Annotated in this window: 48 protein-coding genes, 2 pseudogenes and 1 riboswitch (1 of these 51 running past the window's edge); of the genes and pseudogenes, 26 read left to right on the top strand and 24 right to left on the bottom strand. The window is 66.0% G+C overall.

Annotated elements, in window-relative coordinates; genetic code table 11:
* Nucleotides 1-1,509, top strand: the 3' portion of a protein-coding gene (locus BST27_RS01630) for an AMP-binding protein (protein WP_069417757.1). Its footprint begins 54 nt before the window's first position; only the last 1,509 of its 1,563 coding nucleotides appear in the window; its start codon lies beyond the left edge, outside the window; its stop codon occupies nt 1,507-1,509.
* A gap of 17 nt (nt 1,510-1,526) precedes the next feature.
* On the opposite strand, the gene BST27_RS01625 is transcribed toward BST27_RS01630, so the two are convergent.
* The gene (locus BST27_RS01625; RefSeq protein WP_069417756.1) at nt 1,527-6,368 is read right to left on the bottom strand and encodes a cation-translocating P-type ATPase; all 4,842 of its coding nucleotides are present in this window, start codon (nt 6,366-6,368) and stop codon (nt 1,527-1,529) included.
* 221 nt (nt 6,369-6,589) lie between these two features.
* Nucleotides 6,590-6,823 (bottom strand): hypothetical protein, encoded by a 234-nt coding sequence (locus BST27_RS01620; protein WP_139804961.1) that lies wholly within the window; start codon nt 6,821-6,823, stop codon nt 6,590-6,592.
* Nucleotides 6,824-7,097: 274 nt separating this feature from the next.
* On the opposite strand from BST27_RS01620, the gene BST27_RS01615 reads away from it, so the two are divergent.
* The 3 genes from BST27_RS01615 to BST27_RS01605 all read left to right on the top strand — a co-directional run bounded on the left by BST27_RS01615 (nt 7,098) and on the right by BST27_RS01605 (nt 8,877).
* The gene (locus BST27_RS01615; RefSeq protein WP_069417754.1) at nt 7,098-7,397 is read left to right on the top strand and encodes a PE family protein; all 300 of its coding nucleotides are present in this window, start codon (nt 7,098-7,100) and stop codon (nt 7,395-7,397) included.
* An 89-nt stretch (nt 7,398-7,486) separates the two neighbouring features.
* Complete coding sequence (locus tag BST27_RS01610) at nt 7,487-8,326, top strand: rhomboid family intramembrane serine protease (RefSeq protein WP_079219612.1); 840 nt, start codon at nt 7,487-7,489, stop codon at nt 8,324-8,326.
* 89 nt (nt 8,327-8,415) lie between these two features.
* Complete coding sequence (locus BST27_RS01605) at nt 8,416-8,877, top strand: SRPBCC family protein (RefSeq protein ID WP_069417847.1); 462 nt, start codon at nt 8,416-8,418, stop codon at nt 8,875-8,877.
* Here BST27_RS01605 and BST27_RS01600 read toward each other — a convergent pair.
* From BST27_RS01600 to BST27_RS01585, 4 genes are read right to left on the bottom strand one after another with little or no spacing between them, the layout of a single operon-like run.
* Entirely contained in the window at nt 8,859-9,647 is a 789-nt protein-coding gene (locus BST27_RS01600) for an SDR family NAD(P)-dependent oxidoreductase (protein WP_069417848.1), read from the bottom strand. The genes BST27_RS01605 and BST27_RS01600 overlap by 19 nt on opposite strands.
* 1 nt (nt 9,648) lies before the next feature.
* A complete protein-coding gene (locus BST27_RS01595) occupies nt 9,649-11,250 on the bottom strand; it encodes an AMP-binding protein (protein WP_069417752.1) in 1,602 nt (533 codons plus the stop codon).
* Nucleotides 11,243-11,992 (bottom strand): GntR family transcriptional regulator, encoded by a 750-nt coding sequence (locus BST27_RS01590; protein WP_069417751.1) that lies wholly within the window; start codon nt 11,990-11,992, stop codon nt 11,243-11,245. The genes BST27_RS01595 and BST27_RS01590 overlap by 8 nt, the downstream gene beginning before the upstream one ends.
* A 12-nt stretch (nt 11,993-12,004) precedes the next feature.
* Nucleotides 12,005-13,924 carry an SMP-30/gluconolactonase/LRE family protein gene (locus tag BST27_RS01585; protein ID WP_083148364.1) on the bottom strand — a complete coding sequence of 640 codons (1,920 nt, stop codon included), beginning with the start codon at nt 13,922-13,924 and terminating at the stop codon, nt 12,005-12,007.
* Between the two features lie 139 nt (nt 13,925-14,063).
* Between BST27_RS01585 and BST27_RS01580 the strand changes: the two genes are divergently transcribed.
* The 6 genes from BST27_RS01580 to BST27_RS01555 are packed head-to-tail and all read left to right on the top strand — an operon-like array spanning nt 14,064 to nt 21,447.
* Nucleotides 14,064-14,945: an SDR family NAD(P)-dependent oxidoreductase gene (locus BST27_RS01580; protein WP_069417749.1), complete on the top strand. Its 882-nt coding sequence runs from the start codon at nt 14,064-14,066 to the stop codon at nt 14,943-14,945.
* On the top strand, nt 14,942-16,309 hold the full coding sequence (locus tag BST27_RS01575; RefSeq protein ID WP_079219873.1) for an aromatic ring-hydroxylating oxygenase subunit alpha: 1,368 nt from the start codon (nt 14,942-14,944) through the stop codon (nt 16,307-16,309). Before BST27_RS01580 ends, BST27_RS01575 begins: the two co-directional genes overlap by 4 nt.
* 3 nt (nt 16,310-16,312) lie before the next feature.
* Entirely contained in the window at nt 16,313-17,503 is a 1,191-nt protein-coding gene (locus BST27_RS01570; RefSeq protein ID WP_069417747.1) for an LLM class flavin-dependent oxidoreductase, read from the top strand.
* On the top strand, nt 17,500-19,359 hold the full coding sequence (locus BST27_RS01565; protein ID WP_069417746.1) for a flavin-containing monooxygenase: 1,860 nt from the start codon (nt 17,500-17,502) through the stop codon (nt 19,357-19,359). Before BST27_RS01570 ends, BST27_RS01565 begins: the two co-directional genes overlap by 4 nt.
* Nucleotides 19,359-20,294, top strand: a complete 936-nt coding sequence (locus BST27_RS01560) for an SDR family NAD(P)-dependent oxidoreductase (RefSeq protein ID WP_069417745.1) — start codon at nt 19,359-19,361, stop codon at nt 20,292-20,294. Before BST27_RS01565 ends, BST27_RS01560 begins: the two co-directional genes overlap by 1 nt.
* Nucleotides 20,287-21,447: a CaiB/BaiF CoA transferase family protein gene (locus BST27_RS01555; protein ID WP_069417744.1), complete on the top strand. Its 1,161-nt coding sequence runs from the start codon at nt 20,287-20,289 to the stop codon at nt 21,445-21,447. Before BST27_RS01560 ends, BST27_RS01555 begins: the two co-directional genes overlap by 8 nt.
* On the opposite strand, the gene BST27_RS01550 is transcribed toward BST27_RS01555, so the two are convergent.
* Entirely contained in the window at nt 21,444-22,076 is a 633-nt protein-coding gene (locus tag BST27_RS01550; protein ID WP_232007178.1) for a hypothetical protein, read from the bottom strand. The two genes, BST27_RS01555 and BST27_RS01550, sit on opposite strands and share 4 nt — an antisense overlap.
* A gap of 150 nt (nt 22,077-22,226) precedes the next feature.
* Here BST27_RS01550 and BST27_RS01545 point away from each other — a divergent pair, with 150 nt between their 5' ends.
* Nucleotides 22,227-24,293 (top strand): acyltransferase family protein, encoded by a 2,067-nt coding sequence (locus BST27_RS01545; RefSeq protein ID WP_232007177.1) that lies wholly within the window; start codon nt 22,227-22,229, stop codon nt 24,291-24,293.
* A gap of 24 nt (nt 24,294-24,317) precedes the next feature.
* Here BST27_RS01545 and BST27_RS01540 read toward each other — a convergent pair whose 3' ends face one another.
* On the bottom strand, nt 24,318-24,977 hold the full coding sequence (locus BST27_RS01540; protein WP_069417742.1) for an O-methyltransferase: 660 nt from the start codon (nt 24,975-24,977) through the stop codon (nt 24,318-24,320).
* 79 nt (nt 24,978-25,056) lie between these two features.
* Nucleotides 25,057-25,226: riboswitch (M-box (ykoK) riboswitch) on the top strand.
* A 246-nt stretch (nt 25,227-25,472) separates the two neighbouring features.
* On the opposite strand from BST27_RS01540, the gene BST27_RS32265 reads away from it, so the two are divergent.
* Nucleotides 25,473-25,637, top strand: coding sequence for a hypothetical protein (locus BST27_RS32265; RefSeq protein WP_170062259.1), 165 nt, complete (start codon nt 25,473-25,475; stop codon nt 25,635-25,637).
* Between the two features lie 21 nt (nt 25,638-25,658).
* On the top strand, nt 25,659-25,802 hold the full coding sequence (locus tag BST27_RS32260; RefSeq protein WP_156789247.1) for a hypothetical protein: 144 nt from the start codon (nt 25,659-25,661) through the stop codon (nt 25,800-25,802).
* A gap of 9 nt (nt 25,803-25,811) precedes the next feature.
* On the opposite strand, the gene BST27_RS01535 is transcribed toward BST27_RS32260, so the two are convergent.
* From BST27_RS01535 to BST27_RS01525, 3 genes are all read right to left on the bottom strand, one after another.
* A complete protein-coding gene (locus BST27_RS01535; RefSeq protein ID WP_069417741.1) occupies nt 25,812-26,750 on the bottom strand; it encodes an NADP-dependent oxidoreductase in 939 nt (312 codons plus the stop codon).
* 21 nt (nt 26,751-26,771) lie between these two features.
* Entirely contained in the window at nt 26,772-30,305 is a 3,534-nt protein-coding gene (gene car / locus BST27_RS01530; RefSeq protein ID WP_069417740.1) for a carboxylic acid reductase, read from the bottom strand.
* A gap of 208 nt (nt 30,306-30,513) precedes the next feature.
* Complete coding sequence (locus BST27_RS01525; RefSeq protein WP_069417739.1) at nt 30,514-31,269, bottom strand: L,D-transpeptidase; 756 nt, start codon at nt 31,267-31,269, stop codon at nt 30,514-30,516.
* Between the two features lie 262 nt (nt 31,270-31,531).
* On the opposite strand from BST27_RS01525, the gene BST27_RS01520 reads away from it, so the two are divergent.
* The gene (locus BST27_RS01520; protein ID WP_069417845.1) at nt 31,532-32,476 is read left to right on the top strand and encodes a LysR family transcriptional regulator; all 945 of its coding nucleotides are present in this window, start codon (nt 31,532-31,534) and stop codon (nt 32,474-32,476) included.
* Here the strand turns inward: BST27_RS01520 and oxc are convergent.
* A complete protein-coding gene (gene oxc / locus BST27_RS01515; protein ID WP_069417738.1) occupies nt 32,460-34,208 on the bottom strand; it encodes an oxalyl-CoA decarboxylase in 1,749 nt (582 codons plus the stop codon). The genes BST27_RS01520 and oxc overlap by 17 nt on opposite strands.
* 224 nt (nt 34,209-34,432) lie before the next feature.
* Between oxc and BST27_RS01510 the strand changes: the two genes are divergently transcribed.
* Complete coding sequence (locus BST27_RS01510; RefSeq protein ID WP_069417737.1) at nt 34,433-36,043, top strand: FadD7 family fatty acid--CoA ligase; 1,611 nt, start codon at nt 34,433-34,435, stop codon at nt 36,041-36,043.
* 131 nt (nt 36,044-36,174) lie between these two features.
* Here the strand turns inward: BST27_RS01510 and BST27_RS01505 are convergent, their stop codons facing one another.
* From BST27_RS01505 to BST27_RS01495, 3 genes are all read right to left on the bottom strand, one after another.
* The gene (locus tag BST27_RS01505) at nt 36,175-36,642 is read right to left on the bottom strand and encodes a DUF2231 domain-containing protein (protein ID WP_069417736.1); all 468 of its coding nucleotides are present in this window, start codon (nt 36,640-36,642) and stop codon (nt 36,175-36,177) included.
* A 16-nt stretch (nt 36,643-36,658) separates the two neighbouring features.
* Nucleotides 36,659-38,803 carry an elongation factor G-like protein EF-G2 gene (locus BST27_RS01500; RefSeq protein WP_069417735.1) on the bottom strand — a complete coding sequence of 715 codons (2,145 nt, stop codon included), beginning with the start codon at nt 38,801-38,803 and terminating at the stop codon, nt 36,659-36,661.
* 129 nt (nt 38,804-38,932) lie between these two features.
* Nucleotides 38,933-39,364: a TIGR03668 family PPOX class F420-dependent oxidoreductase gene (locus tag BST27_RS01495; protein ID WP_069417734.1), complete on the bottom strand. Its 432-nt coding sequence runs from the start codon at nt 39,362-39,364 to the stop codon at nt 38,933-38,935.
* 363 nt (nt 39,365-39,727) lie between these two features.
* Between BST27_RS01495 and BST27_RS01490 the strand changes: the two genes are divergently transcribed.
* The 3 genes from BST27_RS01490 (at nt 39,728) to BST27_RS01480 (ending at nt 44,077) form a co-directional block, all read left to right on the top strand.
* A complete protein-coding gene (locus BST27_RS01490; protein ID WP_069417733.1) occupies nt 39,728-40,783 on the top strand; it encodes a S1C family serine protease in 1,056 nt (351 codons plus the stop codon).
* Nucleotides 40,784-40,880: 97 nt separating this feature from the next.
* Nucleotides 40,881-42,677, top strand: a complete 1,797-nt coding sequence (treS, locus tag BST27_RS01485) for a maltose alpha-D-glucosyltransferase (RefSeq protein WP_069417844.1) — start codon at nt 40,881-40,883, stop codon at nt 42,675-42,677.
* Nucleotides 42,678-42,730: 53 nt separating this feature from the next.
* Nucleotides 42,731-44,077 (top strand): maltokinase N-terminal cap-like domain-containing protein, encoded by a 1,347-nt coding sequence (locus BST27_RS01480; RefSeq protein ID WP_069417843.1) that lies wholly within the window; start codon nt 42,731-42,733, stop codon nt 44,075-44,077.
* Nucleotides 44,078-44,165: 88 nt separating this feature from the next.
* Here BST27_RS01480 and ag85C read toward each other — a convergent pair whose 3' ends face one another.
* From ag85C to BST27_RS01455, 5 genes are all read right to left on the bottom strand, one after another.
* Nucleotides 44,166-45,221, bottom strand: coding sequence for a diacylglycerol acyltransferase/mycolyltransferase Ag85C (gene ag85C / locus BST27_RS01475; RefSeq protein ID WP_069417732.1), 1,056 nt, complete (start codon nt 45,219-45,221; stop codon nt 44,166-44,168).
* A 198-nt stretch (nt 45,222-45,419) separates the two neighbouring features.
* Nucleotides 45,420-46,262 carry an ABC transporter permease gene (locus tag BST27_RS01470; RefSeq protein ID WP_069417731.1) on the bottom strand — a complete coding sequence of 281 codons (843 nt, stop codon included), beginning with the start codon at nt 46,260-46,262 and terminating at the stop codon, nt 45,420-45,422.
* The gene (locus BST27_RS01465; protein ID WP_069417730.1) at nt 46,252-47,028 is read right to left on the bottom strand and encodes an ATP-binding cassette domain-containing protein; all 777 of its coding nucleotides are present in this window, start codon (nt 47,026-47,028) and stop codon (nt 46,252-46,254) included. The genes BST27_RS01470 and BST27_RS01465 overlap by 11 nt, the downstream gene beginning before the upstream one ends.
* Complete coding sequence (locus tag BST27_RS01460) at nt 47,025-47,477, bottom strand: MarR family winged helix-turn-helix transcriptional regulator (RefSeq protein WP_069417729.1); 453 nt, start codon at nt 47,475-47,477, stop codon at nt 47,025-47,027. The genes BST27_RS01465 and BST27_RS01460 overlap by 4 nt, the downstream gene beginning before the upstream one ends.
* 26 nt (nt 47,478-47,503) lie before the next feature.
* Nucleotides 47,504-48,001 carry a metallophosphoesterase family protein gene (locus BST27_RS01455; protein ID WP_069417728.1) on the bottom strand — a complete coding sequence of 166 codons (498 nt, stop codon included), beginning with the start codon at nt 47,999-48,001 and terminating at the stop codon, nt 47,504-47,506.
* Nucleotides 48,002-48,021: 20 nt separating this feature from the next.
* Here BST27_RS01455 and BST27_RS01450 point away from each other — a divergent pair, with 20 nt between their 5' ends.
* Nucleotides 48,022-48,477, top strand: coding sequence for a MaoC family dehydratase (locus tag BST27_RS01450; protein ID WP_069417727.1), 456 nt, complete (start codon nt 48,022-48,024; stop codon nt 48,475-48,477).
* Between the two features lie 75 nt (nt 48,478-48,552).
* Here the strand turns inward: BST27_RS01450 and BST27_RS01445 are convergent, their stop codons facing one another.
* The gene (locus tag BST27_RS01445; RefSeq protein WP_069417726.1) at nt 48,553-49,848 is read right to left on the bottom strand and encodes an acyl-CoA dehydrogenase family protein; all 1,296 of its coding nucleotides are present in this window, start codon (nt 49,846-49,848) and stop codon (nt 48,553-48,555) included.
* Nucleotides 49,849-49,892: 44 nt separating this feature from the next.
* Between BST27_RS01445 and BST27_RS33445 the strand changes: the two are divergent.
* Nucleotides 49,893-50,198, top strand: a pseudogene (locus tag BST27_RS33445) (SDR family oxidoreductase); the annotation flags it as partial.
* Nucleotides 50,199-50,280: 82 nt separating this feature from the next.
* Here BST27_RS33445 and BST27_RS01435 read toward each other — a convergent pair.
* A complete protein-coding gene (locus BST27_RS01435; RefSeq protein WP_069417725.1) occupies nt 50,281-51,366 on the bottom strand; it encodes a F420-dependent hydroxymycolic acid dehydrogenase in 1,086 nt (361 codons plus the stop codon).
* Between the two features lie 54 nt (nt 51,367-51,420).
* On the opposite strand from BST27_RS01435, the gene BST27_RS01430 reads away from it, so the two are divergent.
* Nucleotides 51,421-52,026 (top strand): GNAT family N-acetyltransferase, encoded by a 606-nt coding sequence (locus tag BST27_RS01430; RefSeq protein ID WP_069417724.1) that lies wholly within the window; start codon nt 51,421-51,423, stop codon nt 52,024-52,026.
* Between the two features lie 82 nt (nt 52,027-52,108).
* Nucleotides 52,109-52,450 carry a hypothetical protein gene (locus BST27_RS01425; protein WP_069417723.1) on the top strand — a complete coding sequence of 114 codons (342 nt, stop codon included), beginning with the start codon at nt 52,109-52,111 and terminating at the stop codon, nt 52,448-52,450.
* Here BST27_RS01425 and BST27_RS01420 read toward each other — a convergent pair whose 3' ends face one another.
* The gene (locus BST27_RS01420; protein ID WP_069417842.1) at nt 52,451-53,125 is read right to left on the bottom strand and encodes a TetR family transcriptional regulator; all 675 of its coding nucleotides are present in this window, start codon (nt 53,123-53,125) and stop codon (nt 52,451-52,453) included.
* Between the two features lie 70 nt (nt 53,126-53,195).
* Between BST27_RS01420 and BST27_RS01415 the strand changes: the two genes are divergently transcribed.
* From BST27_RS01415 to BST27_RS01400, 4 genes are all read left to right on the top strand, one after another.
* A complete protein-coding gene (locus BST27_RS01415) occupies nt 53,196-54,257 on the top strand; it encodes a ferredoxin reductase (protein WP_069417722.1) in 1,062 nt (353 codons plus the stop codon).
* A gap of 48 nt (nt 54,258-54,305) precedes the next feature.
* Nucleotides 54,306-55,409, top strand: a complete 1,104-nt coding sequence (locus BST27_RS01410; RefSeq protein WP_069417721.1) for a fatty acid desaturase family protein — start codon at nt 54,306-54,308, stop codon at nt 55,407-55,409.
* A gap of 99 nt (nt 55,410-55,508) precedes the next feature.
* Nucleotides 55,509-56,024 carry an SRPBCC family protein gene (locus BST27_RS01405; RefSeq protein ID WP_069417720.1) on the top strand — a complete coding sequence of 172 codons (516 nt, stop codon included), beginning with the start codon at nt 55,509-55,511 and terminating at the stop codon, nt 56,022-56,024.
* A complete protein-coding gene (locus BST27_RS01400) occupies nt 56,024-57,064 on the top strand; it encodes an LLM class flavin-dependent oxidoreductase (RefSeq protein ID WP_069417719.1) in 1,041 nt (346 codons plus the stop codon). The genes BST27_RS01405 and BST27_RS01400 overlap by 1 nt, the downstream gene beginning before the upstream one ends.
* Nucleotides 57,065-57,135: 71 nt before the next feature.
* Here the strand turns inward: BST27_RS01400 and BST27_RS01395 are convergent.
* A pseudogene (locus BST27_RS01395) lies at nt 57,136-57,671 on the bottom strand (DUF1214 domain-containing protein); the annotation flags it as partial.

Raw genomic sequence — 57,671 nt, 5'->3', positions numbered from 1 at the left:
CTCGGTCCGCCCGGCCCGAGCGCAGCCGTGCGGCTGGTCCGCGAACTGGTCCGAAGTGGAACGAACCTGTATACGCTGCTTGCTATTTCGGCGGCACGTTGGCCGGACCGGACCGCGATCATCGACGACGACGGAGCGCTGAGCTACCGCGAGGTGCAATCAATCACCGAGGCGCTTGCCGACGAACTGCGCCGAGCGGGGGTGGGGCCGGGGCATGCCGTGGGCGTCATGTGCCGCAATGGACGCGACTTTGTCACCTCCGTATTCGCCACGGCCCTGGTGGGTGCGGACGTGGTTCTCGTCAACACGGAGTTCCGCAGCGACGCGCTCGGCGGTGCGCTGAAGTCTCACTCTGTCCGAACGATGCTCTGCGACAAGGAATTCGATAGCCAGATCCACGAAACCGAGCAGCAGATAAAGCTGTTCGACCCGCGGTCGGTTCCGGCGCAGGTCGACGTTGCGCGTCCAAAGGTAGCGCCGTCCGGCCGATTGATCCTGTTGACATCCGGGACGACGGGTGTGCCCAAGGGGGTGCCGCGCACACCGAAGTTGAATTCGGGCCTGGGTGTCGGCGTGACGATCCTCGAACGCACCAGGTTGCACGTCGGATCCCGAGTAGGCCTGGCAGTTCCGATGTTCCACGGGCTGGGCTTCGGCATCTTGATGCTCACCGTGGGACTCGGCGGCACCGTGCTCACGCATCGCCGTTTCGACGCCGAGACCACGCTTGCCCAGGCGTCGCTGCAACGCGCGGATGTGCTAAGCGTGGTGCCGATCATGCTGTCCCGCATTCTGGACCTGCCCCAACGGGTACGTGCGCGGAATCCGTTGCCGTCGCTGCGGGTGGTGATCTCCAGCGGCGACCGGCTTGATCCCAGCCTGGCGCGCCGATTCATGGACGCTTACGGCGACGTACTGTACAACCTCTACGGTTCCACCGAGGTCGGAATCGGTTCGCTGGCAACGCCGGTCGAGCTACGGCGTTGCCCGGAAACGGTGGGCCGACCGGTCGCCGGATGTCCGGTCCGTATCTACGACAGGCGCGGTCGGCCGGTCGGGCGGCGGGTGACCGGGCGCATCTTCGTCGGCGGCGGAATGGGATCCGACGGATACACCGGCGGCGGCTCCAAAGCCGTCATCGACGGGATGGTCAGCACCGGTGACATGGGCTACCTCGATGACGCCGGTCGGCTGTATATCGTTGGGCGCGAGGACGACATGATCCTTTCCGGCGGGGAGAACGTATACCCGCGGGCATTGGAGAATGCCCTGGCCGCCCACCCCGACATCGCCGAGAACGCGGTCGTCGGGGTGCCCGACGAACAATTCGGGCACCGGCTTGCCGCCTACGTCGTCCTGAAGGCGGACCGGGCCGTCGACGTGCCCGCATTGCGGGAGTTCCTGAAGGGCAAAGTGTCTCGTTTCGAGCAGCCACGGGACATCCATATCGTCGAAAGCATCCCGCGCAATCCCGCCGGCAAGGTGATACGCCGGGAGCTCACCAGCTGAGCTGTTCGGCGCAATTCCTACTCGGATTCTTCGAGCTCTTCGGATTCTCCGGGCTCTAGCGCGATGACCGTGTTGGTCAACCATTTCGGCGCCAGCACCGACAGCACGGTCGCCCCTGCTGTGGCACCGCCGACCCCGAGCCAGGCCACCGGCCCCAGCGGCGTGCACCCGAAGAATTGGCTCAGCCCCGGTGTTTGGATGATGCCGATCAGCGCCCCCGCGCTGCCCAGTGCCGTCGCCACGACGAGCGGACTGTGCTGTCGGGTGAGCAGCGTCTGGGCCAGCTGCGTCGTGACCAGAGCGGTCAGTCCCATTGTTGCCGTGCGTCTTTCGGTTCCAGGTGTCCAGCGTCCGATGGTCCAGGCGGCGGTCGCCCCGGCCGCCGTGACCACGCCGCGGTTGACGATCTGGCGCATCAGCGGCGCGTCCAGTGAGGGCGTTGGACCGGTCAACACCGCACGGCGATGGGCACGACGCGCCTCCTCGGCCTCTTCGTCGGTGTCGTACTCGGCCTCGTCCGGCTCGGCGAATTGCGACGTCACGGCGACCGCCAACGCGGGGAACATGTCGGTAAGCAGGTTCACCAGCAGCAACTGGCGGGTGCCGATCGGCGCCCGGCCGTTGCCGAAAGCGGTTCCCAGGACGGTGAACATCACCTCGCCGACGTTGCCGCCCACCAGGATCGTCACCGCGTCACGCACACCCGCCCACATGCCGCGCCCTTCGACCAGCGCGTCGATCAGCACGCCCAGGTCGTCGTCGGTCAAGACGATGTCGGCGGCCCCACGCGCGGCGGAGGAACCGCGGCCGCTCACCCCGATGCCGACATCGGCCATCCGGATCGCGGCGGCGTCGTTGGCGCCGTCGCCGACCATGGCGGTCACCCGCCCGCAGCGCTGCAGCGCCGCCACGATCTGGACCTTCTGTTCCGGGCTGACGCGGGCGAACACCTGAACGTCCGCGGCCAGTTTGGCGCGCGCGTCTTCGTCCAGGCCGGCGATCTCGGCACCCGTCACGACCCGCACGTCGGCTGGCAGCCCCAACTGGCGGGCGATCGCCCGGGCGGTCACGGGGTGGTCGCCGGTGATCAGCACGACGTTGCGGTCGGCGTCCAGCAAGGCCTCGATCAGTGGGCGCGACGAGGGCCGCGCGGTGTCCGCCAGTCCGACGTAGCCGAGCAGTTCAAGGTCCTTGGCGGCTTCGTCGACGGCATCGGCATCGGTGTCCTCGTCCTCGGTGGTCCCGTTGTCCCACGGGCGTTGCGCCACCGCGAGCACCCGCAAGCCCTGTTCGGCGAGTTCGTGCACCAGCGTTTCGGCATGTTCGATCTCGGTGTCGGGATCGGCGAACCGGCAGCGCGGCAGGATCTCCTCCGGTGCGCCTTTGACCATCAGCATCGGTTTGGTGCGCTTCGCACGCGCCGTACCTATCGTGGCGGCATAGCCCCGACTGGATTCGAAGGGCACCTCTGCCAGCACCGTCCAGTCCGAATCGCCTTGCCCGTCAAGCGAAATCGCCGCGGTGATGATTGCTTCGTCGGTGGCGTGCGCGTGTCCCTCGCCGTTGTGCGGCTGGGTCGACGCGCGCGCCGCGGCCTGCAGTATCTCGGGGTCCGGTTTCTCGGGCAGCGGGTCACCCGGGGCGGCGTCGCGCGGAATGGCGCATACGACGCGTAGTCGGTTCTCGGTCAGCGTGCCGGTCTTGTCGAAGCAGATGGTGTCGACCCGGCCCAGCGCTTCGATGGTGCGCGGCGAGCGCACCAAAGCCCCTCGTGCGGTCAGCCGTTGGGCCGCGGCGAGCTGGGAGAGGGTGGCAACCAGCGGCAGGCCTTCGGGGACCGCGGCCACGGCGATGGCCACGCCGTCGGCAACGGCCTGCCGCAGCGAGGCGCGGCGCAACAGCGCCAACCCGGTTACTGCGGCGCCCCCCGCCAGGGTCATCGGCAGCACCTTGCTGGTCAGTTCGCGCAGCCGGGCCTGGACCCCCGCCGACGTCTCGACGTCGGCGACGGCCGAGATCGCGCGGTGGGCGGCGGTGCCAACCCCGGTGGCCACCACGATCGCGCGGGCGTGTCCGGCGACGATTGTGCTTCCTTCGAAAAGCATGCTGGCGCGGTCCGGGTCGGCGACGGCTACCGGATCCACCTGCTTGTCGACCGGCAACGACTCACCGGTGAGGAACGACTCGTCGACCTCGAGGTCCTCGGCGATCAACACGCGGGCATCCGCCGGGACCACTTCCGGCGCGGCCAGGTCGATGACGTCGCCCACCCGCAACGACTTCGCCGAGACCGTAACCGTGCGCGTCGCGTGCCGGGCCGCCTCCAGCCGTCGTCGCGTCGTCGCCATTGCCGGAACGACGACGCGACGCACCAGTTGATCCTGTTCGGCGAACAACTCGGCGGCCGCCGCCTCGGCCCGCAACCGCTGCACACCGCCGGTCAACGCGTTGACCGCCATCACGCCCGCGACCAGCACCGCGTCGACATTGCTGCCGACGATCGCGGACGCCGCCGCCCCGACCGCCAGGATCGGAGTCAGCGGATCGGAGAGTTCGACTCGGGTCGCCCGTGCCAAGCGGCCCAGCGTCTGGATCGGGCCGCGCAGCGGCGCGACCGCCGGCTCGTAGGAGAGGTCGCTGAGCCGGCGTCGCCAGGTCGGAGTCGCGGCTTCCACCGCCAAGGGGCGTTTTCCGCCGGCCAGTCGCGAGTACACGATCTCGGGGTCCAGTGCATGCCACGCGGTCAACGGCTGCGGCGTGGGATCGGGCAGTCGCAGCACCCGCGCGGCCGACCACGTTCCGGAGATCAACGCCGTCGCCGCGGCGGCGTTGACCGGGTTGAGCCAGCGCCGCAGGCTGGCCGGATTACTGGTCCGGTCTTGCTCACCCGTGACCAGCAGCAGCCCGGCCAGCGTCGTGCCGCCCTGAGCGAGGTGCACGGCCGACTCGCTCGCCGCGCGGGCCGCCGGGAGCGCCGACAGTAGCCGCACTGCCGCCGCCAGGTCGGTGCCGGTGATGATGTCGGCGGTCCACGGGGTGGCGGCGCGGGGATCGTCGAGGGCCACGCCGACGTCGGCAATGGCCAACGCGGCCAGCGTGTCGGTCGAGGCGAAGTCGCGGTGCAGGGCGGTGATCAGCAATACCGGCCCGCGGTCCGCCCGCAGTTCCCGCACCAGCTTGAGCAGCGGTGTGCCGGGCGGATGCGTCGATCCGACGCTGGCCGACAGATCCTCGGTACCGGCCACGTTGCGCAACACCACCCGGGCTCCAGTGCGATGGGCGGTTTGCAGCAGCGCAACCGCGTACGGGTCGACCTCCCAGCCCACGTCGACGCTGCCGACCCGCTCGCCGTCGCAAATCAGCTCCGCGTGTTCGAGGCCCTGGGCCGGCGTCGCCGACGGGCCCTGCGATCGGATCCACTTCAGCCGCGCGCCGGTGGCGGGCAATTCGTCGGGGTCTGGCTCGGGAGCCTCCTCCCCGTGTAGCAGCGCGTCGGCAACCTCGTAGACCCGGTCGTCGTCCCAGCCCGGTGCCTCTCCCCGCGAATGCAAGACGGCGCGGTGATCACCGCGCAGCGCGGCCCCGTCGATGACGACCACCTTCACCCGGTCCAGGCGCCGGAGTGCACCCGGATCCAGTACCAGCAGTCCCTGGTTGGCCAGGCCGCGTCCCAGGGTCGCGGCGAACGCCTGCCGCCCGAGGTGGGCGGCTTTCGGCACGCCGGCCAGGATCGCCTCGGCGGCCTCCGCGGCGCCACCGCCGGCGAACAATGCGCCCGCGGCAGCGATGACCGAGCCGTTCGCCGCCTGATTGACGTACTCCTCGATCGGGCCGGCCATCGACCCTTTCGCGGTGTCTATCGCCGAGTCGATGGCGCCGTCGACGACGACGTGCGAGGCTTCGCCCGCGGCCGCCGCCGCCCAGTTGTGACGAGGCGCGTGCTCTTCCCCCGAGGAGGAAAGTACCGACACCACCGGCGCTTGCGGCCGGGTCGGCGAGGCCAACTCGGGCTCCCGTTCGCGCCACCGCTGCCGGTGCGCCGCAGCCTCGGACAGCTGGAGGCCACGTTGCACGAGGTCCAGCACCGGTGTGCCGACCGACTGGCTCAACCCGTACGCCAACGCCGTCGAACCACTCAGCGCGATATCGGTGCCCACCCGGCCGAGCCTTGATTCGAGGACCGACACCACGCGCGGTTGGTAGTTGATCAGAGCGGCGGCGGCGCGGGCGCTGCGCGGCGCCACCGGCAGCCGGGTGAACCAGCCAGTGACCGCGGCGCTGATGGCCACGACGTCCATCGCCGCGGCGGTCAGCGGCACCAGAATGGCCAGCGGATTGCCGGGGTCGGCGAAGGGCGCGGCCGGAGGCGCCGACCCGGAGTCCGTCTCGGACAAATCGGCGCTGACCGCGGCGACGGTCTCGCGAATCTGGTCTAGGACGTCGTCGGTGTCAGCGTCTGCCTCGATCTCGACGACCAACCGACCGAGGGACCCCTCGACGTGGGCCTGGGCCACTCCCGGAATTCTGCGTACCGGTTCCTCGACCACGGCGGCGTGCTCGTGCCAGCGCGGAAACGGCAGCAGCGGATCGAGGTCGAAGTGCACCCGGCGCCCGCTCTGCCAACGAATCGGTGGCCCGATGGTGTCCTCAGCGCCGTCAGCGGAGTCTCGTTGGCCGAGCATTCGGCTGGTCGATTGAGCCGCCGTCTCCACCACCGGGACGACGAGGTCTACCACTGGACTGGTCAAGGTCTGAACCGTGCCGGCAGCGCCGGTCGCACCACTGATCCCGGCTCGCAACGCAAGTGCCGCCCCGCTGGTGATACCGCCGATGACGCCGGCCACACCCGGGATTTTCATTCGGCCACCTCTCGACTATGTCCAGCGCCAATCCTCCTGGCGTCTAACGGCCCTGTCCACATGTGAGGGCGTGCGCACACCGGGCGGTGCCCCCTGGCCGCCTCGCATTGAGTCTGCGGATTCGGCGGGAAAGTGCGAGAAGGCGCCGCCAAGGGCGCAGAGTCAACGGACCGAGTTAGCCCCTGGATGGGGCTAACTCAGCATTCCCCCAGCTAGGTGGACTACAGGTAGCGGTGGTGGGCCTTGCCGACGTGATACCCGGTGGGGAATGACTTCTCGATGACCTGGAGCTGGTGGTCAACCCTGGACTCAAGTTCCAGGACCACACAGCTGTCGCCAACGGTCTTGGATTCGAGAACTATGTAGCGTTGACCGCCATCGGTGATCGGGTCACCCGAGTGCAAAGCCTCCACGGGTACTAATTCGGCATCTCCGTCTGATCCCTCTGACTGCACGCGATTCACAGTAAGCCAATTCCGCTGAGCAGGGAACACCCGCGAGCTGGTAATGCCTGATCACCGCCATTGCCCGGCCTCGAGTGGTGCCCAGGTAGAAGCCCTGTCGGCCAACTGCTTTGGCGTCGCGACCGGGGCTGCTCGGCACGGGCGGAAGGCCAAAAAATTGGTGCACGGGGCACCTCTGAAGCGCGGTTAGGCTTTATTCACTGCCGATTTTCAACGGCGACCGCAGAAATCCGACTGGTCCCCGGGCTTAGTGAAAGGCGTCCAAATGTCGTTTGTGATTGCACTTCCGGAGAAAGTAGCCGAGGCCGCAGCCGATCTGGCGGCCATCCGTTCCTCGCTCAGCGCCGCCAATTCGGCCGCCGCGGCTCCCACGTCGGGTGTGATGCCTCCCGGCGCGGATGCGGTCTCGGCAACCATCGCGGCCCTCTTCGGCGCGCACGCCCAGGCTTACCAGAAATTGAGTGCTCAGGCGGTCGCGTTCCACGACCAGGTGGTGCAATTGCTCGCCGCTGGCGGGAAGGCATACGAAGCCGCCGAAGCAGCCAACGCGACACCCTTGGTGTGACCGCCCCCGCGTGCTCACTCATGCTGCGAGCGACTCCACGAAACTGACGCTGATCGGGTCAGGCAAGGCGTTCAGGCAACAATGGTGCGGTGAGTGGGCCCAGCACGTCGCAGACGCCAGCCTGTTATCGCCACCCCCAGCGGACCACGTACGTCCGCTGCACCCGATGTGACCGCTACATCTGCGGGGAATGCATGCGGGTGAGCCCGGTCGGCCACCAGTGCGCCGAGTGTGTGGAGGAGGGCGCTCGCACGATCCGTCAGCCGACGCTGCAATTCGGCGGGCAGCAGCTGTCGCCGACCCCGGTGGTCACCGTCGTGCTGATCGGGCTGAACGTGCTGGCTTTCGTCTTGCAGCTGGCGTTGCCTGGCGTGACGCGGGAGTTCGCCCTGTCGGCGCCCGACGTCGCCGACGGACAGGTGTACCGACTGGTGACCTCGGCGTTCTTGCACTATGGCGCGGCGCACCTGTTGCTGAACATGTGGGGCCTGTATGTGGTGGGGGCTCCGCTGGAAGCGCTGTTGGGGCAGGTGAGGTACGCCGGGCTGTATGGGTTGAGCGCGCTGGGCGGCTCGGTGCTGGTCTATCTGATCTCGCCACTCGGCTCGCTGACGGCAGGGGCGTCGGGGGCGGTGTTCGGCCTGTTCGGCGCCTTGGCAGTGGTGGCGCGGCGACTCAACTTCGATGTGCGCTGGATTGTCGCCGTCATCGCGATCAACCTGGTCTTCAACTTCGCCGCCCCCGCTATGGGCTCGGGCCCGATCAGCTGGCAGGCACACGTGGGTGGTTTGGTGACCGGGACATTGGTAGGCGCGGTCTATGTGTACGCGCCCAGGGAGCGGCGAACGCTGATCCAGGTCGCGGTCACGACCGTTCTGCTGGTGGTTTTCGTCGCGTTGATCTGTTGGCGCACAGTTCTTCTCTCGTGAGAAGACACAAACTTGTGTCAAACGCCGTGGAATAACACGAGTTTGCGTCTGCTCGCCTGCTCGCAAAGGGTGGGGCTATGTTGTTTTGCATGGGTTGGTGGGTTGCGCACGCCGAGCGGACCTTGAGCGAGGAGGTGCCCGCACCACCGGAAGCGGTCCGCGACTTCTACGTCGACCTGCACAACATCAAACTCGTCCACCCGTTGATCGTGTCGGTACAGGTGCTCTCGCGTAGCGAAACACCGGAGGGCTATCGGCAGACGTACCGGGTGGTTGACCGGATTCCGTTGGGTCCGATCACCATTCGAACCAGCTACGTCGCCCGACTGGATGTGCCCGGGTCGGGTGACGTCAAGACGCAGGCCGACCAGTCGCCGGGCGTGCGCCTACGCGGAACGGTGACGTTCGCGCCCACTGAAGCCGGCACCCGCGTCACCGAACGAATTCACATCGCTGCGCCCCGTCCGCTGGCTAGATTCACCATTCGCGAAGCGGTCAAGGCGCACATCGAGATGCTCTCGGGCATCCGGCGTCACTTCGAATCGGGCTGAGCGGGTTTCCATTCCGAGGTCAACGCCAACTCGGACAGGTACTTCGTGGAGCTCCAGCCCCCGTCGACGACGATCGTCTGCCCGTTGATGAAGGCGCCGCCGGGCGAGCACAGGAACGCGACCGTGCTGGCTATATCGTCGACGGTGCCTAGCCGCTGATGCGGCGTCATCTCGACCTGCATCCGTCTGAAGCCCTGGTTCTGCAGCCGCTGCTCGGTCATCGGTGTCTGAATCACCCCGGGAGCCACCGCATTGCAGCGTATTCCCTGGGATCCGTATTGACACGCGATGTGGGTGGTCAGCGCCGTGAGCCCGCCCTTGGCGGCAGAGTAGGCGCCACCGCGCATCCCGCCGACGACCGCGAACGTGGAGGTGATATTGATGATCGCCGACCCGGGCGCCATGTGCGGCAGCACTTCGCGTGCGAGCCGAAATGGCGCCCGCAGCATCAAACCCAGGAAATAGTCCAGGGATTCGTCGTCGGTCTCGTGCAGGGGCTTGGGGCTGCCCACCCCGGCGTTGTTGATCAGGAAGTCGATGCGCCCCCATCGGGACACGGCGGCGTCGGCGATCTGCCGCGGTGCGCCGTCGTCGGTGAGGTCGGCCGCGTGCGTTGCGACCCGAGCGGGATCACCGATCGCCCGTGCCAGTTCGGCCAGCCTGTCTTCGCTGCGGCCCGTCGCCAACACCGCGATACCCGCCTCGGCAAGTTTCGTGGCGCAACCGAAACCGATCCCGCCGGTCGCCCCCGTGACGATCGCCACCTGCATGTCACCGCACCGCATTCATCAGCGCCGCCTTGATCTGGTGCTTCAAAATCTTTCCCGCGTCGTTCTTGGGTAGCACATCCCAGATGACCACTTGCTCAGGCACTTTGAACCGCGCCACCCCCGCTTGTTCCAAGAACGCCCGCAAGCTGGCCACATCGGGTGCGGGCTCGGTGTCGTTGGCGGCCACGACCACCGCGCAGGCCCGTTCGCCGGTGCGGTCATCGGGCACGCCGACGATGGCGATCTCGGCGATCCCGGGGTGGGCGGCCAACATGTCCTCGACTTCCTTGGGTGAGATGTTCTCGCCGTTGCGGATGATGATGTCTTTGGCCCGCCCGGTGACGACCAGGTATCCGTCGTCAACCCAACGTCCGAGGTCGCCGGTGCGGAAATAGCCGTCGGCATCGAACGATTCGCTTTCGTCGCCGCGGTGCTGGTAGCCGACGAGCATCTGCGGGCCCCTTACCCGAATCTCTTCGTCGACGACTTCGACCTCGGCTATCCCGACCCGACCGTCGGTGTCCGCGGCGTGCTCCGCATCATCCACCGAACCCACTGTTGTCACCGGCACTTCGGTTGAGCCGTACACGCGGGTGACGGCGGCGCGGTCGAAATACGCTGCAGCTCGGCGGATCAACGACGGTGACACGGACGCACCGCCGCAGATGAACAACTTGAGATCCGGCAAGCGGGTGTCGCTGCGTTGGGCGGCGGCAAGGAGTTGCTCCAAAAATGGTGTTGCCCCGGCCATATGGGTGCACCGGTGCCGCTGCATGAGCCGAACCGCCTCATCGCTGTTCCAGCGGTCCATGAGTACGGCCGTGGTGTCCAGCAGCAGCGGTGACTCGAAGGCGTAGATGGAACCGCCGATGTGGGCGATCGGCGAGGCAACCAGGAACACGTCACCAACTTCGACGCGCCAGTAGTCGCGGATCTGGCGAATCAACGCGTGGATCGAGTTATGGCTGTGCAGAACACCCTTCGGTCGGCCTGTGGTACCGGAGGTGTAGAGAATCATTCGCACGGCATCTGGATTCAGCGTCGGCAGCGGCCGACTGGTTTCACTTGACAGCGACTCGAACGGAAGCTGGCCGAGACCCGCGCTCCCGCGCACCACCACGACGTCCGGCGGTGACTCCAGCTGTGCCGTGACCCGGTCCAACATCGCGGTGTAGTCGTGGCCGCCGAAACCGGCAGGGACGAAAATCATGCGGCTGTCAGCGTCTTCGAGGATGAAGCGCAGTTCACGATCGCGCATGGACGGCAGGATCGGGTTGGCCACCATCCCGGCCAGCGTGGTGGCCAGATAGATGACCGCGGCCTCGTGCCAGTTGGGCAGCATGAACGAGACCACGCTGCTCGGGGGGATCCGTTGCTGCATCGCTTGAGCCAGCGTCGTCGCGCGCTCATAGAGGTCCCGACAGGGCACCTGCTGATCACCGTCGATCAACGCCACCCGTTCGGGTGTCCGCTGCGCGGCGTCACGCAGCGAATCGGCCAACGTGGTTCGAACCCACCAACCCTGTGCATAGGCTTGCGCGGCGCGGTGCTCGTCCCAACGGACCCACCGACCGCCGATCTGGCTTCGACGTGCGCTAGCCACGTACCCGTCGCATCGTCATGGAGTGCCGGAACCTGGCTGCGGGGTGGGTGTTGAGCGTGACCTGGGCGACCTGCCCGTCCGACGTCGAGTAGGTGCGCAGCACTTCCAGAGCCGGCGCCCCGACCTCCGCCTTGAGGCCCCGCGCCAGTTCCGGTGATATGAGAACAGCGGCGATTTCCTGATGAACCTCAACGATACTCAGCCCGAAGAGGTCTTCGATCAGCGGGAAGATGGGACCTTCGTGGCGCTGCAGCAGCCGGCCGACCGCCGCGAACGCACGGTTGATGTAGTACTCGGTACGGCATAACGCCGCCGCAGCCGGGTCGGCGTCATCTGCCCGCCGGTGACCACGAACGGACAACCACTGCTCGCCTACCGCCAGTCCGGTGCGGGTCGCTATGTCATCGTCGATGGTGACCATGGCGATGGAGTCGATCGCGAACCGCGTGCCGGTAGCGAAGGCCAGTAGGTCATTGATCGACATCACATGTTGCACATACGAATCCGACGAGGGGCGCGGCACCACCAGCGTCCCCGTCCGCGGCCGGGAGGACACCAAGTTGTCTTCCCGCAGGCGCCGCAATGCCTCACGAATGGTGTAGCGACTGACCGCAAAACGTTCGCACAGTTCGTGTTCGGTGGGCAGTTGCGATCCGACGGGATACACGCCGTCGACGATCTCCTTGCGCAAGGTGCGTGCCACCTGCAGGTAGCGGTGGTCGGCGACTTTGGCTTCGGACATCGTTGTCGCCCTTCACAAACCTCGGCGCAGTGCCAGCACGCTGCCGTCGCCGTCCGCCGAAACATATAGAGTGCCATCGGGTCCGACGGCGATGCCCGCGAATGGTCCCTGCGGCCCAGAGAACGGAGGCATGCCGCGCAGTGGTTTCGGAGTCACGCCGGGCGGGGGGCCCACCGGAAGATCGGCGGCGATCGTGTGCCGGGAGCCGTCAGCCAATCCGACTGCAACGACTTCCTTGGCCCCGGCGTCGACCACGTAGAGCGTGTTGTCGTGGACGACAATCCCTTGCGGCCGTTGCAGTCCCTCGATGACCGCGCCCGTGCCGTCTAGTTTGACCACCCGCCCGGCGCCGGACTCCGAAACCAGGCAGGCGCCGTCGGGGGCGATCGCCACGCCGACCGGTTCGTTCAGGCCCGAGGCCAACACATCCGCTTGACCGTGCGTGATCGACAGCACCCGTCCCGCCCCGAACTCGGCGACCAGCACGGCGCCCGACGGGGCGACGGCGATCCCATACAGTTGGTCAAAACCCGTTGCCAGGAAATCACTTTCGTTGGCCTCCGGCCGGTAGCGCGCCACCTCGCCATTCGAAGTGGTGACGATGAATTCGCCAGGGCCGGCTGCCGCGACACCTCGCAGGAAGCCCGGATACCCTGGGCTGAACAACATTCCGGCTGTCCGCAGCGTGCCGTGTCTGATGGCCGACGACCCGCTTCGCCCGGCTGCGCCGCGCTCGCGATCATCGGCGTGTCTGATGGCCGACGACCCGCTTCGCCCGGCTGCGCCGCGCTCGCGATCATCGGCGTGTCTGATGGCCGACGACCCGCTTCGCCCGGCTGCGCCGCGCTCGCGATCATCGGCGTGTCTGATGGCCGACGACCCGCTTCGCCCGGCTGCGCCGCGCTCGCGATCATCGGCGTGTCTGATGGCCGACGACCCGCTTCGCCCGGCTGCGCCGCGCTCGCGATCATCGGCGTGTCTGATGGCCGACGACCCGCTTCGCCCGGCTGCGCCGCGCTCGCGATCATCGGCGTGGCCTAATGCATAGAAGTACGTTCCGTCGGCAATATAGAGCAGCCCATCCGCGCCGACGGCAAGATCCAGTGGCCAGTTCAATCCGCCGGCCAACACCGTCTGCGACTCACCCTCGCCGAGGATCTCGGTGATCTCGCCGGTGAAGTTCGAGACGAACAGCCGCCGGCCAACGAAGGTCAGATTGTCCAGACCCGGATTCAGGCTGGCCAGCACGGTCCGGTCACCGCTGCGGGGATCGATGCGCAGCACCTGCCCGCTGTGCACCTGGGTCGAGACGAGGTAGCCTTCGGAGTCGAATTTCACCGCGTCGGGCACACCCAAATCACCCGCGACCCGTTCGGGTTCGCCCCCGTCGAGGTCAATGCGCCAAATCTCGTTGGCGCCCATGACCGGGAAATACAACAGACCGTCCGGTCCGACCTCCATCGCATTGGGCGAGGGGACATTCTCCAGCAGCACGCGGGGTGCACCGCCATTGAGGTCGAGTTCCAACAACCGCCCGCCCTCGCGGCACTCGCCGATGAACAATCGGCCGTGATGCACGGTGATCCCGTTGGCGCTTGGCACGTCGTCACGGAGTACCCGGCTACGGCCGGCGGCGTCCCGCACGCTGACGCGCCCGTCCATGACTTCGGTCGCGTACAGGTTTCCGTCGGGGTCGAAGGCCACGTCGTCGGGAGCGATGATGTCGCCACCCTTGGCGCTGATCGTCTCCAACTTGCCGGTCACCACGTCGAGGGCGCTGATCTGGCTGCCGGTCACCTGAGCGATGTAGACGCGGCCGTCGGGACCGGTGCGCAGACCGTTCGCTCCGAACAGCCGACTGGGCGGGGTGAGCTGGGTCAGGGTCCAGCCCTCGGCAAGACGCGGTGACGTTGCGACCGGGTAGCGGGCCATCACGGCTCGGACGTTACAACCGATCCGTGGTCCAGACAATACTGAACAGCCGATACCCTTCCAGCCTTGACGTCCTGGCCTACCTAAGAGAATCATGCTCTCTGATGAGTGCACGTCATTATCTTGTCCGGACAAATCGATGTCGGTAGATCCGTTCCGGTTGGACGGACGCATCGTCGTAGTCGCGGGCGCGGGCGGCGGCGGCATCGGCACCACCGTGACTCGCCTGGTTGCGCAGGCGGGGGCGACGGTGGTCGCGGTGAGCCGTGGTCAGGACAATCTCGATCGGCATGTCGGCCCGCTGGTGGACGAGGGATTGGCGGTGGTGCCCGTCGCCGCCGACGCCTCCACCGACGAAGGCGTGAGTGCCACGTTGGCGGCGGTGCGTCGCGCCGACGGCGACCTGCATGGGCTGGTCAATGTGGCCGGGGGCGCGGACCCGTCGACGTGGATGCCGTCGACCCGGGTGACGCGCAGCGATTGGCGGGAGCTGTTCACCTGCAATCTCGAGACGATGTTCTTCATGAGCCAGGCCGTGGCCGCGGAACTGAAACGCCAACGGCGCCCGGGCTCCATCGTCTCCATCTCCTCGATCAGCGGCATGAACACCGCGCCCTTCCACATCGCCTACGGCACCGCCAAAGCCGCCATCGTCGCGGTGACCCGCACGATGGCGCTGGAACTGGCGTGCGACGAGGACGGCACCAGCATTCGGGTCAACGCCGTCGCGCCCGGGGTCACCGAGACGCCCGCCTCCCGCACCTACACCGACCACGATCCCGAGCGGGACCGCAAGGCGATCGCGATGGGACGGCGGGGACGTCCCGAGGAGGTGGCCGGCGCCATCCTCTTCCTGCTCTCGGACCTGTCCAGCTACATCACCGGACAGACCTTGTTGGTCGACGGCGGCCTGAACCTCAAGTGGGGGCACCTGGGTGCCGATAACACCTCGCTGTTCCTGAAGGACGAATCGTTTCGCGCCGCGATCAAGCGCTGGGACGAGAAGGGAGGAGAGACGTGACCGACACCAACGGGCAACTGTCGGGGCCTGTCTCGATCGGCGTTGAGGCCTACATCTCCGAGGACTACCTGCGCGCAGAACGCGACAAGTTGTGGCGCAAGGTGTGGCAACAGGTCGGGCGTGTCGAGGACCTGCCGAAGGTGGGCAGCTACCTCACCTACGACATCCTGGACGACTCGATCCTGGTGGTACGCACCGGGGAGAACACTTTCAAGGCCCACCACAACGTCTGCGTGCACCGCGGCCGCCGGCTGGTGGATACCCCGTCAGGGGCCAAAAGTGCTTGCGGACACAAGAAGTCATTCGTCTGCGGGTTTCACGGCTGGACCTACGACCAGGACGGCAACTGCATCCACATTCCCGAGAAGCAGGATTGGCAGGGTGCGCTGACAGCCGACAACACCCGTCTGGCGTCGGTCCACGTCGACACCTGGGGTGGTTGGATCTGGATCAACATGGACCCCGACGCCGAGCCGCTGCGGGACTACCTTGAGCCCGCGGCCACCATGCTCGATCCGTTCGGACTGCAGAACATGCGCTGCAAGTGGCGGAAATGGCTGCATTTCCAGTGCAACTGGAAGGTGGCGATGGAGGCCTTCAACGAGACCTACCATGTCGCCACCACGCATCCCCAGTTCAACAAGTTCGGCAATTTCCGCGGCTGGGCCGCCGTGCAGGGTAAGCACAGCAACATCGGCTACGACGCGCCAGAAGACCTATCGGAGACCAAGTCGAAGATCCGGCTCGGCACCGGTGCGGACCCCCGCGTCTCAACCGCTGAAATGCAGCTCTACACACTGGAAGAAACCAATGCGACCACCACCAAGACGCTGGTGGACGCGGCGCAACGACTGGTCGACGAGTTGCCCGCGGACGCGCCGGCGGACAAAGTGCTCAGCCATTGGCTCAACTCGGCGCGACGTGACGACGCCGCCCGGGGAGTGATCTGGCCGACCATCGATCCCGAACACCTGGCCAAGAGCGGCACGGCCTGGCAGATCTTTCCGAACTTCCAGATCGGGCAGGGCCTTACCACCGCCCTGTGCTACAGCGCTCGCCCGCACGGTTACGATCCCGACCAGTGCATCTTCGAAGCATCCTGCTACGAGCTCTACCCGAAAGGCGAAGAGCCGGAAACCGAGTGGGTGTACGCTCCGCCGGATGACCCGAGCTGGCGCACCGTACTGCCGCAGGACTTCTCCAACATGGCCGCAGTTCAACAAGGCATGAAGTCGCTGGGCTTCCGCGGCCCCAGGCCCAACCCCTACATGGAACGCAGCACCGCCAATCTGCATCGAAATCTGGCCAAATACATGGGCACCGGCGCACCGACCGAGCTGACCCGTCACCGGAAAGAGGGCTGAGCAATGAAAGTCAATCTCGGATTCGGCGCGCACAACTCCCGCGACTGGGACCGCGTGCTTGCCGAAGATTTCAGTAGTCCGCCCGCGACCCCCGACTGGGAATGTGTGCAGGGCACGCTCGCGATTGCCGACCTGGCCGAACCGCTGGGGTTTGACGGCATTTGGATGCCCGAGCACTGTGGAACACCATATGGCATGACCCCCAACCCGATTCAGGCGTTGAGCTACTTCGCCGGGCGCACCGAACGGGTGAGTCTTGGCACGTTCGTCGCCGTCGCGCCCTGGTGGCACCCCATCCGGTTGGCGCACCAGATCGCCTACCTCGACATCATCTCCAACGGACGTTACGACACCATCGGGATCGGGCGCGGCGTGTCGAAGGGCGAGTTCGACGCCGTCGGGGTGCCTCGCGAGGAAAGCCGGCAGCGCTTCAACGAGACCCTGGACATCCTCCAGCTGGCCTTCTCGGGAGAGCGGTTCGCCTACGAGGGCGAGATCTTCAAGGTGCCGGAGATGTCGCTGCGGCCCGAACCGAAGAGTCGAGACCTGTTCTCCCGCATCTACTCTTCATCATCGACCGCGGAGTCGCTGGAGATCCTCGCCCGCCGCGGCATGGTGCCGCTGTTCGTCGGCAACAAACCCATCGAGGACGCCGGCCGAGAAGTGCAGAAGGTCAACACCTTCCGCCAGGAGGAAGGCCTGCCGCCGTGCCAGCCCAAGAACGTGATGTTCATGTATTGCTCGGCTGACCCCGAAGATGCGGCCAAGTCCGAGGAATGGATCTGGACCGCGAACCGGGATGTCACCGTGCACTACGGATTCGCCGACGCGTCGAACTTCCGGGGCGTGAAGGGATATGAGGCCTATGCGGCGCGCGAGGCCACGGCGACGGCGGTGCTCGCATCCTCGGTCACCGGCCCGCAAGATGGACCCGCAAAAGGCCCCTCAAAAACACCCGGCTATCACGCTTCCAACCTGCTGATCGGCACACCGGAGGAGATCTTCAACCGAATCAAGGCGGCGCAGGAGGCTTGCTCGTTCTGTGAGCTGACCATCGTCCCGCAGTTCGGCACCATGCCGTTCGACGAGGCGACGGCGAGCACGAAGCTGTTCGCCAAGGAGGTACTGCCCGCGGTCCAGGAGATGGCCGCGCCGCTGCACCGCGCCGCACTACCGGAGAACGCACTGGCATGACCGGCTTTACTTCTGATTGCCAACCGACGACGACGCCGGAGGACATCGACCTGCCCGCCCTGCGGGAGAAGTACCGGCAGGAACGCGAAAAGCGGTTGCGTCCGGAAGGTTCCAAGCAGTACATCGAACTTGTCGAAGAGTTCGCGGACTTTTACGAAACCGACCCGCGCACGCCGCCCTTGGTCAGGGACCCGATCTCGGCGGACGTCGACGTCGTCGTATTGGGCGGTGGCTTCGGCGGCCTGTTGTGTGCGGCTCATTTGAAGAAGGCCGGCGTCGAGGACGTCCGAATCATCGAGCTAGGCGGCGACTTCGGCGGGGTGTGGTACTGGAACCGTTATCCCGGACTGCAGTGCGACAACGAATCCTACTGCTACATACCGCTACTGGAAGAGCTCAACTACATCCCGAGCAAGAAGTTCGCCGACGGCACCGAAATCTACGAACATTGCCGGCGGATCGGAAAGCACTACGGCCTCTACGATTCCGCCATCTTCTCAACCCAGGTACGGGCGCTGAACTGGGACGAGGAGCTCAAGCGGTGGCGGGTCGGCACCAATCGGGACGACGACATTCGGGCCCGGTTCGTGGTGATGGCCTCGGGCCCGTTCCACAGACCGAAGCTGCCGGGTATCCCGGGCATCAAGAATTTCAAAGGACACAGCTTTCATTCGTCGCGCTGGGACTACGAGTACACCGGAGGAGACAGCAACGGCGGGCTGCACAAGCTTGCCGACAAGCGCGTCGCCGTGGTGGGCACCGGGGCGAGCGCCGTGCAGATCGTGCCGTTCCTGGGCCGGGATGCCAAGCACCTCTACGTATTCCAGCGCACCCCCTCGTCTGTCGGCCCGCGCAACAACAGGCCGACGGATCCCGAGTGGGTCAAAACGCTGAAGCCGGGCTGGCAGAAGGAGCGGCAACGCAACTTCCATTCCTGGACCTTCGAAGGAATGGCGCCGGGCCAGCCCGATTACGTGTGTGACTTCTGGACTGAACTCGGCCGCAACACCGCGGCCCGGGTGCTTGAGCTGGACGATCCCGCATCGATGACCCCCGAGCAGTTCATGGCCATCAACGAGGAAGAAGACTACAAGTTGATGGAGCGGTTGCGGCGCCGCATCGAGAGCATCGTGGATGACCCCGAGACCGCCGAGGCGCTCAAGCCCTACTACCGGTTCCTGTGCAAGAGGCCGTGTACCAACGACGAATACCTGCAGACCTTCAACCGGCCCAACGTGACGTTGGTGGATGTGTCGTCAACCAGGGGCGTCGAACGGGCCACCGAAAAAGGCTTGGTAGCCAACGGCATTGAGTACGAGGTGGATTGCATCATCTACGCCAGCGGGTTCGAGATCACGACGGAGATCAGCCGCCGCTACTCCATCGACACGATCGAAGGACGCAACGGCGTGTCGCTGTTCGACCATTGGCGCGACGGCTACAAGACACTGCACGGGTTCACCACCCGCGGGTTCCCCAACCAGTTCTTCACCGGTTTCACCCAGGTGGGCATATCCGCGAACATCGCCGCCAACTACGAACTGCAGGGCGAGCACATTGCCTACATCATCGCCGAAGCCCTGGCGCGGGGAGCGACGACGGTGGAGCCAGCCCAAGAGGCCCAAGACAATTGGTGTCAGACCATCCGGGAGACCGCGATCGACAACTCCGCATTCGACCTGGAATGCACGCCGGGTTATTACAACAATGAGGGCGGCGGCAAGGGGACTGCCGACGGCGAGGGCATCCGTTCGCACCTCGGCGAACCCTACGGACCCGGCTTCTACGCCTTCGGCGACCTGCTGGCCGAGTGGCGCGCCAAGGGTGATCTCGCCGGGCTCGATCTGGAAACGTGATGGGCGAGTTGAGATTCGACAATCGCGTCGCCGTGGTGACCGGCGCCGGGCGCGGTTTGGGCCGCGCCTACGCGTTGATGCTGGCGGCCAGGGGCGCCAAGGTCGTGGTCAACGACACCGGGGGCACGCTGACCGGTGACGGCACGGACCCGTCGCCGGCGCACAAGGTGGTGGACGAAATCGCCGCGTCCGGAGGGGAAGCGACCGCCTGCGTCGAGTCGGTGACGACGGCCGCGGGCGGCAGGGCGATCATCCAGACCGCCTTGGATCAGTACGGCCGCATCGACATCCTCATCCACAACGCCGGCAACGTGCGGCGCGCGTCGTTGAAGGAGATGAGCGACGAGGACTTCGATGCCGTCATCGACGTGCACCTGCGCGGCGCGTTCCACGTGGTGCGGCCCGCCTTCCCGGTCATGTGCGACGCCGGGTACGGCCGTATCGTGTTGACCTCCTCGATCGGCGGACTGTACGGCAATCACGGCGTGGCCAACTACGCGGCCGCCAAGGCGGGCCTGGTTGGGCTGTCCAACGTCGCCGCCCTCGAGGGGGCGGCGGACGGGGTCTTGTGCAACGTCATCGTCCCGTCCGCGGTGACCAGAATGGCTGATGGCCTGGACATTTCGGCCTACCCGCCGATGGGGACGGATCTGGTGGCGCCCGTGGTGGGCCTACTGGCTCATGAGTCCTGCCCGGTCAACGGCGAGATGCTGATCGCCATCGCGGGTCGGGTGGCCAGGGCGTTTGTCGCCGAAACGCCTGGCGTGCAGCGACGCTCGTGGTCAATTGAGAACGTCGCCGAACAGCTCTACGCGATCCGGGACCTGTCCGCGCCGCTGATCTTCCCCGTCGTCCCCAGCGGGCATGCCGAGCACATCCGGTATAGCTTCGACTCGGCAGCATGGGCGAACAGGGAGAGGGCGCAGCATGTCTAGGTCAGGGCCGCTGGCCGGTGTGCGCGTCGTCGATCTGACTGCGATGGTGATGGGACCGTACTGCACTCAGATCATGGCCGACATGGGCGCCGACGTGATCAAGATCGAACCCCCGCAGGGTGACGACACCCGGTACGTCTCGACCGGGCCCGTTCCCGGGATGAGCGGGGTGTTCGTCAACGTCAACCGTGGCAAGCGTGGTATCACCCTCGACCTGAAGTCGGAAGCCGGCCAGACCGCGATGCGTGCGCTGATCGAACGCGCGGACGTGTTCATCCACTCGATGCGGGCCAAGGCGATCGCCCGACTCGGCCTGAGCTACGCCGACGTCGCGGCGGTCAACCCGACCATCGTGTACACCAACTGCTACGGCTACGGGCGGCGCGGGCCGAACCGGGACCTACCGGCATATGACGACACGATCCAAGCGGCCTGTGGGCTGCCCTCGGTGCAGCAGCAACTGACCGGCGAGGCCGATTACGTCGGAACCATCCTGGCGGACAAGGTCGCCGGCCTGACCGCGCTGTATGCGACCACGATGGCACTTTTCCACCGGGAACGCACCGGCGAGGGGCAAGAGGTGGAAGTCGGCATGTTCGAGGCGATGGCGTCGTTCATGCTGGTCGAGCACATCAACGGGGCGATCTTCGAGCCACCGTTGGGGCCGGCGGTGTATCCGCGCGCGGTCGCACCCAACCGGCGGCCGTATCGCACCAAAGACGGTTACCTCGCGGCATTGGTCTACAACGACAGGCACTGGGCCGCGTTCATCGACGCCGTGCGACCGGCGTGGGCCAGCGACGTCTACGCGACGCTCGAGGGGCGGGCGCGTCACATCGACACCGTGTACGGGCTGCTGGCCGAGACGTTCGCCGAGCGCACCACGAACGAATGGTTGGATTTGCTGCGCGAACTGCAGATACCGGCATCGGCACTGTCCAGCCCCGCCGAGTTGCTGCACGATCCGCAACTCGAAGCCGTGGGATTCTTCGAGACCGTCGACAGCGCATACGGAACGGTTCGCTTTCCGGGCGTGCCGACCTGGTTTTCCCGCACGCCGGGCCGCGTCGGGGGGCCGGCCCCGGAGTTGGGTGCGCACACCGAAGAGGTGCTCGAGGAACTGGGCCTGAGCTCGGCGGAACAGGCTGGCTAGCCGAAGGGCCCGTCCCCGGCGAAGACCTGGTAGAAGTACGGCAGGTTGTCCGGCTCGCCGTAGTCGACGCGCTTGAAAGCCTTGTTGATGGGGTTGGCGTGGGCCTGCGTTTCCGGGTGGTAGACGGTGAGAACGCCCAGATGTTTGGCGAGGTCGGCAGGGGTGTTGACCCATTCGTAGCCGGCGTTGCGGACCAAGACCTCACCGATGTAGCAGCCGAAGATGAAAATCGATTCGGCCATGATGTCGGATCCGGCTTCGCGAAAGCCGTCCAGGATTCCATCCACTACCTGCAGTGAGGCGGGGCTGAAGTCGAGGTCGATACCGGCCACGGTTTGGGCGGCCTCGGTGGCAATCCTGGCCAGTTCGGAAGCGTTGGCCGGAGTGGGCGTCGCGGGCAGCAGCAGCGCGCGTCCGGTCCACGGCCGGCCAGCCTCAAATTCCGGCCCAACTTCGCCGATATCAAGCTCGGCCACAGGTTTTGCGGTGCCAGGTTCGTAGACGTCAGGTTCGGCGGTGTCAGGTTCGGATGCGCCCGGGTCGCTGTCGCCCTCTGCATCCGCGGGGGTTACCGGGGCAGTGAGTTCTTCGTCCGGGTCGGTCTTGCGTCGCCGGGAAAACCAACCCATGCAGGTCATTGTCGCCCCTCGCGTGTCCTGACCGAGATCTGGGGCTGCCGCCTCTAATATTTCTGAGGTCAAGCGGAGGAGCAGCGACGTATCGGCATCAACTACCGCGCCAGGCGAAAAGCTCGTGACGGCGCGTTAACAGCGAGCGCTGTGCCGGGCGGGACTCACCCCGCACCGGCGCATTCGGCTAAGCGCCGATGGGTTGCCCCTGTGCCGCGCGTCAAGCGTCGTGCCAATCTGGACCGTCCCGAACGTCAGAACGGCATTCCGGCGTTGGATGGCCTGCGCGCCATAGCGGTAGCGCTGGTGCTCATCGGACACGGCGGCATCCCAGGGGTGAGCGGCGGCTTCATCGGCGTCGACATCTTCTTCGTCCTCAGCGGATTCCTGATCACCTCGCTGTTGCTCGACGAGTTGGGCCGCAGCGGCCGCATCGACCTGACCGGATTCTGGATTCGACGTGCGCGCCGACTGCTGCCCGCGCTGGTTCTGATGGTGCTGGTGGTGGCAGCGGCGCGCGATTTGCTTCCCTACCAAGCCCTTACCGGATTGCGCAGCGACGCGCTCGCCGCATTCTTGTGGATTGCCAACTGGCGCTTCGTCGCTCAGCAGACCGACTACTTCACCCAGGGCGCACCGCCGTCGCCCCTGCAGCACACCTGGTCGCTGGGAGTGGAAGAGCAGTACTACTTCGTCTGGCCATTGCTGATGATCGCGGTGACTCTGGTGCTGGCGGCGCGTGCCCGACGCTACTTCGCCAAGACGACGGTCGGCCACGTCCGGTTCGCCATGTTCATCATCGCCGTGCTGGGCGCGATCGTTTCCGCGGCGGGCGCGATCATGTTCACCACCGAGGCCACCCGCGATCGAATCTATTTCGGTACCGACACCCGCGCGCAGGCGTTGCTGATCGGCGCCGCCGCATCGGCGCTGCTGGTTCGGGATTGGTCGGCGTTGAATCGCGGCTGGTGCCTGATCCGCACGCGCTGGGGCCGGCGGATTGCCCGACTGCTGCCGCTGGTCGGGTTGGCAGTGCTGGGACTGATCACCCACTACGCAACCGGGGACGCGGCCGAGTTCCGGCACGGCCTGCTGACGGTCGTGGCGGTGGCGGCCGTCCTGGTGGTGGCGCCGGTCGCGCTGGAGCAGCGCGGAGCGGTGGCCCGCGCCCTGAGCTGGGGCCCGTTGGTGTGGTTGGGCACCATCTCCTACGGCGTGTACCTGTGGCACTGGCCGATCTTTCTGGCGCTCAACGGAGAACGGACCGGATGGGAGGGTCCCCGCCTTTTCGCCCTCCGGTGTGCAGCGACGGTAGCGCTCGCCTACGTGTCGTATTGGGTGATCGAGCAGCCCATCCGTCGCTGGCGTCCGGAAGGGGTCCCGTTGCTGCCGCTGGCCGCGGCTACCGTCGCCAGCGCCGCCGCGGTGACGATGCTGGTAATCCCGGTCGGAACCGGGCCGGGGCTGCGTGAGGTCGGGCTGCCACCCGGGGTGAACGCGGTTGCCGCGGTGTCGCCGTCGCCGCCGGGTCAACCGACGCAGCCGCCCCGGCCGCGAGATCCCAACCAGCCATTCACCGTTTCGGTGTTCGGCGATTCCATCGGGTGGACCATGATGCACTTCCTGCCACCCACGCCCGGCTTCAGGTTCATCGACCACACCGTTATCGGCTGCAGCCTGGTGCGCGGCACGCCCTATCGCTACATCGGCCAAACCCTGGAACAACGGGCGGAATGCGACAACTGGCCCACTCGCTGGACGGCGCAGGTCAACCAGGACCAACCGGACGTCGCCTTGCTGGTCATCGGCCGGTGGGAGACCGTCGACCGAGTCAACGAAGGTAAGTGGACCCACATCGGCGAACCCACCTTCGACGCCTATCTCAACTTTGAATTGCAGCGCGCGCTGAACATCGTCGGCTCGACCGGTGTTCGGGTGATGGTCGCGACCGTGCCGTACAGCCGGGGCGGTGAAAGGCCGGACGGACGCCTGTATCCGGAAGATCAGCCCGAACGGGTCAACCAGTGGAACACCATGCTGCGCAACGCGGTTGCCCAGCATCCAAATGTCGGCATCATCGATCTGAACAAGAAGCTTTGCCCCGACGGCGTCTACACCGCCAAGGTCGACGGCATCAAGGTGCGTAGCGACGGCGTACACCTCACGCCGGAAGGCGTGAAATGGCTGATCCCGTGGCTCGAAGAATCGTTGCGCTAAGCCGTTGACTCCTCGGGCCGGTCGTTAACCGCCCACCCAGCAGCTGAGCTCCATGCTGTCGCTCTCCCGGGCGGGGAAGTTGAAGCTGACGTAGCCGTTGTCCGAGTCGCGCACGTAATCCAGGTAGGACCGGGTATCGGCTGCCTCGGCGTTGTCGGCGACGACCAGCGCGCCCGTCGACAACCGCGGCGTCAGCAACTCGATCACGGGAAGGTAGAGGTCTTTCCAGCCATCGAGCAGTACGAAATCGATCGGGCCACCGACGTCGGCCAAGGTAACCAGGGCGTCGCCCTCCAGGATGGTGATGACATCGGCCAGGCCGGTGTCGGAGAAGGTCCGCTTGGCGGCGGCGATCTTGGTTTCGCTGAGTTCGGTGGTCACCACCCGCCCGCTGCCGTTGTCACGAACCGCCGCCGCCAGATGGATGGCGGAGATGCCGAATGACATGCCGAACTCGACGATCGTTTGCGGACGGGTCGCGCGGACCAGGGCGTACAGCAGCCGGCCGGCTTCCGGCGTCACCGGGATGTAGAACTCGCTCATCGCCTCGGTGCGTTCCTGCACAGTCATCGGGCGGGCGAAGTCGTCACGCCGCGCGCGCAGCTGCGCCATCTGGTTCTCAGACTCGGCGTACATCCGGTCGAGCGCCGACGCGACCTTGGGGTCCTGCAGGGTATTGACCATAGGTCTGAGGGTAGGCCCGGACCGGGCGCACGCTGCGTGAGTTTGACTCAAACCGACGTTTGGGTGCAGCATGGAAAGGCAAACACCTCGGTAGGTGAGGCGTCTGCATGGACACAGGCCACTGACCCCGAACGTCGAGAGACGCCCCGGGTCAGGACAGCTCTTCCCGGCTTAAGGGTTGAGCCCAAGTGGCTTCCGAACTATCGGATACGCCGTGCAGTGCCGAAGCTCCGACGAGAGGGGTGTTCCGGCGGACGGTCCGCCGGGTTTTTTAGCGCCTCTTTCGTTCCGGTGATTGCGCTGACACCCGCGTGTGTCCTGGCTGCGAGGAGGTGAGGGCGAGATGTGTCCCGGCGATAGTCCCTATCCGCAATCCGTCTTTCCCCGATCCGGCTCCGGCATTTTCGGCATTCTCAGATCGGCCTGAACCCTTCTCGAGTTCTGCCGCACCAGCCGTCGTGCTCTAGCCGGTCGGACTCCCACAAGGAGAAGATCATGGCTTTCCTTCGTACACACCGCATTTCCCGTTTCCTGAAGATCGGCCGGCGGACACCGCTGACGCCGCAGGAGCGGACCAACCTCTATGTCTCGCGGATGCCGATTGCGGTGTTCACGGCTTCGTTGGGTGGCCACGCACCCGACGGGCGGTTTTCCGCGTGACCTCGCGGTAAGTCGACGACCTTGACATTCACCCCGCGATACGGCCGCTTGTCCGACACCGCCGGGCTCGACCCGGCGGTGTCGGATGTGGCTGTCTCGTATGCGGTGGTGTCGGATACGACGGCCTTGGTGATCGGCAAGGCCGTCCAGGCCGGACTTGCCTGACCGCCACGCTTATTTCTGCGGTAGCAGAACGATTTTGCCGTGCGTGTGTCGTTGCTCGAGTTCGGCGTAGGCGTCGGCCACTCGGTCGAGTGGATAGGTAGCGGCGATGTCGAAGTCGATCGCGCCAGAGGCGACCAAATCGGCGAGTTCGGCGAGCACTTCCGGCGTGGAGGCCTCGGCGCTGCCCTCGGTCTTGGCCCCGACCTCGGCGGCCTTCTCCATCGCGATGATCGTGTCTATCCGCTCGGGGGCCACCCCGAGATCCACCGCAAGCTGGACGTAGTCGGGACCGAAAAGATCGATGAAGGCATCGATTCCGTTGGGCGCCGCCTCCCGCAGCCGATCCGCCAACCCGTCTCCGTAGACGACAGGGGTCACGCCGTGGGCGCGCAGCCAGTCGGCATTGCCCGGCCCTGCAATGCCTAACACCCGAGCACCGTGCCGCGTCAGCAGCTGTACGACGATGCTGCCCACGCCGCCCGCCGCGGCCGACACGGCAACCGTCTCGCCGGGCTGAGGCGCGACCGCGCGCACCGCCGCATACGCCGTCGCTCCGACGACGTACAGCGAACCGGCCACCTCCCAGCTCAATTCGGGCGGCTTGCGGATCAGATTGCCCACCGGAACGGCCGTGTGGGTGGCGTGACTGGATCGTCGCAAGCTGAAGCCGAGGACCTCGTCGCCGACCGAGAACTGGGCGACGTCGGGACCTACGGATGTCACCACGCCGGCCAAGTCGCTGCCTTCGCCGGACGGGAACGTGGTGGGGAAGACCTGTTGGAGCAACCCGAGGCGGATGGCAGCTTCGCCGGGATTTATCCCGGCGGCGCGAACCTCGACCACCACTTCGTCAGGTCCCGGTAACGGCATTTCGATGTCGGCTATGTACAGCTCCTCGCGCCCTCCGAAGCGGTCGAACCGCACTGCGCGCGCTGTCGAAGGTGTCATATCAGAGTTGCTCCTCGGTTTCTAGACCAGCCCAAGCGACTGCAGATCGGCGACGTACTTGTCGATAAACGCGGCAGACAGATGCGGAATGTCTTTGTCTGGACCGATTTTCGCGTCCTGCACCGCAGCTCGGAAGACATCGGTCGGTGCGGATGCTCCGGGCAATGCCGGCTGCGGCTTGCGGTAGGCGTCGAGCAGAGGCAACACCGAATGCTGGCGTTGCTTTTCCGGCAATGCCCGCAGCGCTGTTTCGAAGCGCCCCAGCCATTCGTCGTAGTCATCGATGCGCTTGATGTCATGACCCGAATCCACCAACCAGTCGACGAAGGTGTCCAGGGACACGCCATCCTCGTGCGGATTCATCACGTCGTAGGAAACATACGTCGGTGTAGCGTCGGCCGTGCTGCGCGCGCCCAGCTTGGTGATCGCTTCGGCCACGAAATCGGCCGGCAGACCGGCATAGTGAGCCTTGCTGCGGCGGCCTTGGGCATCCGTCTCGTAGAAACTCGCCGGCGCTATGCCGGTCAGCAGCAGGCTGATCAGCAAGCGGGTGAACGCGTCTGGCACATTGAGCTGGCCGGCGTAGTGGCTGTGGGCCAGGATCATGTCGGATCGGAATACCGTGACTGGCAGTCCACACAGGTCGTGTGCCTCGCGCAACAACACCTCGCCGGCCCATTTGCTGTTGCCGTAGCCGTTCGCGTAGCCGTCGCCGACATAGCGAACCGCGCTGATGTCCCGAATGTCGCCGTCTTCTTCGAACGTGTTTGGGTTTACCGGCATCGCGACGGCCACGGTCGACAGATAGGTGACCGGCTTGATGCGGTCGGTGATCGCCAGGCGGATCACCTCGGCGGTACCAACCACGTTCGGTCCGAACAGCTGGTCGTAGGGCAGGACGTGGTTAACCAGTGCTGCCGAATGGACGATGATGTCTACGCTCCGTGCCAGGCGATCCCACGTCGGTTGGTCCAGGCCCAGATTGGGCGCACCGATGTCACCAGGGATCACTTCGAGGTGTCCGTCGGCCAGTGACTGGAATCGCTCGAACATCGCGCCGTCACCGCCGCGGAAGACGTCGTCGAGCCTGCTTCGTGCCGCGGCTGCATCAGAGCCGCGCACGATGGTGACGAGCGTTCCGCCGGTGTCGGCAAGCTGCTCCAACCAATCCAGCGTGAGGAAGCGGCCGAGGTAGCCGTTGGCCCCCGTCAGCAGCACGGTCCGAGGTCTGCCGGTCGGCGCCGGCAGCGACGGGGCCACGGCCAACGTCTTGGCATCGATGAACTTGTCCAGTGTCAGGTCCGCAGCGCGTACCTCTACCGCGCCGTGCCCGTGTACCGCAGCAAAGGTGGGCCGCTTCGTGCCCGATACGCGTTCGGCTTCAATGTATTCCGCAATGCTGCGCAGATCATTGGTGGGGCCGATGATCTGCGCCACGGGTACTTCGACGTCGAAGATGTCAGCCAACAAGTTTGAGAATGTCAAGGCGGACAACGAATCACCGCCGAGTTCGATGAAGTGTTCCTCGGGCGCGGGCGGGCCGCCGACCAGTCCCAGCAGCGCTTCGGCCGCCTCGGTCAACGTGTCGATCACCGGCCGCTCCCCCGCCTTTTGCCGTAGCGCACGCAATTCCGCCACCCGGCTGTCGGCGAGGTCGGTGTACAGCTGCTCGAGCCGTTCGCCGTAGCGTTCCTTGAGTTTCGGCCGCAGCAGTTTGCCGACCCCGGAGAGCAGACCGTTGTCCGAACTGAAGGGCTCGGTTTCGATCAGAAAGTCGGCGGGCAATTCATAGGACTGCAGTTCGGCGAGTTTCGCCGTGTTGCGCAGCGAATCACTCAGCTCCGCTTTGAGTCTGGCTAACCCGTCGTCACCGTCGCGCGCCGCGCGCTCCAGTGCCTCGGGTGTGGGCACCACGACCGCCAACAGGTAGGGGCGCTCGCTGTTGCCGTAGAGGAAGATCTGGCGCACCAGGGGCGCGCCGGCGAAGATCGCTTCCAGACGTGCGACCGCGACGAATTCGCCTTGTGCGAGCTTCAAGACGTTGTTGCGCCGGTCGACGTAAACGAGCCGATCCGGGCCGATCTCGGCCATGACGTCGCCGGTGCGGTAGTAGCCGTCGGAATCGAACGCACTGGCGGTGACGTCGGGACGCTTGTAGTACCCCGCCGTAGCCGTCTGCGACTTCACCAGCAGTTCGCCGCGCGGGTACGGCTTGTCGGTACGGAAGTAACCCAATTCGGGAACGTCGATGAGCTTGTAGTCGATCACCGGGGGCTTGCTCACCTTGCCGTCTTTGGTCACCATCCCCAATTCGGTGAGGCCGTAGCCGTCCATCACGTGGACCTGCAGGGACGATTCGATGAAGGTCTTCATCTCCGCGGCCAGGGGCGCGGTGCTGCTGAAGCTGGTGAGGACGCGCCCACCCAGGACCTGTTCGCGAATCTCGGCTTGCGCCTCTGCTTCAGCGGTTGTGCCTTCCCTGCCCTGATTGATCCTCCGCTCGACGCCGCTCTGGTAGCGCTGGTAGAGCATCTCGGCGACCCGGGGCACCAAGCCCATCTCAGTGGGGCGCACCAACTTCCAGTCGTCGAACAGCGTGGACAGATCGCTTTCCGGCACAAAGTAACTCGTGCCGCCGGCCTGGAACGCGCTGGAAAGGGGTATCCGCCCACCCAGGTGGTTGAGCGGCATGAAGTTGACGTTGATCACCGGCAGGTGCTCGGCCTCCGGCAGCAGCTCGGTGGTCCAGATCCTGGTCACCATCCGCTCGGAATACATTGCGCCCTTGGGCAATCCGGTGCTGCCCGACGTGTACATGATCATCGCGAGGCGCTGATCGGTGCCATCGGTGTACAGCGGCTCCGGCGGTAGCTCGCGGCCACGCTCGGTCGCCTCGGCCAGCGTTTCGACGGTCACCGACATACCCGCGGCGGCCAACCTGGCCTGGGCGCGCTGCACGGCCTCCCGCTGATCGTCGACCTCCGGGAGGTAGTCGAACACGACAAGGCGGCGCAATGAGGTGCTACCCAGCGCCGCCTCGACAGCCAAATCGAGGTACTCGGCACTTGCGGCAAGAATGTGCGGTTCGACCTCGGCGAGGATGGGTTGCAACCGTGACGCCGTGGTGTTGTGCTGCAGCGGCACGGACACCAGGCCGAGGTACCCGGCCACCAGGTCGAGGGTCAGGTAATCCGCACTGGCGAATCCGACGGTGGCGAGCACCTCACCGGGCGAAGCCGGGTTGACCGGGTCGTGCCGCAAGGCGGTCGCGATCGCCTGCACATTTGCCCACAGGTCGCGGTAGGTGATGGTCTCGAAGCGGTCCAGTAACTGGGCGGTGGTCCGGCCCGTCGCGGGGTCCGTCGTCAGGGAGCGCGCCCGCCACCCCAGGGCGGGCCGGTCGGCGTAGCCGCCGACCAGGGTCTGGATCACCTGGGGGAACCGTAGGCCGGGGGCGCGCGCTGCCCCGCGAACCGCGGCGTCCGGCGTGGCCTTTCGGAACTGCTCGTCGCTGGCGGTCAACCGGTCGATGCGTTGCTGATGGGAACCGGTCATGGCAGGACCTCTCGTGGGCTGGGGATACTAGCGGCAACCCACCAGAGGTGGTGCATCTTCCAGCCCGGCGGTGTGACCGTCACCACAGCCCGGACCTGCCGCGCTCCCGTGCGCTCTTGTGCGAGCGTGCGCAGCCGTACGAGCCGTGCGGCGTGTCGCTGTGCGGACACGCACGCTCGCGTAAAGGGAGAGTGCCGTAAAGGGGGAGTTAGGCGACGACCTCGATGGGGTCGCCGACGGTGACGGCGTTGAAGTACCACGCCGCGTTATCCGGGCTGAGGTTGATGCAGCCATGGCTGACGTTGGCGTAGCCCTGCGAGTTCACCGACCAGGGCGCGGAGTGCACGTACACACCGCTGGAGGTGACGCGTACCGCGTACGAGGCGGTGATCAAGTAGCCGTCAGACGAATTCAGCGGGATGCCGATGGTCCGCGAGTCCATCACTACGGTGCGTTCCTTGGACATCGCGTGGAAGCTGCCGATCGGTGTGGGCCGGCTGGGCTTACCCATCGACGCCGGCATGGTCTTGAGGATTTCCCCGTTGCGGCTGACGGTGAAGGTGTGCGCCGAGATGCTGGCCACGCCGAGTAGCTGGTCGCCGGTCTCGAAGCCTTCCGTCATTTCCTGCACCCCCACCGATACCCGGGTATGCGGCGGCCAGTAGTGGTCCGGAACGAACTGCACGACGTTGCCGTTGATCCACTCGTAGTGACCGGTGATGTTGCTGGGTGACTTGACGCGGATGGACCCCTCAGCGGCACGCCGGTTGGTCACCGGCGCCTGGAACGTCACCACCACCGGGTGGGCCACGCCGACGACCTCGCCGTTGGCCGGCAACACCGAAGCAACCCCAGGAAGGGACGTCGGTACGGGGACAGCGCCGGTGGCAGGACTGGCGAACCCTACAGCCGCGAAAGTCGAGATCGCGAGCATAACGAACAGATAACGAAACACTCGACGCATGGCAGCCGCCCTTCGCGATGGTGTGATCGACACAAGCGCATTCTAGGTGTTGTCTTGCCGTTGGGGGCCTTAGCAAACATTTTCACAGCTTCGTTGATCACGCTGACAACGGCGGATCGGCCGCGTGTAACGCGATGTCACGGCGCCACGTCGCGGTCGGGCAGAGACAGCCGTCCACAACCTTTCGGGCAATTTGCTGCCCAGCCGGGTAGCCTCAGCGAGATTGGTGTCGGAAGCCGGTCACACAGTCGAAAGGGTGCGGGTGCTCTTCCGCCAGCTGGAGTACTTCGTCGCGGTCGCCCAGGAACGGCACTTTGCCCGGGCGGCGGAGCGGTGTTACGTGTCGCAACCCGCCCTTTCCTCGGCGATCGCCAAGCTGGAGCGCGAACTCAATGTCACGCTGATCAACCGCGGTCACAGCTTCGAGGGCCTCACTCCCGAGGGGGAGCGGTTGGTGGTGTGGGCCAAGCGGATACTCGCCGAGCACGATGCCTTCAAGGCGGAGGTGGCCGCGGTGCGGTCCGGCATCACCGGCACGCTTCGGCTGGGCACGGTTCCTACCGCCTCGACGACGGCATCGCTCGTGCTGTCGGCGTTCTGCTCGGCGCATCCGCTGGTCAAGGTGCAGATCAGTTCGCGGTTGGCGACCACCGAGTTGTACCGACGACTACGCGATTTCGAACTCGACGCGGTCATCGTGCACCCCGCGTCCGAGGGGGCGCACGAGGTGGATTCGGTGCCGCTGTACGACGAACACTATGTGCTGCTGGCGCGGGCGGACATGTTGGCCGCCGGTGCGACGACACTGAGCTGGCCCGAAGCGGCGCAACTGCCGTTGGCGCTGCTGACTCCGGACATGCGCGATCGCCAGATCGTCGACGCGGCCTTCGCCGAGCACGGCATCACGGTCAGCCCCCAGGTCGAGACCGATTCGGTGGCTTCGTTATTCGCGCAGGCCGCGGCCGGAGACTGGGCGTGCATCGTCCCGCACACCTGGTTGTGGATGACCCCCATGGCGGGGGCGAGATCCGGGGAGATCCGCGCGGTGCAACTCGTCGACCCCGTCCTGAAGGCGACCATCGCGTTGGTGACCAACGCCGGTGGCCCAGGCTCGCCCGTGGCCCGGGCGCTCAAAGCAAGTGCGCAGGGGCTCGCATTGGACGAGTTCTTCGACGGCCAACTGCACGGAATCACCCAGCGCCGCTAGGCGGATTCACCGATCCCGCCGCGCGGGCGGGATTCAGGCTCGCCAGGTGACCGCTTTCCACCCCGGCCCCGGGATCGAGTTCGCAGTCGATGAGGGTGGGCCGGTTCGACGCCAGCGCTTCGGTGAGCGCCTTTTCCAGTTCGGCGGGGGTGCTCACGTGATACCCCTTGCCGCCGAACGCTTCCGCCAGCAGCTCGTGGCGCGCCCCGGCGTTCAGCACGGTGGGCGCGGGGTCCTTTTCGGCGCGGCTGGCCTTGGTGGCACCCGTTGCGCCCGCTGCGACTTCGTCACCGCGGTAGACCCCGCCGTTGTTGAGAATCACTACGGTGACGGGCAGCCGGTAGCGGCAAATGGTCTCGATTTCCATGCCGCTGAAGCCGAATGCGCTGTCACCCTCGATCGCAACCACCGGCCGGCCCGTCTCGACGGCGGCGGCGATGGAGTAGCCCATGCCAATACCCATCACCCCCCAGGTTCCGGTGTCGAGGCGGTGTCTTGGCAGCTGCATGTCGATGACGTTGCGGGCGAGGTCGAGGGCGTTGGCACCCTCGTTGACCACATACACGTCCGGGTTGTCTTGCAGCACTGAGCGAATCGCTCCGAGCGCGTTGTAGAAGCGCATCGGGTGCGGGTTCTCGGCCAGCCGCTCGCGCATCTTGGTGTCGTTGCGCGCCCGGCGCTCGGCGAGTTCTTCGGTCCACGCCGCGGCGGGCTGAATGGGGCGGGCGGCCAGAGCCTCCAGCAGTGCCGAGACCACCGAGCCGATGTCGCCCGTCAGCGGGGCCACGATGGGCCGGTTGCTGTCGAATTCCGACGCCGCGATGTCGACCTGGATGAACTGGGCGTCGGGCGACCATTGCGGTGACTCGCCATGGCCCAGTAGCCAATTCAGCCGCGCGCCGATCAGCAAGACGACGTCGGCCCGGGAGATTGCCAACGAGCGAGCCGCGGCCGCGGACTGCGGATGTGAGTCGGGAAGCAGCCCCTTGGCCATCGACATCGGCAGAAACGGAATTCCGGTCTGCTCGACGAATTCGCGAATTGTGCTGTCGCACTGTGCGTAGGCCGCTCCCTTGCCCAGCACGATCAACGGGCGTTGGGCCTGCGACAGCACATCGAGGGCCCGCTCCACCGCCGACGGTGCCGGGAGTTGGCGGGGAGCCGGGTCGACGAGGCGCCAGATGGTGGCGGCGGCCGCCGACTCCTCCATCGTCTGCCCCAGCACCTCGCCCGGGATGTCGAGGTAGACGCCGCCGGGGCGGCCCGAGATCGCGGTCCGTATCGCGCGGGCCACGCCCCGACCGATGTCCTCGACCCGCGCGATGCGGTAAGCGGCCTTGACGAACGGCCGGGCCGCGTTGAGTTGGTCGATGTCCTGGTAATCGCCGCGCTGCAGGTCGACGATCGCACGCTGGCTGGAACCGGAGATCTGGACCATGGGGAAACAGTTGGTGGTGGCGTTCGCCAGGGCCGGCAGGCCGTTGAGAAAGCCGGGACCGGACGTCGTCAAGCACACGCCGGGTCGCTGGGTGAGGAATCCGGCCGCGGCGGCAGCGTTCCCGGCCGACCCCTCGTGGCGGAAGCCGATGTAGCGAATCCCCGCCGCCTGGGCGGCGCGAGCCAGGTCAGTGATGGGGATGCCGACGACACCGTAGATTGTCTCGACATCGTTGGCCTGGAGAGCGTCCACCACGAGCTCAATTCCATCGGTCAAGCGCGACGCTGTGGTCATGGTGGCTCCTTGCTACCTGTCGTGTGCCGTACTAGTCACTGTGTCCGGTGACCCGGGCCGTGTCCAAGACCCAGTCGCTATCCAGCGATACACGACGCTTATCGAATCAATAGCTTGGAGCTATCGGGCAGTAGCGGATCGATATTGGACAACCGGGATTGGCACCGGCATCGTGCTGAATTAGGCGCCCACCCCGCCCCGCCGAACTTTGGAAGGAACCGGCAATGTCACCCGAAGCGATCACCCGCGGCAGAGCAGTTGCCGAACAAAGCCCGCGAATCGCCGAATTGATCGGTCTGGCGGCAAGCCGGGTGCCGGGCGCGACCGCGCTCATCATCGGCGAGGACCGCAGCCGGGTCACCTACCGTGACCTGGTCAATCTGGTGGAAGACCTGGCCGGGCAGTTGACCCGCGCGGGTCTGGAACCCGGCGACAGCGTGGCGCTGCGAACCGCCAGCAACGCCGAATTCGTCGTCGCGCTGTTGGCGGCATCGCGGGCGGATCTCGTGGTGGTGCCGCTGGATCCGGCGCTGCCCGTCAAAGACCAGTGCGCCCGCGCCACAGCTGCGGGAGCCCGGGTGATGCTGATCGATGGCGAACCGCCGGGCGCCTCGGGCGACGAGGACGAACCGGCGGTGCGGTCCTGGACGGTCGCTGTGGCGGCCGGCCTGGATGAGACCACCCTGGCGGTGCACCTGCATGCGGCGGAAGACGCCGACCCAGAGCCATCACGGCCTGAAGGGTTGCAGACCGACGATGCGATGATCATGTTCACGGGCGGGACCACCGGCTTTCCCAAGATGGTTCCGTGGACGCACACCAACCTGGCTACCTCGGTGCGTGCGATCATCGCCTGCTACGGGTTGAGCGCCGCGGACTCCACCGTGGCGGTGATGCCGCTCTACCACGGCCACGGTCTGGTGGCCGCGCTGTTGGCCACCTTGGCATCCGGCGGGACCGTCCTGCTGCCGGCTCGCGGTAAGTTCTCGGCACACACGTTCTGGGACGACATCGAAGCCGCCGGGGCCACCTGGTACACGGCAGTGCCGACGATTCACCAGATCTTGTTGGAGCGCAACAAATCTCAACCGCGGGGGAGTCGACGGGCCGCACTGCGTTTCATTCGCAGCTGCAGCGCGCCGCTGACGCCGGAGACGGCCGAGGCCCTAGAGGCGGAGTTCGCCGCCCCGGTGGTGGTCGCCTTCGGCATGACCGAAGCCACGCACCAGGTGGCCACCACCCCCATCGCATTGGGCGAAAATCCGGCCAAGTCAACGGGTCTCGTCGGGCGTTCGACCGGACCCGAGATCCGCATCGTCGGATCCGACGGGCAGTCGCTGGACGTCGACGAGGTGGGAGAGGTGTGGTTGCGCGGTGGCACCGTGGTGCGCGGCTACCTCGGTGACCCGCAGATCACCAAAGACAACTTCACCGACGGCTGGCTGCGGACCGGTGACCTGGGTACCTTGTCGTCCGACGGCAGCCTGACCATTCGCGGGCGGATCAAGGAACTGATCAACCGTGGCGGGGAGAAGATTTCGCCGGAGCGCGTCGAGGGAGTGTTGAGCAGCCACCCCAAGGTGTTGGAGGTGGCGGTTTTTCCGGTGCCGGACAAGCTATACGGGGAAGCGGTCGCCGCGGTGGTGGTGCCGCGCGGCGACTCGCCGACCGCGGAGGAGCTTACGGACTTCTGCCGGGAGCGGTTGGCTTCCTTCGAGATTCCGGCCAGCTTCGAAACCACCAGCGAGCTGCCGCACACGGCCAAGGGCTCACTCGACCGCCGCGCCGTGGCCAGGCAGTTCGGGCGCGAGGGCCGCGAGGGATCTGACGCCTGAGTTGGCTGTACCCGTGGGCCAGAGCACCGGCGCGCTGAAGCGCATCCCTGCCCCCGCCTCGTCGAGCGTGTGGCCTATGGCCCAGATTGCAAAGGTGTGGGGCCACAGCCCACACGCTCGATGTCGGGCCGCTATGTGGACGCCGTGACGCTGCCCCAGGCGGCGCGCGCACCCGTTTCGCCGACGCGGTAAGTCTGCACCAGCGTGCCCACGGCGGCGACAACCACCAGCACCGCTACCAGGGCCCGCACCGCCGTTTTCACGGTCCGACCACGAGCCTGACGCAGGTGGACGACGGCCAACGCGGTGACCGTCACGGTGAGGGCCGCGACGATATAGACCAGCGTCGCACCGAGTTTGCCGTGCTGGTCCGCTACCGGTGGGCTGCCCAGCTTTTCGTACAACCAGTCACCGCTGCTGATTGTCAGCGGGGTCAAGATGAGGGTGGCCACCGCCAGCGCAAGGGTCAGCCAGATCAGTCGTTGGCGCGCCACCGCCCACACCGCACACAGGATCGCCAGGATCGCGGTCAGCGGACCCAGCACAACGACGAAATGGTTCAGCAGTATGTGGCCGGGAAGCCCGTCGATCACCGACATGAACTGCCAAACCCGTTCAGGCCGAGGCCTTCACCTTGGCTGCGGCATTTTCCGGCATCGGCTCATAGCGGGCAAACGTTCGGGTGAACGATGCCGCCCCGTGCGCCAGTGACCGCAAATCGATTGCGTACCGGGTCAATTCGACTTGTGGCACCTCGGCCTTGACCACTGTGCGCCCGTTGCCGGCGGCTTCGGTGCCCTGCAGTCGGCCCCGGCGAGAGGACAAATCGCCCATCACGGCGCCGACGAATTCGTCGGGAACCAGCACCGAGATCTCGTCGATCGGCTCGAGCAGGATCACCTTCGTCGCTGCGGCGGCATCTTTCAGCGCCAGCGCGCCGGCCATCTGGAACGCGTAGTCGGACGAGTCGACGCTGTGGGCTTTGCCGTCCAGCAGGGTGACCCGGATGTCGACCACCGGGTACCCGGCGTGCACGCCCTTCTCCATCTGGGCGCGGATCCCCTTCTCCACGCTCGGGATGTAGTTGCGCGGCACCGCACCGCCGACCACCTTGTCCAGGAATTCGAATCCGGATCCCTCCGGCAGCGGCTCGACTTCGATGTCGCACACGCCGAATTGGCCGTGCCCGCCGGACTGTTTCACGTGCCGACCGTGGCCTTTGGCTTTGCCGGCGAACGTTTCCCGCAGCGGTACGCGCAGTTCGACCGTGTCGACGGTGACGCCGTAGCGATTCGACAGCGCTTCGAGCACCACGCCGGCGTGGGCCTCGCCCATGCACCAGAGCACAACTTGGTGGGTCTCCGGGTTTTGCTCGATCCGCAGTGTCGGGTCTTCAGCGGCCAACCGGCCCAGGCCGACCGACAATTTGTCTTCGTCCGTCTTGGCGTGCGCCTGAATGGCGATCGGTAGCAGCGGGTCGGGCATCGTCCACGGCCGGAGCACCAGTGGCTCGGACTTGTCGGACAGCGTGTCGCCCGTCTCGGCGCGGCTCAACCTGCCGATCGCGCAGATGTCGCCGGCGATGACGGCCGAGGCCGGTCGTTGCTGCTTGCCGAGGGGGAATGACAGCACGCCGATGCGTTCGTCTTCGTCGTGATCGGGGTGACTCGATGAGCCGTTGGTCGCACCGAAGAAGGCTGAGAAGTGACCCGACACATGGACCGTCGCGTCCGGCTTTATGGTCCCGGAGAACACCCGAACCAGGCTCACCCTGCCGACGTATGGGTCGGACGTCGTCTTGACCACCTCGGCCAGCAACGGTGCGTTGACGTCGCACGTCAATGCGTCGTGCGTGGCGCCTTGCGGGGTGAACACCTCCGGCAGTGGGTGCTCCATCGGGGACGGGAATCCGCGGGTGGCGACCTCCAACAGTTCGAAGGTGCCGACACCGGTCGTGCTGCACACGGGGATCACCGGGAAGAACGAGCCCCTTGCGACGGCCTTTTCCAGGTCTTCGATCAGGCCCGACTCGTCGATCGCCTCGCCGCCCAGATAGCGCTCCATGAGCGACTCGTCCTCGGACTCTTCGATGATCCCTTCGATCAGGCTGCCCCGCGCCTCCTCGATGCGCTCGGCATCGGACGAGTCGGTGGGGCGGGTGCTCCGTTTGCCGTTCTCGTAGACGTACTGCGTCTGCGACAGCAACCCGATCAGGCCGTCCCCCGTGGGCAAGTACAGCGGCAAGACTTTGTCGCCGAACGCCTCTTGCGCGGCGGCCAACGCCTCGGAGTAGTTGGCGCGGGCGTGGTCGAGCTTGGTGATCACCACGGCTCGGGGCATGCCGACCTGGTTACATTCCTGCCACAGCGATTTGGTGGGTTGGTCGACGCCCTCGCTCGCCGAGATGACGAACAATGCGCAGTCGGCGGCACGCAGCCCGGCACGCAGTTCGCCCACGAAGTCGGCGTAACCGGGGGTGTCGATGAGGTTGATCTTGGTGCCGTCGTACGCCAGCGAGGCGACCGCAAGGCCCACCGAACGCTGCTGGCGGATCTCGGCGTCGTCGAAGTCACAGACGGTGGTGCCCTCGGTCACCGAACCCGGCCGGGTCAACACGCCCCCGGCGACCAGCAGGGCATCGACGAGGGTGGTCTTGCCGGCGCCCGATGGCCCGACCAGGACCACGTTGCGTATGGCGTTGGGAGCTTCGGCAGTGGGAGCGGCCCCAGCGCTTTGAGAAGCACCCGCTCTGTCGGCCATGACATACCTCCAGTTCTCCTGGGCCCGAAATCTCTAAATGCCCCCGTGCGCAGTGTGTTCTAGCTCACAGGACGCAATACCCACCATTCCCCCAACTGCGGTTCAGCACAAGGGTCGGGCCGGGTCGGTTCAGGCGTGCCAGCTGGACCAGCGCCGCACCGCGATCGAAATGACCGGGCCGTCCAGCGAAACCGATTGATACTGAACGTATTTAGCGCGCAACAGGCGGTGTCCGAGGGCTAAGACGGCACCGTCATGGTGGATCGCGGCGACACCGTCGGCCCGAACCCACCACAGCTGTGTCCAGTCGGCGTCGTAGTGGTCGACCAGCAGACTGACGTTGGGGTTTTCCTCGATATTGGCGATGCGGCGCAGCCGTTGAGTGGTTTTCGGCTTGGCGTCGACGGCGGTGTACACGACACCTTGGTCCGCATCCCGGTCCACATCGTGGTGCGCGGCGAAGACCACCGGTACGACGTGTGGGACGCCTTCGGGGCTGACCGTGGCCAGTCGCGCGACTTGGGCTGCTGCGAACCTGACCTGCGGGTCGAATTCGGCCACCGCCCCAGCTTATTGCGCTGGGCGCCCGCTTTCGCGTCGTCGAGTGTGTGGCTGTTGGCCCCGGAGTTGAAGGAAGCGGGTGCATAGCCCACACGTTCGACGCCCGGCGCTCCAAGCCTGTGCACCTGCACGTCGTCGAGTGTGTGGCTGTTGGCCCCCATTTAAGGGATTGGGTGCATAACCCGCACGTTCGACGATGGGCTCCCGACGCCCCAACCAGCGGGCATATTCGAATCGTGCCGAATAGGATTGACCAGCCGATTACTTGGCTATCTGCACTACGGTGATGTAAATAGAGGCATGCCTCCCGGACCCTATGGCTGGGACAAATTCGGTTCTAACCCCGACGCAGGAGGATACGGGATGAGCAAAGTGGGCCGCCGGACGCACAGGTGGTCATTGTTGGTGGCTGTCTTGAGCCTGCTCGTCTTGAGCCTGCTCGCCCCGCCAGCGCCCGCGCAGGCAGCACCGTACAAAGACTTTCCCTTCCCCATGGTGCCGCTCGACCCGATCGCCGCGGTCGCGCAGGTGGGCCCGCAGCTGGTGAACATCAACACCAAGCTGGGCTACAACAACGCGGTGGGCGCCGGGACGGGCATCATCATCGATCCCAACGGTGTCGTCCTGACCAATAATCACGTGATCTCGGGGGCCACCGACATCAGCGCGTTCGCCGTCGGCGATGGCCGCACCTACGGCGTCGACGTGGTGGGATACGACCGCACCGCCGACATCGCGGTGCTGCAACTGCGCGGTGCGGGAGGACTGCCCGCCGCCGCGATCGGCGGTGGCGTCAGCGTCGGCGAGCCGATCGTGGCCCTCGGCAACACGGGCGGCCAGGGTGGCACGCCTCGTGCCATTGCCGGCAGGGTCGTCGCAGTCGGTCAAACCGTGCAGGCTTCCGACGCCCTCACCGGGGCGGCGGAGACGCTGAACAACCTGATCCAGGTCGACGCCGCGATCCAGCCCGGCGACTCGGGTGGGCCGATCGTCAACAGTGCGGGGCAGGTCGTCGGCGTCAACACGGCGGCGACCGAGAACTTCCTGCTGCAGGGCGGCCAGGGCTTCGCCATCCCGATCGGAACGGCGCTCGGTGTGGCCAACCAGATCCGCAGCGGCGGCGGCTCGCCGACCGTGCATGTCGGCCCGACGGCCTTCCTCGGACTCGGCGTCGTCGACAACAATGGCAGCGGCGCCCGGGTGCAACGCGTGGTGGGCAGTGCCCCCGCCGCATCGATCGGCATCTCGGTGGGTGATGTGATCACCTCGATTGACGGCGTGTCGATCAATTCGGCCACCGCCATGTCTGACGCGCTCACCCCGCATCACCCCGGTGACACGATCTCGATCAGCTTCATCACGCGATCCGGAGTGCAACGCACCGAAAGCGTGACCCTTGCCGAGGGGCCGCCGGCCTGATACCGGCGCGCGAGGCCAATTCGGTTGGCAAGACCCATGATTGGCCTCGCGTGATTCCGTGACACCCGTGTCGGGTACCCGTGGCATCGTGGAATTGATGAACGACGACAGAGACGGCGCCAGGCACGGTCCCGCGCACGATCCCGCCGAGGGCAGTCACGTCGAAGGCGGAGTGGTCGAGCATCCCGAGGCCGCGGACTTCGGCAACGCCACCGCATTGCCGGCAGACCCGACCTGGTTCAAGCACGCGGTCTTCTACGAAGTGCTGGTCCGGGCGTTCTTCGACTCGAACGCCGACGGGTCCGGCGACCTGCGCGGGCTGATCGACCGCCTGGACTATCTGCAGTGGCTCGGCGTCGACTGCCTCTGGTTGCCGCCGTTCTACGACTCGCCGTTGCGCGACGGCGGCTACGACATCCGTGACTTCTACAAGGTGTTGCCCGAATTCGGCACCGTGGAGGATTTTGTCGCGCTGGTCGACGAGGCTCACCAGCGCGGAATCCGGGTGATCACCGACCTGGTGATGAACCACACGTCCGAATCGCATCCGTGGTTTCAGGAGTCGCGGCGCGACCCCGACGGGCCCTACGGCGATTTCTACGTGTGGAGCGACACCAGCGAAAAGTACTCCGACGCCCGGATCATCTTCGTCGACACCGAAGAGTCGAACTGGACCTTCGACCCGGTGCGACGCCAGTTCTATTGGCACCGGTTCTTCTCTCACCAACCGGACCTCAACTACGACAACCCGGCCGTTCAGGAAGCGATGATCGACGTCCTGCGCTTCTGGCTCGGTCTCGGTATCGACGGGTTCCGGCTGGACGCGGTGCCCTACCTGTTCGAACGCGAGGGCACCAACTGCGAGAACCTGCCCGAAACGCACGCCTTCCTCAAGCGCTGCCGCAAGGTGGTCGACGACGAGTTCCCGGGCCGGGTGTTGCTGGCCGAGGCGAACCAGTGGCCCGCCGACGTCGTGGAGTACTTCGGCGATCCCAGCACCGGCGGCGACGAATGCCACATGGCCTTCCACTTCCCGCTGATGCCGCGCATCTTCATGGCGGTCCGCCGGGAATCACGTTTTCCGATCTCGGAGATCCTGGCGCAGACCCCGGACATTCCGGAGATGGCCCAGTGGGGCATCTTCCTGCGCAACCACGACGAGCTGACGCTGGAAATGGTCAGCGACGAAGAACGCGACTACATGTACGCCGAGTACGCCAAGGACCCGCGGATGAAGGCGAACGTGGGTATCCGTCGGCGTCTGGCGCCACTGCTGGAGAACGACTTCAACCAGATGCGGTTGTTCAACGCGCTGCTGTTGTCCCTGCCCGGTTCACCGGTGCTGTACTACGGCGACGAGATCGGGATGGGCGACGTCATCTGGCTTGGTGACCGGGACGGGGTGCGCACGCCGATGCAATGGACACCGGACCGCAACGCCGGGTTCTCCACGGCCAACCCAGGTCGCCTGTACCTGCCGACCAGCCAGGACCCGGTTTACGGCTACCAGGCCGTCAACGTCGAAGCCCAACGCGACACATCAACGTCACTGCTCAACTGGACCCGAACCATGCTTTCGGTGCGCCGCCGTCACCCCGCGTTTGCCGTTGGAACTTTCCAGGAACTGGGCGGGTCCAACCCGTCGGTCCTGGCCTACGTGCGGGAGGCGCGCGGTGCGGACGGCGGCGAGGGCGACGTCGTGCTCTGCGTGAACAACCTGTCGCGGTTCCCGCAGCCCATCGAACTCAACCTGCAGCAGTGGAACGGCTATACGCCGGTCGAACTGACCGGACATGTGCTGTTTCCGCGCATCGGCCACTTGCCCTATCTGCTGACACTTCCAGGACACGGGTTCTACTGGTTCCGGTTGTCCAACTCCGAGGAGGAACTATGACGACCGGCGCCGGTGACGATGCAGAGCAACGCGATGAGGAGGAGCGGCGCAATATGAGCCCGTCGGCCAAGCTGCCATGGTCGGATTGGCTGCCGCAACAGCGGTGGTACGCCGGACGCAACCGCGAACTGGCCACCGCCGTGCCGGTGACCGAGGTGCGTTTGCGGGACGGCCTTGACCTGGTGTTGGTCGATGTGACGTACACGGACGGCTTCGCCGAGCGCTACCAGGTGATCGTGGGATGGGATTCCGAACCCGTGTCCGAATACAGCACGCTGGCCACCATCGGCGCCGCCGACAACCACACCGCGTTCGACGCGCTCTATGCCCCGTCGGCGCCCCAGTTCCTGCTCTCGCTGATCGACGGGGAAGAAGTGCGCAGGTCGTCGGACGTGGAGGTGGTGTTCACCAAAGAACCGGACGTCACGCTTCCGCTCGACGCGTTTCCGCGCGTATCGGAGGCCGAGCAGAGCAACACCAGCGTGATCTTCGACCGCCCACCGGCCGCGATCTTCAAGGTGTTCCGCCGGGTCAGCCCCGGAATCAATCCCGACATTGAGCTCAACCGGGTGCTCGGGCGTGCCGGCAATCCGCACGTGGCCAAACTCCTGGGCTGCTATGAGATCGCGGGCGAGGACCCGGACTCGTCCTCCCCGCTGGGCATGGTGACCGAGTTCGCCGCCAACGCGGCCGAAGGTTGGGCGATGGCGACGGCCAGCGTCCGCGACCTCTTCGCCGAGGGGGACCTGTACGCGCACGAAGTTGGCGGCGACTTCGCCGGCGAGTCCTATCGGCTGGGCGAGGCGGTCGCCTCGGTGCACGCCACCCTGGCGGAGAACCTGGGGACGCAGGAATCGACCTTTCCCGTCGATCAGGTGCTGGCCCGGCTGGCGTCCGCCGTCGCGACGGTACCGGAGCTGGAGGAGTACGCGGCGACGATCGAGGAACGGTTCGCCAAACTGCACGACGAGACCATCACCGTGCAGCGAATTCACGGTGATCTGCACCTCGGGCAGGTGTTGCGGGTTCCGGAGGGTTGGCTGCTGATCGACTTCGAAGGCGAGCCGGGCCAGCCGCTGGCGGAGCGGCGGGCGCCGGATTCGCCGTTGCGCGACGTCGCTGGTGTGTTGCGCTCCTTCGAATACGCCGCCTACAGCCCGTTGGTGGAGCATGGGGAGGACAAGCAGCTTGCCGCGCGCGCCCGCGAATGGGTCGAGCGCAACCGGACCGCATTCTGCGACGGATACGCGGCCGCCTCGGGGGTGGACCCGCGCGATTCGTCATTGCTGCTGTCCGCATACGAACTCGACAAGGCGGTCTACGAGACGGGCTACGAGTCGCGGCACCGGCCCACCTGGTTGCCCATCCCGATGCGGTCGATCGCCCGGCTGACCGCTTGACCGCCTGACCGCCGCTCCGCAAAAGAACATCGGCAGCAGCGCTGGCCGTTGCGCTGCTGCCGATGCTGGCTTTAACTAACCGGTCCGATCAGGTCGCCGGCGCGGGCAACGCCGGGATCCCTGCGGCCGGCGCGGCCGGTGCGGGTGCCGGCGCGGGCAGGGCGTTGATCACCTGCAGGATGTCCGGCTTCATCGCCACCAACTGCTGGTTCCAGTAGTTCCACGAGTGGGTTCCGTTGTTCGGGAAGTTGAACACCCCGTTGCGTCCGCCCGAGGCGACGTAGGTGTCACGGAAGGACTGGTTGGTGCGCAACGTGAGACCCTCGAGGAACTTGGCCGGCATGTTGTCGCCGCCGAGGTCGCTGGGGGTGCCGTTACCGCAGTAGACCCAGATGCGGGTGTTGTTGGCCACCAGGCGCGGAATCTGGACCATCGGGTCGTTGCGCCGCCAGGCCGGGTCGCTGGACGGGCCCCACATGCTGTTGGCGTTGTAGCCACCCGAGTCGTTCATCGCCAGGCCGATCAGGGTGGGCCACCACCCCTCGGACGGGTTGAGGAACCCCGACAGCGACGCGGCGTACGGGAATTGCTGCGGGTAGTAGGCGGCCAGGATCAAGGCCGAGCCGCCCGACATCGAAAGGCCTACGGCCGCATTGCCGAACGGCGAAACACCCTTGTTGGCCTGCAACCAGGTGGGCATCTCGCGAGTCAGGAAGGTCTCCCACTTGTAGGTGTAGTTCTGGCCGTTGCTTTGTGAGGGCTGGTACCAGTCGCTGTAGAAGCTGGACTGGCCGCCGACGGGCATGATCACCGACAGGCCGGACTGGTAGAACTCCTCAAACGCCGGCGTGTTGATGTCCCAGCCGTTGAAATCGTCCTGGGCGCGCAGGCCGTCGAGCAGGTAAACCGAGTGTGGCCCGCCGCCCTGGAACTGAACCTTGATGTTGCGCCCCATCGACGGTGACGGGATTGACAGGTACTCAACTGGCAAGCCCGGCCGGGAGAACGCGCCGGCGGTTCCCGTGCCGCCGACGAGAGCGACGAGGCCGGTCAGCAGGGCCGCCCCTAGGGCCGCGACAGCCAGCCGCCGCGAGATGGCTCCCGCTGCGCAACGCACCTTCCGCACTTCTTCGAAGAACGACATAGCTCCCTACCCATCCCAACTTTCATCGGCCGCAGGATTGCGGTCGAATCCCTTCTGGGGGAGTGAAACACAGGGGTGACGCGTAGGTCGCTTGTCACGGCCGGAGCGAAAGATAGCGGTTGGCTAACGATTCGGCGTCACGCCGGAATCGTCACAGTTGGGTCACGATTGCCTTGCGCTTCAACATATTTGGTGCCGTCAGGCGACCAGGCGGCGCAATACCTTTGATGCCGTGGCAATTCCGATGACCGGTGCGACCAGCAGCACGGCGACGTCCACCGCGTGGAAGGGGGTGCCGATCAACAGCGCACGCAACACGTCGACCTCATAGCTCAGCGGGTTTACCGTGCTGAGCGCGTGCAACCAGGCGGGCATCACATCCACCGGATACAGCGCATTGGAGGCGAAGAACAGCGGCATCGTGATGGCCTGGCCGATCCCCATCAGGCGGTCCCGGTTGCGGACCAACCCAGCCAGCGTCATCGACAGGCAGGCGAAGAACGCGGCACCGAGCACGACCACGGCCATGGCGGCCAGGATCCGTAACGGGTTGACGGTCAGGGCAACGCCCATCAGGTAGGCCAACCCCAGCACGCCCACCACCTGCGCGACGGAGCGCACACCGGCGGCGAATGCCTTGCCGGTGATCAGTGCCGACGCGGGCGCCGGGGTCACCATCAGCTTGGCCAGGATGCCGGCGTCGCGATCCCAAATGATCTGTATGCCATAGAAAATGGAGATGAACAGTGCCGACTGGGCGATGATGCCCGGTGCCAGAAACGCCAGATAGGACACCGACCCGGTGTCGATGACACGCAGGTGGCTGAACGTCGTCCCGAAGATCAACAGCCACAGCGCGGGCTGCACCATGCGGGTGACGAGCTCGGTTCGGTCGTGTTGTAGCTTCTGCAGCTCGACGATCGCGAAAGCGCCGACACGTCCCAGCGTCGCGCGGACCCGCTGCAGTCCGTGCGGCGCCGCAACCAGGTTCGATGCGACGGCACTGGTGTTTGTGGCGTTGATTGCCCGGTCAACCGACATTGCGTTCAGCCTCTCTGCCGGACGAAATTTCCGCGGATGAGTAATGCCGGAACACGTCCTCGAGCGTGGCGTCCGGCGACACCGTCGACTTCAATTCCTCCGGCGTCCCCACCGCCTGCAAGGCGCCCCGGTGCATCAGCGCGACGCGGTCGCACAGCACGTCGGCCTCTTCCATGTAGTGCGTGGTCAGCAGCACGGTCATGCCGAATTCGGCCTGCATCTTCTTCACCTGTGTCCAGACCCCGTCCCGCGCGATCGGATCCAGCCCGACCGTCGGTTCGTCGAGGATCAACAGCGACGGCCGGTTGACCAGGGCCTGGGCCACTTCGAGTCGGCGCACCATGCCGCCGGAGTAGGAAGACGCCACTTGGTTGGCCACGTCCAGCAGATCCATCGCGGCCAGCGCCTGATCGACACGCTCGCGCCGCTCCGCCCGCGGCACGCCGTACAGCCGCGCGAACCACTCCACGTTCTGCCGGCCCGTCAATGCCTTCTCGATCGAAAGTTGTTGCGGTACGTAGCCGAGGTTGCTTCTGATGTCGATCGCCTGCCGACGCGCGTCCAGGCCGAAAATGCGGAGCTCACCGTCCTGAACGGGCGCCAGCGTGGTGAGCACGCGCACCACGGTCGTCTTGCCGGCGCCGTTGGGCCCGAGCAGGCCCACCGTTTCTCCGGGGAGTACTTGAAACGTCACGTCGTCAACCGCGGTGTGCTGACCGTAGCGGTAGGTCAGGTGCGCGCAGTTGATCGCCAACGGCGTGTTCATGTGTCTCGCTCCCGCAGCATCCTGGTCATCTCTTCGAGGACCTCCAATCCTTGTCCCAATACCCGGAGCTGCTCGTCGTCAAGCTTGTCGAGCAATTCCGCCAGCACCGCTCGTCGCGCCGCGGCCGTGGCGTCCATGGCGTGCTGGGCGGAGTCGGTGAGCCGCAACCGGCAGACACGTCGGTCGGTGTCGTCGACGGCGCGCACCAGGAACCCGTCCCGGACCAGCTTGGTGACCAGGGTGGAAGCAGTGTTGGGTACCAGTCCCAGCTCGGCGGCCGCGAGGCCGACCGATATTCCGGGCCGGTGCGACACCAAGCGCAGCAACTCGGCCTGCGATTCCGACAGCCGCCCCGGTGCGTATCCGGTTCCCGCCGCGCGGCGCAACTGCCGGCGGAATCTGCCCAGGACCCGCGATATGTCTGCGGAGAGGTCGGTGCGAGTGCTCACCCGACCACAATACCTCTGTAGCCGAGCTATCTATTTATCGTGTGTAGAAGTACGCTGGTCAGCGCGGCGTTTTCGACGGTCGCGGTCATGTAGGTGCAGTGGGGTTGGCGCCGACGATCGGTCGGCGACCCCGGATTGAGCAACCGCAGCCCCGCCGGCGTCGCGGTGTCCCAGGGGATGTGGCTGTGCCCGAAGACCAGCACGTCGGTGTCCGGGTAGCGGCGGGACATGCGCGCCTCGCGGCCGGCCGCGGCTCCGGTCTCGTGGACGACGGTGAAGCGCAGCCCTTCGAGAATGGCGTCGGCCTGCTCCGGCAATCGGGCGCGCAGTTCGGGTCCGTCGTTGTTGCCCCAACAGGCGATGAGCCGTGCCGCCCTGGCCTCCAGCTGGTCGAGCAGCTCGGGTGTTACCCAATCGCCGGCATGTATGACCACGTCGGCTTTGGCGACCTCATCCCATACCTGCGCGGGCAGGTCGCGGGCGCGCTTGGGGACATGGGTATCGGCAATCAGCAGCAGCCTCACGAGTCATATGCTTACCCGTCATGCGCACCTTTGAGTCAGTAGCCGACCTCACCGCCGCCGCGGGGGAGACCATCGGGCAAAGCGACTGGGTGACCATCACCCAGGAAGAGGTCAACCTGTTCGCCGATGCGACCGGTGATCACCAGTGGATCCACGTCGACCCGGAACGGGCGAAAGACGGGCCGTTCGGAACGACCATCGCCCACGGCTTCATGACGCTGTCGCTGCTGCCGCGACTGCAGCACGACATCTACACCGTCAAGGGCATCAAGCTGGCAATCAACTACGGGCTCAACAAAGTTCGTTTCCCATCGCCGGTTCCGGTGGGTTCTCGGGTTCGTGCCACGAGCAAACTGGTCAATGTCGACGACCTCGGTAACGGCACCGTCCAGGCAACCATGTCGACGACGATCGAGGTTGAGGGTTCAGAGAAGCCGGCCTGCGTGGCCGAGAGCGTCGTCCGCTACATCTCCTGACTTTTTGACCGCGAGCAGTCACAAACTTGTACGCAGAAGGGCGTTTTCGTACGAGTTAGCGTCTGCTCGCGGGGTTTAGAATTCCGCGATGGCGTGTTCCAGGCGCTCGGCCAGCAGCGCCTCGGCCGCGGCGCGCCGGGTCGGGATGTGCTGAGACGGGAAAGGCGTTGTCACGGGCTCGTATTCGCGCAGCGTGCGCCGGGCGACCGTCATCTTGTGCAACTCGGTGGCGCCGTCGGCGATGCCGAGCGACTCGGCGCCGACCAGCATCTTGACGAATGGCATCTCGTCGGAAACGCCGAGCGCGCCGTGCAGGTGCAGCGCGCGTTGTGCCACGTCGTGCAGCACCTGCGGCATCGCGACCTTGACCGCCGCGATGTCACGGCGCACCTTCTGGTAGTCGTGGTGCTTGTCGATCAGCCAGGCCGTGCGCAGCACCAGCAACCGGAACTGTTCGATCTGGATCCAGCTGTCGGCGATCTTCTCCTGGGTCATCTGGAAATCGGCCAGCCGACCGTGCCTGGTCTTGCGCGACACCGCGCGCTCGCACATCATGTCAAACGCTTTGCGGGCCAGGGCGATTGTGCGCATCGCGTGGTGGATGCGGCCGCCGCCGAGGCGGGTCTGCGCGATCGCGAACGCTTGGCCCTCACCGCCGAGCACGTGGTCGGCCGGCACCCGGACGTCGTTGTAGCGGACGTAGCCGTGGCTGGCGCGCTTGGCGGATTCCCCGCCCACGCCGACGTTGCGGACGATTTCGATGCCCGGCGTCTCGGCCGGAACGATGAACAGTGACATCCGGTCGTAGGTCCGGGACTGCGGGTTCGTGACGGCCATGACGATGAAGAACGACGCGTGTTTGGCATTGGTGGAAAACCACTTCTCGCCGTTGATCACCCAGTCGTCGCCGTCGCGGTGCGCGGCCGTGACGAACATTCCGGGGTCAGACCCGCCCTGGGGTTCGGTCATCGAGTAGCAGGAGGTGATCTCGCCGTCGAGCAGCGGCTGCAGGTAGCGGGCCTTCTGCTCGTCGGTGCCGAACAACGCCAGAATCTCGGCGTTGCCCGAGTCGGGTGCCTGGCAGCCGAACACCGACGGCGCCCACCGCGACCGCCCGAGGATCTCGTTGAGCAGGGCGAGTTTCACCTGGCCAAAGCCCTGACCGCCGAGTTCGGGCGTCAGGTGCGCGGCCCACAGCCCCTGGTCCTTGACCTGTTGCTGCAGCGGCCGCAGGATCGCCATCATCTCGGCGTTCTTCTTGTCGTAAGGATCGAGGGCGACCAGATCAAGCGGTTCGAGTTCCTCGACCATGAATTTTTCGACCCAGTCCAGCTTCGCCTGGTATTCCGGGTCCGTTTCGAAGTCCCACACGTCTGCACAACCATTCCCCGGTGCCACGTCGCACCGGCTCGTTGATGGGTCCCCCCATCGTAAGGTTCTGGTGCGTCGGGCCCGCTGGGACGGGCAGCAGTAACGTCGCCAGCACGAGGCTGTTTCTGACCGGAGGCACCGGTGCGATCGGCCGCTACGCGGTTCCCGCGTTGGTCCGCGCCGGACACCAGGTCACCGCGCTGGCGCGCGGCGAGGCCAAGGCCGCGGCGCTTCGTGTGCAGGGTGCGACACCGGTAGGCGTGTCACTCTTCGACCGCCACGATCTCGCGGAGGCATTCGCCGGTCACGAGGCCGGTTACGACGTCGTGGTGAACCTGGCCACGGCGCTGCACGTCTTTGTCTTCGAGTGTTGGCGGCATCCGGTGCGACCATCCAAACAGACGCCGAGCCAACGACATTGGTCTCGCGTAGTCAACGCAGCTTGGGGAACACCTCGCTGCGGTAGAAATCAATGGCGGCAATCGGGTTCTCCTGCGGGAAGTGTAGGAACGGCACCGCCCCGGCGTCGAGAACCGATTGCACCGCCCTGATGTGCGTGGCCGGGTCGGTACCGACCGCCCAGTTCGCCAGCACCTTGTCGATCGGGTTCGATTCAGCGGCGCCCTGGATTTCGACCGGATTCGGCTGATCCACCGCCCCGGCGGTGAAGCGCCACAAAGATGCGGCGTGCTTGGCCACGATGCTGTCGCCGACGACGGCGAACAGTTCGGCCCGCTTCCCCAGGCCGGCGGGGTCGCGACCGGCTTGTTGTGCGCCGGTGGTGAAGGAGGCCAACATTTCCGAGTCTTTGATGTCGCGGGCCTGAGCGATCCACCCGTCGCCGTAGCGGCCGGCCAGGCCGGCGCTCTTGGGTCCGCCGGCGGCGACGAAGATCGGCGGCGGTGCAGCCGGCAAATCGTATAGCTTGACGGAATTGGTCTGAAAGTAGCGTCCGGAGAAAGATATTCGCTGGCCGCTCCACAACTGCCGGATTAGCTCGATGGCCTCGACGAGACGGTCGTGGCGCTCCGCGTAGTCGCCGTAGGTGTTGGTGGCGGCTTGTTCGTTGAGCCGTTCTCCGGTGCCCAAACCCAGAAACACCCGCCCCGGATTGAGGATGGCCAGCGACGCGAAAGCCTGGGCGACCGTGGCCGGGTGATAACGGTAGGTCGGGCAGGTCACTCCTGTTCCGAAGGAAATGCGGCTGGTGCTGCTGCCCACCAAAGTCAACGTCAGCCACGGAAACATCGAATGGCCTTCGTTGTCCTGCCAGGGCTGCAGGTGATCGCTGGCCCACGCATACTCAAAGCCGGCTTGTTCGGCGGCTTTGGCCTGTTCCACCAGCTTGTCGGTGCGAAATTGCTCGTGAGACAACACAATCCCCACGCCCTTGGCCGGGGGTGGCGGTGCGGGACTGCCGGGCGGGCCTTCCCGGTCACACCCGGCCAGACCTCCCGCGCCGAGGGCGCCGATACCGGCCGCCAGCCGTCCCAAGGTCCGCCTCGAAATGCCCGCCATCGAGCTCGAATACCCGCCGGTCGTGAGGCCACACCTGGGCTAGCCTCTTATGGCATGACGCCGCAAGCACGCCCCGCCCGCACAGCCGATCTGCGCGCGCTGTCGCAGGTCTTGGGGCGGGCCTTCTACGATGACCCGGTTTCGTTGTGGCTGCTGCCCAATGAGAAGACCCGCACCGCGCACCTGGGCAGGCTGTTCGGCGCGATGACCCGGCATCACCACCTGCCTCTCGGTGGCGTCGAGGTCGCTTGGGGCGGAACGGATATCGGTGCGGCAGCGTTGTGGGACCCGCCGAACCAGTGGCGCGAGTCACGTCGAGCCGAGTGGGCGATGGTGCCGGCCTTCCTGCGCATCTTCGGCCTTCGGGTGTCCATGGGACGGGAAATACAGGCGGCGATGAAGCGGGTCCACCCCGACGAGCCGCATTGGTATCTGGCGACGATCGGCAGCGATCCCGACGTGCGCGGAAAGGGTTATGGACAGGTCCTCATGCGGTCCCGGCTGGAGCGCTGCGACGCCGAATATTGTCCGGCCTATCTCGAGTCGAGCAAACCCGAAAATGTGCCGTACTACGAGCGTTTCGGCTTCACCGTTACCGGTGAGATCAGGCTTCCCAACGGCGGCCCCACGCTGTGGCCGATGTGGCGCGAGCCGCGCTGAGCGCGGTGGCATCGGAGCCGCATCAACAACGCTTCGCGGTTGGGGCGTTTGGCCGCCCAATTCAGCGGGCAACCGTGGGCCTATGGCTGATTCCGATGTAAATCCCGCGGATTTCCCCGAAGAGGGTGGTCCCGGCGACACCCTGAATCAGGAAGAGTCCACCGACCCCGATGAACTTCGCAACGACGACGGCGACATCGTCGTCGATCCACCCGAGGACTGGACGGCGGCCGACGGCCCGGGAATGACGGCGCGCGAAGAGCGTGAAGGCGAATCGCGGGACGACCGCCTCGCCGCAGAGGAACCCGACGTCCTCAGTGCCGCTCCAAGTACGCCGGAAGACGACGTTCCCGGCCGGATCCACCGGGGGCAGGTCTCCGGCACTCCGGAAGACGGCGAGTCCTTCTACCAGGTTGTCGAGTAGTTATGGACTGCTTTTCCAGCCGGCCACGCCAACGGCGATCATCCGCAACTGCTTGATCGCTATGCGCCGGATCTCTTCGAGCGCCTCGGCGCTCTGGGCGTCCTCGATCGCCTCCGCGATGACGATCATCGAGTTGACGAACAGCGTCGCCAGCACGTTGAGATCTTCGGTGCTCCACTCGTTGAGCCCCGGAAAACGCGCCAGGTCGGTGGCCAGTTCGGAAGTGATCAACCGGATCTCGGTGCGAATGGCGTAGCGCAGCACGCTGAGCCCGCTGGAGCGTTCCCGCCCGATGAGCCGCCAGTGCTCACGCCGTTCGGCGACACTGCCGACCAGGATTTCCACGGAGGACTCGATCACCCGGTTCGGGTCGAGCTTGCCGGCGCGTGCGCCGCGCAGCGTGTCACGCAGGATGCGGAACGACTCGTCGATCAAGACCAGGCCCAGGGCCTCCATCGACTCGAAGTGACGGTAGAACGCCGCGGGCACGATGCCGGCCTCCCGGGTGACCTCGCGCAGGCTCAGGCCGCTGAAACTGCGGTCCTGGAGCAGCTTGAGCGCGGCGGCGATGATCGCCCGCCGCGTCGCCTCCTTGCGTTCCTCCCGAGACGGATTCTCCCGCGTACGTTCGCGGGACGATCGCCGCGGACGTGAGCTAGGCGTACGATCGTTCACTGTGTGAACCCTACCACAGACCAGCAAGAAATCCTTGACGACCTGCGACGTCGCCACGCATGGTGTACATATGTTCACTCAAACTTTGAAGCAGCGGGTCCTGGGTTCCAACCTAGTCGATCTGCTCACCGGCCCCCACGGGGTCGACCGTTACACCGAGCTGGTGGAGCCCACCTGGACCATGGGTCAGGCCCGTGCGAAGGTCGTCGACGTACGGCGGACCACCCCGCGCAGCGTGACCCTGACGCTGGCTCCGAACCGCGCCTTCACCGCCGCCCGCACGTTCAAGGCCGGGCAGTACGTCAACCTCGCGGTCGAGATCGACGGCCGTCGGCACACCCGGTGCTACTCGCCGGCCAACGCCGAAGGCAGCTCACGACTCGAGCTGACGATCGGCGTCCACGACGGCGGACTGGTCTCGACCTACCTCTACGAGCAGGCTCGGGTCGGCATGGTGGTAGGTCTCGACGGCGTCGGCGGCGACTTCGTACTGCCGACCGAGCGCCCACGACGGATCCTGTTCGTCTCGGGCGGCAGCGGTATCACCCCCGTCATGTCGATGCTGCGCACGCTGGTCGCCGAGCGGCATGCGGGCGAGATCGCTTTCGTGCACTACGCCCGTACCGCAGTGGAGGCGAACTACCGCGACGAGCTGGCCGGCATGCCTGGCGCGCGCGTGCTGCGCGGCTACACCCGGTCCGACTCCGGTGACCTGGTTGGCCGCTTCGGGCCGGACCACCTGGCCGCCGCCATGCCCTCGCCCGACGCGGTGTACGTCTGCGGACCGACGAGTTTGGTCGAGGCGGTGCGGCAGAACTGTGAAAACGTGTTCACCGAAAGTTTCGTGCCTCCGGTGTTCGAGCCGCCGGCCAATCCGACGGGCGGCCGAGTGACGTTCGCGGACAGCAACGTTGACGTTGTCGATGATGGTCGCTCGTTGCTGGAACAGGCCGAAGCGGCCGGTTTGACGCCGGAGAACGGCTGCCGGATGGGCATCTGCCACACGTGCACGCGGCGCAAGACCTCAGGGACCGTCCGCAATCTCGTCACCGGTGCCGTGTCGACGGTGCCCGACGACAAAGTGCAGATCTGCGTGTCCGTCCCGTGCGGCGACGTCGAGATCGCGCTCTGAGCACCTGAGCACCCGTAGCAGCCCCAAGACCTTCAGGAGGAAAAAACCATGACACAGAACAAGATCACCCTGACCAAAGAGCAGGCCGACGCGTTCGGCCGTGAGCTCGACGCCATCAGGGACCGGGTGATGGCCGACCTCGGCGCCGAAGACGCCGAGTACATCCGTCGCGTCATCAAGACCCAGCGCGCGCTGGAAGTCGGCGGTCGCGCCCTGCTGTTCCTGCCGCCGTTCTGGCTGTTCGGCACCGGCATGCTGGGTATCGCGAAGATCCTGGACAACATGGAGATCGGCCACAACATCATGCACGGTCAGTACGACTGGATGCGTGACCCGACGATCTCCGGCCGGGACTTCGAGTGGGACACCGCGTGCCCGGCCGACCAGTGGCGACACTCGCACAACTACATGCACCACACCCACACCAACATCGTGGGAATGGACCGCGACATCGGCTACGGCATCATCCGGATGAGCGAGGACCAGCCCTGGGAGAAGTACTACCTGGGCAACCCGCTCTACGCATTCCTGCTGATGGTGCTATTCCAGTACGGTGTTGCGCTGCACGAACTGGAAACCGAGCGGATCCGCTCCCACGAGATCAAGTGGCGCGACAAGCGCGACACCTTGAAGGAGATCTGGAAGAAGACCCGTCGGCAGACGCTCAAGGACTACGTCGCCTTCCCGCTGCTGGCCGGCCCCTTCGCGCCATTCGTCTTCACCGGCAATCTCACCGCCAACCTGATGCGCAACGTGTGGTCGTACATGATCATCTTCTGCGGCCACTTCCCGGACGGCACACAGGAATTCAGCGTCGAGGAGACCAAGGACGAGTCCCGCGGCCAGTGGTACTTCCGCCAGGTGCTGGGTTCGGCAAACCTGACCGGAGGCAAGACGTTCCACCTGCTGTCCGGCAACCTGTCCCACCAAATCGAGCACCACCTGTTCCCGGACATGCCGGCCCGCCGGTACGCCGAGATCGCGCCCGAGGTGCAGGAGATCTGCGAGCGTTACGGCATCCCCTACAACAAGGGCCCGCTGCTCAAGCAGTTCGGCACCGTGGTGCGCAAGATTGTCCGGCTCACGTTCCCCGACTCGCTGCGGCCGTCGGCCCGCACCGAGAAGGCCACAACAGAACTCGTCGCCGCCTGATCGGCGGCGGTCACCGAGACCGCGCCCAGGGTGTGTCATTTCGGCATCGGGTCACCCTGGACGCGGTCTCGATTCGCTTGTCGGGGGGACAATGAAACCGTGGAATGGACCGGCGCGCGCTACGCGGACACCCCGACGGTGGAAGCCTCGACATGGATCGACGCCGAACCGCGCAGAGTGTGGAGCCTGGTCTCGGATATCGAGCTGATGCCGACGCTGAGTAATGAGCTGCAGTCGGTGGAATGGGTCGAGGGCGCCACCGGACCCAAGGTCGGTGCCCGCTTCGTCGGGCACAACAGCCACGATGCGTTCGGCGAATGGAGCACGACGTCCCAGATCCTGGCTTGCGACGAGGCGCGCGAGTTCTCCTGGGTGGTCGGTGATCCCGAAAATCCCTCGGCGACCTGGCGATTCGTGCTGACACCGCGCGACGGAGGAACGTTCCTGACGTATTGGATGCAGATGGGCCCGGGTCGGTCGGGTTTGTCGGTGGCGATCGATGCAATGCCCGACAAGGAAGAAAAGATCGTCTTCGTGCGGTTGCGCGAGTTCGAGACCGCGATCGGCATGACCCTGGCGTCCATCAAGAGGCTCGCCGAACATGGGGTGCGTTGATGCGGACCGCCACCACAGTCGAACTGTCGACGCGCCCTGGGGAAGTGGTCGAGTTCGCGGTCGAAGCCGAGAAGCTGGGCCTGGACATGTGCTGGGTCGCCGAGGCTTGGGGTACGGACGCGCCGTCGGCACTGGGCTACATCGCGGCACGGACCAGTCGCATGCTGCTGGGTTCGGGCGTCTTGCAGGTGGGCACCCGGTCCCCGGTTGCGGTCGCGCAGACGGCGATCACGCTGTCCAACCTGTCGTCCGGTCGCTTCCTGCTCGGCCTCGGCGCCTCCGGCCCACAGGTGATCGAGGGACTGCACGGGGTGTCGTTCGCGCATCCGCTGGCTCGGGTCGCCGAGACCGTCGAGATCGTGCGACAGGTGTTCGAGGGTGGCAAGATCTCGTATTCCGGCAAGGAGTTTCAGATTCCCCGGCCCGGCGGGGAAGCCAAGCCGATGCGGTTGTCGACGCAACCGGAGCACGCCATCCCCATCTACCTGGCCACCCTGTCACCCGCGATGCTGCGGCTGACCGGGAAGATCGCCGACGGTTGGCTGGGCACCAGCTTTGTTCCCGAGGGCGCCGGCGACGCCTACTTCGCGCACCTCGACGAGGGCCTGGCGGCCGCCGGACGGGTCCGCGCTGACATCGACATCTGCCAAGGCGCCGAAGTCGCGTTCGCTTCCGACGAGGACGAACTGCACACCATGGTCGCCGCACGCAAGACCGAACTGGCCTTCAGTCTCGGCGGGATGGGGTCGGCCAGCACCAATTTCTACAACCAGGCCTACAGCCGGCAGGGTTGGGCCGACGTGGCCGAACTGGTAAGGGAGCGTTGGCAAAGCGGTGACCGCGATGGAGCCGCTGCGTTGATTACCGACGAAATGGTGCTGACCACAACGCTTATCGGCACCGAGGAGATGGTCCGCGCTCGCCTCGCGACGTGGCGAGACGCCGGGGTGGACACCGTGCGCCTGTATCCGGCGGGCGACACGCTCGATGCCAAGCTCGCGACCCTGGGCCGCGCCATCGACCTCGTGCGCCAAACGTGAACTGACTGCCGAGAAGACGCAAACTCGTACATTTTGGGCCCAAAGCGTACAAGTTTGCGACTGCTCGCGGGCTAAGTCACTGAGCTTGGCGCGTCCGGCAGCTTGACGAGTTGTACTTCGGGGCGTCCGGGAACCTCGTCGGCCAGGAACCACCGGAACGCGAGATTGCCACGCGGATAGCCCAGCGTTGTAAGCGAATTCGGGTGGGCGGTTATCTGGTTGGACAAGACGACCGTGACGGAGCCATCGCTGTTGGGTACCGCGCTGTGGTTGTTGAGCGAGGAGCGGGCGGCGGAATCCTGCGGGTCGCCGTAGGTGGCCATGAACTGGTTCCACACCACCAGGTTCCAGAACCTGCACGACGGCGGCCGGTGAGTGATGACCAGCGCTTCGTCGTCCTCCAGGACAAAGCTGCCGTAGCAGTAGCAGGCGTCGCGCGCCGACCAGCCGAAGTTGGCGTCGGGCACTTGATAAGGGCCGGCGAATTGGTTTGCAGTATGTGCGATTTCGTGTCCCAATCCATGCTGGTCGTCGGCGCGCGCACCGACCGGTAGCGGCACGATGGCAAACATCATCCGCACCCAGGCCGCGGCGGCTCGCAGTCTGG

Origin of the sequence: Mycobacterium intermedium (assembly GCF_002086275.1) — a bacterium.
Lineage (GTDB): Bacteria > Actinomycetota > Actinomycetes > Mycobacteriales > Mycobacteriaceae > Mycobacterium > Mycobacterium intermedium.
This window is presented reverse-complemented; position numbering and strand designations above follow the sequence as displayed.

Coding starts and splice junctions, on each gene's coding strand:
- BST27_RS01470 (WP_069417731.1), bottom strand. CDS start 46,262: ATGTCGGTTGACCGGGCAATCAACGCCACAAACACCAGTGCCGTCGCA.
- BST27_RS01510 (WP_069417737.1), top strand. CDS start 34,433: ATGTCACCCGAAGCGATCACCCGCGGCAGAGCAGTTGCCGAACAAAGC.
- BST27_RS01590 (WP_069417751.1), bottom strand. CDS start 11,992: ATGTCCGAAGCCAAAGTCGCCGACCACCGCTACCTGCAGGTGGCACGC.
- BST27_RS01500 (WP_069417735.1), bottom strand. CDS start 38,803: ATGGCCGACAGAGCGGGTGCTTCTCAAAGCGCTGGGGCCGCTCCCACT.
- BST27_RS01465 (WP_069417730.1), bottom strand. CDS start 47,028: ATGAACACGCCGTTGGCGATCAACTGCGCGCACCTGACCTACCGCTAC.
- BST27_RS01605 (WP_069417847.1), top strand. CDS start 8,416: ATGGGTTGGTGGGTTGCGCACGCCGAGCGGACCTTGAGCGAGGAGGTG.
- BST27_RS01580 (WP_069417749.1), top strand. CDS start 14,064: ATGTCGGTAGATCCGTTCCGGTTGGACGGACGCATCGTCGTAGTCGCG.
- BST27_RS01450 (WP_069417727.1), top strand. CDS start 48,022: ATGCGCACCTTTGAGTCAGTAGCCGACCTCACCGCCGCCGCGGGGGAG.
- BST27_RS01615 (WP_069417754.1), top strand. CDS start 7,098: ATGTCGTTTGTGATTGCACTTCCGGAGAAAGTAGCCGAGGCCGCAGCC.
- BST27_RS01415 (WP_069417722.1), top strand. CDS start 53,196: ATGTTCACTCAAACTTTGAAGCAGCGGGTCCTGGGTTCCAACCTAGTC.
- BST27_RS01480 (WP_069417843.1), top strand. CDS start 42,731: ATGAGCCCGTCGGCCAAGCTGCCATGGTCGGATTGGCTGCCGCAACAG.
- BST27_RS01430 (WP_069417724.1), top strand. CDS start 51,421: ATGACGCCGCAAGCACGCCCCGCCCGCACAGCCGATCTGCGCGCGCTG.
- BST27_RS01400 (WP_069417719.1), top strand. CDS start 56,024: ATGCGGACCGCCACCACAGTCGAACTGTCGACGCGCCCTGGGGAAGTG.
- BST27_RS01435 (WP_069417725.1), bottom strand. CDS start 51,366: ATGGCGGGCATTTCGAGGCGGACCTTGGGACGGCTGGCGGCCGGTATC.
- BST27_RS01560 (WP_069417745.1), top strand. CDS start 19,359: ATGGGCGAGTTGAGATTCGACAATCGCGTCGCCGTGGTGACCGGCGCC.
- BST27_RS01570 (WP_069417747.1), top strand. CDS start 16,313: ATGAAAGTCAATCTCGGATTCGGCGCGCACAACTCCCGCGACTGGGAC.
- oxc (WP_069417738.1), bottom strand. CDS start 34,208: ATGACCACAGCGTCGCGCTTGACCGATGGAATTGAGCTCGTGGTGGAC.
- BST27_RS01410 (WP_069417721.1), top strand. CDS start 54,306: ATGACACAGAACAAGATCACCCTGACCAAAGAGCAGGCCGACGCGTTC.
- BST27_RS01600 (WP_069417848.1), bottom strand. CDS start 9,647: ATGCAGGTGGCGATCGTCACGGGGGCGACCGGCGGGATCGGTTTCGGT.
- treS (WP_069417844.1), top strand. CDS start 40,881: ATGAACGACGACAGAGACGGCGCCAGGCACGGTCCCGCGCACGATCCC.
- BST27_RS01585 (WP_083148364.1), bottom strand. CDS start 13,924: ATGGCCCGCTACCCGGTCGCAACGTCACCGCGTCTTGCCGAGGGCTGG.
- BST27_RS01625 (WP_069417756.1), bottom strand. CDS start 6,368: ATGAAAATCCCGGGTGTGGCCGGCGTCATCGGCGGTATCACCAGCGGG.
- BST27_RS01555 (WP_069417744.1), top strand. CDS start 20,287: ATGTCTAGGTCAGGGCCGCTGGCCGGTGTGCGCGTCGTCGATCTGACT.
- BST27_RS32265 (WP_170062259.1), top strand. CDS start 25,473: ATGGCTTTCCTTCGTACACACCGCATTTCCCGTTTCCTGAAGATCGGC.
- BST27_RS01540 (WP_069417742.1), bottom strand. CDS start 24,977: ATGGTCAATACCCTGCAGGACCCCAAGGTCGCGTCGGCGCTCGACCGG.
- BST27_RS01535 (WP_069417741.1), bottom strand. CDS start 26,750: ATGACACCTTCGACAGCGCGCGCAGTGCGGTTCGACCGCTTCGGAGGG.
- BST27_RS01425 (WP_069417723.1), top strand. CDS start 52,109: ATGGCTGATTCCGATGTAAATCCCGCGGATTTCCCCGAAGAGGGTGGT.
- ag85C (WP_069417732.1), bottom strand. CDS start 45,221: ATGTCGTTCTTCGAAGAAGTGCGGAAGGTGCGTTGCGCAGCGGGAGCC.
- BST27_RS01525 (WP_069417739.1), bottom strand. CDS start 31,269: ATGCGTCGAGTGTTTCGTTATCTGTTCGTTATGCTCGCGATCTCGACT.
- BST27_RS01505 (WP_069417736.1), bottom strand. CDS start 36,642: ATGTCGGTGATCGACGGGCTTCCCGGCCACATACTGCTGAACCATTTC.
- BST27_RS01565 (WP_069417746.1), top strand. CDS start 17,500: ATGACCGGCTTTACTTCTGATTGCCAACCGACGACGACGCCGGAGGAC.
- BST27_RS01490 (WP_069417733.1), top strand. CDS start 39,728: ATGAGCAAAGTGGGCCGCCGGACGCACAGGTGGTCATTGTTGGTGGCT.
- car (WP_069417740.1), bottom strand. CDS start 30,305: ATGACCGGTTCCCATCAGCAACGCATCGACCGGTTGACCGCCAGCGAC.
- BST27_RS01550 (WP_232007178.1), bottom strand. CDS start 22,076: ATGGGTTGGTTTTCCCGGCGACGCAAGACCGACCCGGACGAAGAACTC.